Raw genomic sequence first — 48,167 nt, 5'->3', positions numbered from 1 at the left:
TGCACGTCGAGGTCCCCACCGGCACCGCCCGCATCGAAGACGGCCCCGAGATCCCCGCCACCACCGCCGAACGGCTGGCCTGCGACGCCCGGGTACAGGCACTCCTCGATGACCGGCGAGGTAACCGAATGTACTTCGGGCGCACCCGCCGCCTCGCCAGCCCCGCCCAAATCGCCGCCCCCACCCCGGACTGGGACGGCAACCGCCTGGATCCAGAACCCATCCTCGACGTGCTACTACCCCGCCGAATCACCGCCGCCGCCTGACAGCGGCGTTCCGCGGGACGCACCGGGACGGCCTGACGATTCACGGCCGACAGCGGACCGGGTTCGTGGAGCGTTCCACGCGGAACGGCGCCCCGGTTGACGATCCGGGTGAGCGCGCGCCGGTACCCCGAACACTTCGTGGCCACCGGTGCCGCGACCGTGCGACTGCGCTACGGCGGCACCGGCCGGCCCGAGCGCCGGTATCGCTGGAGCGGCTGATCGACACCTGACGTAGGGTCCCGAACCGGACATCAGACAAGATGCGGCGAGGGGGCGGCGTGCTTCGACGACGGGACGTCCTGCGGACCGCGGGCGTCGGAGCGCTCGCCGGGCTCGCCGGCTGCGCGCGTTCCGGGGACGGACCGGACGGCGACCTGCGGCTGGTGCTGGCCAACCACGTGTGGGGGAACGCGATCCGCAAGCGGGTCGGCGAGTTCGAGGACCTCGCGCACCGGCGGGTGGTCATCTCCACGATGACGGCCGACCAGGTCTCGTCCACCTACAACGTCAAGCTCAACGCGAGTGCCCCGGACATCGACGTGATGATGTACCGGCCGCTGCAGGAGCAGTTGCTCTTCGCCCGCAACGGCTGGCTCGCCGATCTCACCGACCTCGTCGTCGGCGACGCGGAGTACGACTGGGCCGACGTGCAGGAGGGCGCGCGCGAGCGGGTCACCACGGAGGGCCGGGTGTTCGGGGTGCCGATCGTCACCGAGCGGTCCGCGCTCTACTACCGGCGCGACCTGGTGCCCGACGGCCCGCCCACCACGCTCGAGGAGCTGTTCTCCACGGCGGAGCGGCTGCACGACCCGGCCAGCGACATGATCGGGTTCGCCGGGCGCGGCCAGCGCAACTTCGCGGTGAGCCAGTTCTCCAGCTACCTGTACTCCTTCGGCGGCGACTTCATCGTCGACGGCCGCTCCGGGATCGCCACACCTGAGGCGCTGGCCGCCTACGAGTACTACGGGCGGCTGCTGCGCGAGGCCGGGCCGCTCGGCGTCACCAACATGAGCCTCGAGCAGATCACGCCGATCTTCGCCCAGGGCAAGGTCGCGTTCGTGATCGACGCCGACTCGGTGTACACCAACTTCGTCGACCCGAAGACCTCGCTGGTCGGCGACCGGACCGGGTTCGCCCCGTTCCCGGCCGGGCCTGCCGGCTCCCGGCCGTACAACATCGCGTCCTGGGGCCTCGCGGTCAACGCGTTCTCGCCGCGGCGCGACGCCGCGTGGCAGTTCCTGCGCTGGGCGTCGAGCCCGGCCACCGTGCTCGCGATGCAACGCGACGGAATCCCCGGTGCGCGGACGTCCGCGTGGCAGAACCCGGACGCGGGGGCGGGCTTCCCGCCGGACCTCGCCGCGTCGATGGCGGCCGGCACCGCCACCGGGGTGCCGCGCGACCGGCCGGACGTGGTGCAGGTCGGGCGCGCCCGCGACATCGTCGGCCGCCCGATGGTGGCCGCAATCCTCGGTGAGGACTTCGTGGCGGAGGCGCGCGACACCTCCGACGAGTTCGACGACTTCCTCGTCCGCGACGCCCGGCAGCGCCAGATCTGAGGGGGAGGTTCTGATGGCTCGAACGTTGGAGCAGGAGAACCGCCGTCTCAAGTGGACGATGATCGCCCCGGCCGTGGTGTTCATCGGGCTGATGGTCGTGTTCCCGCTGGCGTACACGGCGTGGCTCAGCCTGACCGACGCGTTCGGGGCGGTCAACGCCGATACGAGGTTCCTCGGCCTGACGAACTACACCGACGCGCTGGGCGACACCCGCCGGTTCTGGCCCGCTGTCGGGCGGACGTTCGTCTTCACCGTGGCCGCGGTGGTCCTCGAACTGGTGCTCGGGATGGCGCTGGCGATGCTCCTGCGCCGCCCGTTCCGCGGCATGCGCTGGATGCGCACGATCCTCATGGTGCCGCTGCTCGCCACGCCCGTGGCCGTCGGCGTGGTGTGGATGCTCATCCTCGACCCGACCGTCGGGATCGCCAACGCGATCCTCGGCCTGGTCGGCATCCCGCCGCAGCCGTTCCTCGGGTCGGTGGCGCAGTCGCTGCCCACGCTGATCCTGATCGACGTGTGGCAGTGGACGCCGATGATGACGCTCCTGCTGCTCGCCGGGCTCACCACGCTACCCGAGGAGCCGGAGGAGGCGGCGCTCGTGGACGGCGCCTCCGCGTGGCAGCGGTTCCGCCTCGTCACGCTGCCGATGCTCGGCACCACGATCGTCACCGCGCTCGTGCTGCGCAGCGTGGACGCGCTCAAGACGTTCGACCTCATCTACGCCACGAAGGGCGCGGGCGGCGGCTCCAGCTACGAGGCCGAGACCCTCAACGTCTACGCCTACGGCATCACGTTCGACTACTCGGAGTACGGGCTCGCCGCGGCCGTGCTCGTCCTGTTCACCGTGCTGATCATCGGGATCGTCGTCGTCCTCAGGCTCCGATCGGAGAAGGCCGGATCATGACCGCCACCCTTTCTCGGCCCACGGGAGCGGCCGCCCCGTCGCGCGGCCCCGACCCGCGCAAGCGCCGCCTCGAACGCCTGCGGCTCACCGCGGTCGTGCTGGTCAGCCTCGTGTTCGCGCTGCCGCTGGTCTGGATGGTGCTCGCGGCGTTCAAGACGAACGTGCAGATCAGCAACACCGCCGACGCCGTGGTCTTCACCCCCACGCTCGACAACTTCCGCACCGTCTTCGACGAGGGTGTGTTCCTCCCCGCGATGGTGAACTCGATCATCGTGGCCGTCGTGTCGACGGCGCTGTCCGCGCTGATCGCGGTGCCCGCGGCGTGGGCGATCGGGCGCTTCGGGATGCGCCGGGCGGGCAGCTGGGTCCTGATCGCCCGCATCATCCCGGCGATCTCGCTCCTGGTGCCCTGGTACTACGTGTTCGCCCGGCTGGAGCTGGTGGGCGGCTACACGGTGCTGGTGCTCTCGCACATGTTCGTCTCGGTGCCGCTGATCACCTGGATCATGATCGGCTTCTTCGAGGGCCTGCCGGTGGAGCTGGAGGAGGCCGGCCGCGTCGACGGGCTCTCGGCGTTCGGCGCGTTCCTGCGGATCTCGCTGCCGCTCGCCACCGCGGGCACGGCCACCGCGTGCGTGCTCGCCACCGTGTTCAGCTGGAACAACTTCATCTTCGCGCTGATCCTCTCCGACGAGAACACGAAGACGCTCCCGGTCGCCCTGTTCAACTTCATCTCCTACGCGAGCATCGACTGGGGCGGCCTGATGGCCGCGTCCACGCTGATGAGCGTCCCCGTCGTGCTCGCCGCCGTCTTCGGGCAGCGCTACCTCATCGCCGGGCTCACCGCCGGTGCCACCAAGGGATAGGCCACCAAGGGATAAGGAAGGACCTCCATGCGGATCGCCGGCGCGGACGTCATCGTCACCTGCCCGGGACGCAACTTCGTCACCCTCGAGATCACCACCGACGACGGCCTCGTCGGCTACGGCGACGCCACGCTCAACGGCCGCGAGCTGGCGGTGGCGAGCTACCTGCGCGACCACGTCGTCCCGCTGCTCGTCGGCCGCGACGCGCACCGGATCGAGGACACCTGGCAGTACCTCTACCGCGGCGCCTACTGGCGGCGGGGGCCGGTGACGATGGCCGCGATCGCCGCCGTCGACGTGGCGCTGTGGGACATCAAGGCCAAGGCCGCGGGCATGCCGCTCTACCAGCTGCTCGGCGGGGCGAGCCGCACCGGGATCATGGCCTACGGGCACGCGAGCGGACGGGACCTGCCGGAGGTGCTGGACTCGGTCCGCGCCCGCCGGGAAGAGGGCTTCCGCTCCATCCGCGTGCAGTCCGGCGTGCCCGGCCTGGACACGATCTACGGCATCGGGAACCCCCTCGACCGCACCGGGCTGCCCACCGAGGAGGTCTGGGACACCCGCGCGTACCTCCGCCACCTGCCGACGGTGTTCGAGGCGGTCCGGAACGAGTTCGGCCCCGAGCTGCCGCTGCTGCACGACGTGCACCACCGGCTCACCCCGATCCAGGCGGCGAAGCTCGGCAAGGCGCTCGAGCCGTACGACCTGTTCTGGATGGAGGACTGCACGCCCGCCGAGAACCAGGAAGGTCTGCGCCTGGTGCGCGAGCACACCACCACCCCCCTGGCGATCGGCGAGGTGTTCAACTCGGTCTTCGACTACCAGACGCTCATCCGAGAGCAGCTCATCGACTACGTCCGCTCGGCCGTGACCCACACCGGCGGGATCACCGCGATGCGCAAGCTCTTCGACTACGCGGCCCTGTACCAGGTGAGGTCCGGGATCCACGGACCCACCGACATCTCCCCCGTCGGAATGGCCGCGGGCCTGCACCTCGACCTCGCGATCCACAACTTCGGCATCCAGGAGTTCGCGCCGCACACGACCGAGACCTACGAGGTGTTCCGCCGCTCCTACACGTTCGACGACGGCTACCTGCACCCCGGCGAGACCCCCGGCATCGGCGTCACCGTCGACAAGGAGGCCGCGGCGACGTTCGAGTACCGGCCCTCCTACCTCCCGGTGAACCGCCTCCGCGACGGCACCGTGCACGACTGGTAGGCCGGCTTCACACAGGGCCGGCCTCGTGTGAAGCCCGGGCTGGGTCTATGAAGTCGCGCCCGGGGCCATCGGCTACAGCGCGAGCACCGTTTTCAGGCGGCCTGCCGTCGGCCTGCAGGCCGCCGCGTAGGCGGCAGCCGCGTCCGTGGCGGGACGCACGTTCGTGACGAGCTGTTCGGCCACGTGCGGGAACCGCTCCAGGTGCGCCAGCGCCCGGCCCAGCACCGCACGCCGCTCCTTGGTGAGGCCGCCGATGATCCGCAGGTTCCGCCGGACCACCGCGTACACGTCGATCGGGTAGGCGTCGCGCACCGGGATGCCGAAGCAGTAGACGGTGCCGCCGTCGGCCACGGCGCGCACGGCGTCGCCCACGGTGGCGGTCTGGTGCCCCACGGCCTCGACGATCACGTCCGGCCGGTCGGCCGGGCCGAGCGACTCCGACCACGGGCGGCTGCCGGTCACCAGCACCTCGTCGAGGCCGAACGCGGCGGCGTGGGCGGTGCGGTCGACCGGGTCGACGCCGACGACCGTGGCGGCGCCCCGCTGCCGCAGCTCCCACGCGAACAGCAGGCCGATCGCCCCGAGGCCGAGCACGGCGGCCCGCTTGCCCCGCAGGTCGCCCAGCTGGTCGACCGCGTACATGACGCAGGCCAGCGGCTGCGCCGCGACCGTCGTCGGACCGGGCCCGTCCGCCGTGACCGGGTGCAGGCCGGAGCCGAGGGTGACCACGAGTTCGGCCAGCGCGTCCGACGCCGACGCCCAACCGACCACCCGGTCCCCGGCCGCCACCCCGGGATCGCGGGAGGCGTGCACTCGCCCGACGATCTCGTGCATCGGGAAGCCCGGCGGCGCGCTCGCGAGCCGCCCCGGCTCCACCACCGGCCGCCCACCGGCCCGGAAGTACGGCAGGTCGCTGCCGCAGATGCCGCCGTGTTCGAGTGCGACGAGGACCTCACCCGCTCGCAGGTCGCCCGCGGCAGGCGCGGGCACCTCCACCGGCTGTAGCGTCCCCGGACCGGTCAACTGCTGCGCCCACACATGATCTGCCTACCCCGCCACCACACCTGCTGCCAAGCCTGCGCCTGAGCACCCGCAGTCCTGGACCCCGCTGATCCGGAAGAGGTGGTTCGATGACCACACTGCACGACATCCTGCAGCGCCACGTCGACGACGGGACGGTGCCGGGCGCGGTGGCGCTCGTGGCCCGCGGCGACCAGGTCGAGGTCGAGGCCGTCGGGTCCATGACCGTCGACGGCGGCGCGGCGATGGCCCGCGACTCGATCTTCCGCATCGCGTCGATCACGAAACCGATCACCGCGGCGGCCGTGCTGATGCTCGTCGAGGACGGCCGCATCGCGCTGGACGAGCCGGTGGGCACGTGGTTGCCGGAGATCGCCGAGCCGACGGTGGTGCGCACGCCCTCCGGTCCGGTCGACGACGTGGTCCCGGCGGTCCGGCCGATCACGGTGTTCGACCTGCTCACCAACCGCGCCGGGTACGGGTTCCCCTCGGACTTCTCGCTGCCGCAGGTGCAGCGGCTGTTCACGGTGCAGACCGACGGGCGCGAGGTGCAGCTGCGACCGCACACCGACGAGTGGATGGCGGCGCTGGGGCGGATCCCGCTCCTGCACCAGCCCGGTGCGGCGTGGCTGTACGACACGTGCTCCGACCTGCAGGGCGTGCTGATCGCCCGGGCCAGCGGCCGGACGCTGCCCGACTTCCTGGCCGAGCGGGTGTTCGAACCGCTGGGCATGGTCGACACCGGGTTCGTCGTGCCGGCGGGCAAGCGCGACCGGTTCACCAGCTACTACAAGCCCTCTCCCGACGGCGACCTGGAGCTGGCCGACGGACCGGACGGGCAGTGGAGCCGCCTCCCCGCCTTCCCGGCCGGATCGGGCGGGCTCGCCGGCACCGTCGACGACTGGTTCCGCTTCGCGCGGATGCTGCTCGCAGGAGGCGTCGCAGAAGGTGCCGCCGGAGGCCGACGGCTGCTGTCGGCCGAGTCGGTGCGGCGGATGACCACCAACCACCTGACCGACGCCCAACGCGAGGCCAACCCCGTGTTCCTGGAGGGTCAGGGCTGGGGCTTCGGCGGTGGCGTCGACGTGGTGCCGACCGACCCGTGGAACGTGCCGGGCCGGTACGGGTGGACCGGCGGCACCGGCACGTCCGCCCACGTCGTGCCCTCGACCGGCGCGGTCCACATCCTGCTCACCCAGCGCGGCGTCGTCGGCCCCGAACCGGTGCCGATGATGCTGGACTTCTGGCGCTACTGCGCGCCCCGTTCGGCGTCGAGGTGACGCCGCCGGCCCGACCGCACGGGCTCCCGCTCAACGGTGTCGGCGCGGGACCGGGCCCATCGGCGGGGGTCACGGCTTTCGGGCGAGCCCGCCGTACTCGTCGACGTGGGGTGGAGCCACGGTGAGAACGGAGACGTCTCCTACCGGCCGTTCCGGGCGCCACGACGACACCGATCCGAACCCCGGTTCGAGGAACTCGAGCCCGTCGAAGAACGACGCGATCTCTTCGGGCTCGCGGTTCAGGTAGGGAATGTTCCCGGTCTTCTTGACCTGCTCCTCCTCGGCCACCCGCGCCCGTTCCGTGGGGGCGCCGTCGGCGATCGCGAGGTAGCTGCCCGACGGCATCGGCGCGAGGATGCGCTTCACCAGGGTGCGGGCCTCGGTGGTGTCCTTGATGTGCCCGAGCAGCCCGAACATGAGGATGGCGATGGGTTCGGTGAAGTCGAGGATCTCCGCCGCGCCCCGCAGGAGCTCGTCGACGTCGCGGACGTCCGCGTGCAGGTACTGCGTCGCGCCTTCCGGCGTGCCGACGAGCAGGGCCCGCGCGTGGGCCAGCACCAGCGGGTCGTTGTCGACGTACACGACGCGGACGCCCGGGGCGACGCCCTGGGCGACCTCGTGGGTGTTGTCCGCCGTCGGCAGGCCGGTGCCGATGTCGAGGAACTGCCGGATGCCGGCCTCACCGGCGAGGAACCGCACCACCCGCCGCAGGAACGCGCGCGACTCACGCGCCTTCTCGACGATCTCCGGGTAGAGCGCCATCCAGGCGTCGCCGACCTCGCGGTCGACGGCGTAGTTGTCCTTACCGCCCAACCAGTAGTTCCAGACCCGTGCCGAGTGCGCGACGGTGGTGTCGATCCCGGTGTGGACGAATGGGTCGCTCGACTGATCGGGCATGGCACCATCCTTCCGCCACTGATCGTTCGCCTCCACTCCGGGGCTATCCTCTCGCCGGGCGCACCGTTCCGTCGGGACGGCGGCGACCGCCGACTCCAGGGGGTGTTCTCTTGCGACGACCCACCGGTTGTCGTGTCCTTTCCTTCGCCGCCGCATCGGCCTTGGTGCTCGCGCTCGGCGCGTGCGGGGGAAGCGAACCGGTGGGGGGCCCGCCGCCCGCCGCGGCACCGGCCGCGCCGGCGGGCGGCCCGCTCGACCTGGGCGGGGTCTGTCCGGCCACCGTCGTCATGCAGCAGGACTGGCAGCCGCAGGCCGAGCACGGCGCCATGTACAGCCTCGTCGGTCCCGACCGCACGATCGACGCCGCCGCGAAGGCGGTGCGCGGCTCGCTCGTCGCCCAGGGCGTCGACACCGGGGTGGACATCGAGATCCGTCCCGGCGGCCCGAGCGTCGGCTTCCAGCCGGTGTCGTCCCTGATGGCCCTCGACGACTCGATCGTCCTCGGCGCGGTGAACACGGACCTGGCGATCGCCGCCGCGGCCACGACCCCGACGGTCGCGGTCGTCTCGCAGATCACGACCAGCCCGCTGATGCTCATGTGGGACCCGGCGTCGCACCCGGGCGCGCAGACGCTGCGCGACGTCGCGGCGAGCGGCGTCCCGGTCGTCACGTCCGAACCCGTCGTCACCGCCCTGCTGGAGAAGCAGGGCATCATCACGCCGGCCCAGGTGGACACCAGCTACGAGGGCACCCCGGCGCGGTTCGTCTCCGACCCGCGGATCCTGCAGCAGGGCTACGTCACCGCCGAGCCCTACCTCTACGAGCACGAGATCGCCGAGTGGGGCAAGCCCGTGGGCAACCAGAAGCTCGCCGACTACGGCTACACCGTGTACCCCGAGCCCCTCGCCGTGCGCGCGGACCGGCTCGAGCAGCTCCGGCCGTGCCTCGGCAAGCTCGTACCGATCATGCAGCGGGCGGTGCTCGGCTACCTGGCCGACCCGGGCCCGGCGAACGCGCTGATCGTGCAGCTCGTCGAGGCGTACCAGACCGGCTGGACCTACTCGCCCGGCCTCGCCGACTTCGCGGTGCGCACCATGCGGGAGCAGGGGCTCGTGACCGACGACCCGGCCTCCGGGGTGTTCGGGCGGTTCGACCCGGCGCGGATGGAGCAGATCGTGACCACCTTCGGCCCGCTCATGCAGGCACAGGGCGCGGCCGAGATCCCGGCGGCGGACAGCCTCTACACCAACGAGTTCATCGACGAGAGCATCCGGATGGGCTGAGGGCGCAGGCGCCCGGCCGCGCTGCCAGCCCTCCACGGATCCAGAGGCCATCCCCCGAACCAGGAACGGCTCGAGGAACCTCGCGTGGGCGGTGCACAAGGAGGTGCTGGTGCGGCGCGGCCTGATCGCCGACGCGGCCGTGCGCTCCCCCGCCGCCGTCCTCGACGACGCGACCCGCGCCTGCCTGCACACCCTGCTCGACGAGCTGGAGCTGCCGGACGTCCCGCGCTAGCGCTCCCCGTCCGTGCTGAGCACCGCGACGCACGAGCCCTCGTCCACCCCGAGCGCCTCCCGGGCACCCGGGTCGGCAAGCGCTCGCTCCAGGCCGGCGAGCGCCGCGCCACCACAGGCCCCCGCCGCGACGCCCGCGGTGTGCAGCTGCTCGGCGGCGGCGAGCGCGGCCTCGTCGGGGACCGCGACCGCGGCGGTGACCCGGTCGCGCAGCACCGGCCACGCCGCGGCGGAGACGGTGCCCGCGTTGAGCCCGGCCATCGCCGTCCGGCCGGTGCGGACGGTGCGTGGCTCGCCGTGGGCGAGGCTCGTGAGCAGGCAGGCCGCCTCCGCGGGCTCGACCGTGAGGATCGCGGCGGCGCCGTACGTCGCGGTCGCGAGCGCCAGCGAGCCGACGCCGACCGGCACGACGAGGACGTCCGGCGCCCGTCCCAGCTCGCCGTGGATCTCGTGCAGCAGCGTCGCGTAGCCCTCCACGATCCACCCCGGGACCTCGCCGTCGTTCGCACCGTTCGCGGTGTCCTGCACCAGCACCGCGTCGTCGTGGACCGCCGCGGCGGCGTGCGCGGCCGCCACCGCGTCGTCGTACTGCCCGTCGACCCGTACGACGTCGGCGCCCTCTCCCTCGATCGCCGCGCACAGATGGCCGGGCGTGGCCGCGGATACCCAGATCCGGGCCGGCAGCCCGAGCAGGCGGGCGGTGCGCGCGACGGCGCGGCCGTGGTTGCCCGCGGTCGCCGTGCAGAGCAGGAGCGTCGCGCCCGACTCCGCGACGCATGCCCGGAGCACGTCCGGGTCGAGGGAGGTCCCACCGATCCGGGCGCGGACCGCACGGGCCACCGCCCACGACGCCCCGAGCATCTTGAACGCCGGCAGCCCGAGCCGGTCCGACTCGTCCTTCACCAGCACGTGCCCGACCCGCAGCCGCGCCGCGACCTCCGGCAGCTCGACGAGCGGGGTGGGCGCGTAGCCGGGCAGCAGGCGGTGGAACGGGAGCAGCCCGTCCGGCAGCGGGCGTGGACGGGACCCGGCCGGCGGGCCGGGCCGCCGCCAGAGGGCAGGCGTCGCCATGACGTGCACGATCGCATGGCCGACCCAACCGGCCGGCCCGATACCCGGTGGTCACCCGTATCGAACGAGGAGGAGGACGACGATGGTGCGGTTCGAGGTGGCCGAGGTGTGGGACCTGTCGACCAGGGGCGGGTTCCTGGTCAACGGCCGGACCCACAAGGGGGTGGTCGCCGTCGGCATGGCCCTGCGCGACGAGTCGACCCAGCGCACCTGGCGGGTGGTCGGCCTGCAGTTCCCGTTCCCGCGGGAGCTGGAGGAGGGCACCCGGACCCTCGTGCTCGGCCGGACGGGCGCCGAGCCGCCCGCACCCGGCACCCACCTCGTGGGCTGAACCCCTCACTTCAGCCCGGTGCTCGCGATCCCCTGCACGAACGTCCGCTGGAACACCAGGAACACGACGAGCAGCGGCAGCAGCGACAGGAACGCGATGGCCATGATCGGGCCCCACGGGTTCTCGAAGATCCCGCTGCTCTGCATGCTCGACAGCGCCACCGGGAGCGTGAGGTTCTCGGTGCCCTGCAGGGTGACCAGGGGCCAGAGGAAGTCGTTCCACTTGCCCATGAACGCGAGGATCACCAGCACGCCGACCAGCGGGCCGCTCATCGGCAGCACGATCCGACGGAAGATCGTCAGCTCGCCCGCGCCGTCGATCCGGGCCGCCTCGAGCAGGGCGTCCGGGATCTTCAGCATGAACTGGCGAGCGATGAAGATCGCGATCGCGTCGCCTGCGCGGGGCAGGATCACGGCCCAGATCGTGTCGACGAGCCGCAGGTCCACGACCACGAGGAAGGACGGCACGAGCGTCACCTGCGCCGGTACCACGATCGTCACGAGGAACGCGCCGAAGAGCAGGTCGCGCCCGCGGAAGGAGAACTTCGCGAACGCGTAGCCCGCCATCAGCGCCACGACAACGGTGATCGCGGTGCCGATCCCCGCGATCACCAGCGAGTTGACGATCCACCTCCCGACCGGCTGGGACGCGAACGCCTCCGCGAAGTTGGCGAGCGTCGGCTCGCTCGGCCACAGGTAGAACTCGCCGCTCTGCGACTGGCCGCCCGGCGTCACCGCCGTCACGAGGATCCAGTAGACGGGGAAGGCCATCACCAGCGCGCCGCCCACGAGCAGCGCCCACACGACCCACCGCCCGGGGGTCATCCGCGCGTGCCGGGCCGCCGGCACCGCGGCGCGCGCCGCCTGCACCGGGCGCGTGTCCTGCGCGAGGCTCGTCATGCCACCTCCTCCGCCCGCCGGTTCGCCCGCCACTGCAGCGCGGTGAAGCCGAGCAGGATCAGCGCGAACACGACGCCGATCGCGCTCGCGTAGCCCATCTCGCCGTTCGTGAACGCGGTCCGGAAGATGTACTGGATCAGCACCGTCGTGGCGAAACCGGGACCGCCGCCGGTCAGCACGTAGACGATGTCGAAGACCTGCAGCGAGAACACCACGTTCACCACCAGCAGCACGAACGTCGTTGGGCGCAGCAGCGGCCAGATCAGCCTCCGGAACCGGGTCCACCGGCCCGCGCCGTCCACGGTCATGGCCTCCACCAGCTCGGGCGGCACGGCCTGCAGCGCGCCGAGGTAGATCACCATGCAGAACCCGATGCGGGTCCAGACCACGGCGAGGACGAACGTCAGCATCGCCACGTCCGGCGAGGTCAGCCAGGGCACGCGGGGCAGCCCGAGCGCGGCCAGGAGGTTGTCCACCACCCCGTAGTCGCCGTTGAAGATCCACGCCATGATCACCGCGACCACGACGCCCGCGGCGACCATCGGCAGGAAGAACAGCGCGCGGATCAGCGGCCGGCCCGGCATCGCGCGGTTGAGCAGCACGGCGAGCAGCAGCCCGATCGCCATGCTGGTCGGCACCGTGCCGACGGTGAACACCGCGGTGTTGCCGATGCTCGTCCAGAACAGCGGGTCGCCCACCATCTGCGCGTAGTTGCCGCCGCCGACCCAGGTGCCCTGGCCGAACACGGCGACCTGCTGGAACGACAGCACCACCGCCGTCACGATCGGGACGAACGAGAACACGATCAGCAGCACCAGGCCGGGCGAGACGAACAGCCAGGGCGCGATCCACGCACGAGACCTAGTGACGGACATTGCGAATCCCCTCCGCGATGGAGGCGGCCGCCTCCCGTGGCGTGATCGAGCCGATCAGGCACAGGTCGAGGTAGTCGCCCAGCACCTGGTTGACCACGTTGAACGTCGGCGAGGTCTCGACGGCGATCATGTCGGCGGGCACGGTGTCCTGCTGCACCAGGAACCGCGCCACCGTGTCCGGCCGGTAGGAGTAGCCCACCTCGTCGACGTCGATCGACTCGCGCACCGGCACCCAGCCGCCGCCGCGGCAGAACTCGACCGTGTTCTCCGGGTCGTTGAGGAAGGCCAGGAAGTCGGCGGCGACCTCGGGGTGCCGGCAGCTGCGCGTGACCGCGAGGACGTTCCCGCCGCAGTCGGACGCCCGCCCGACGTCCTGGACCATGTAGCGGGTGTCCCACGTCTCCTCGGGGATGCTCTCCTGGAGCGTCGGCAGGGCGGTGGGGTTGTTGAGCATGAGGCCGGCCTGGTCGGTGGCGAACAGCGTGGTGGCGGTGTCGCCCTGGCTGCCCTTGACGGTGTTGGAGAGCGAGACGAGCCCCTCGGCGTACCAGCGACGCGTCCATTCCAGGGCCTCCACCCCCGCGTCGCTCTCGATCGCGGGCGTCACGAGGTCGTCCTCCACCAGCCGCCCGCCGTGCATGTACAGGAACGGCAGCCAGCGGTAGGCGTTGTTCACGCCACCGAACCCGACGGAGAAGCCGTACGCGCCGGTGGCGCGCTTGACCTCGCGCGCCACGTCGAGGAACTCCGACCAGGTCCACGCCTGGTCCACCGCGTCCGGCGGTGGGGTGACGCCGATCTCGTCGAGGATGTCGCGGCGGTAGAACGTGATGAAGTTGTCGGTGTGCTGCGGCAGCCCGTAGATGCCCCTGCTTCCGGTAACACCGTCCTTCGCGACGATCGACCAGAAGTTCTCCCGGTAGTCGTCGCCGTACCCGGGCGGGAGCCACGGCGAGATGTCCACCATCCCGCCGGTCTCGACGTAGCGGCCGAACTGCTGCGGGATGATCCGGATGAGGTCCGGTGCCCGGTCGGCCGCGAGGCGGGTGGTGAGCCACTGGTTGAAGTCCCCGCCCGGCGTCACCTCCACGGCGATCTCGACGTCGGGGTGCAGCGCCTGGTAGCGGTCGGCGATCGCCCGGTAGCTCACGAGGTCGGGTGCGATGTTCCAGGTGGACAGGCGCAGCCGGACCTTGCCCGGTGCCGGGTCGGAGCTGCAGCCGGCCAAGGCCGCCGCGGCCGCAGCGCCCAGGAAGGCGCGGCGGGACAGTGGTCGCGGTTGTGGTGATCGGGTCATCCGTACCTCTCCGGTGAGGTCGGTGGGCTGCTATGCCTGCAGCTCAGCGGGCAGGTACGCCTTGTGCGCGAGGAACAGCTCGTCGACCATCGCGGTGATCTGGTCGAGGGTGAGCAGCGCGCTGGTGAGCGGGTCGGCCATCACGGCGTGGTAGACGTGCTCGCGGCGCCCGGTGAGCGCGGCGGTCACCGCCAGCTCCTGCACGTTGATCCCGGTCCGGTTGACCGCGGCGCACTGCGGCGGGAGCGCCCCGAACACGGTGGGCTGCACGCCGCCCGAGTCCACCAGGCAGGCCACCTCGACGCAGCAGCCGTCCGGCAGGTTGGTGACGAGACCGGTGTTGGGCACGTTGCCGTAGATGACGCTCTGCTGCCCGGTCTCGATGCTGTGCACGATCGCCGCGCCGTACTCGACCGACGGGGCCAGCTCCTGCTTCAGGTCCTCCAGGAGCTTCGCGGTCTGGCCGTCCTCGTCGTGGTTCTGGCAGATCTCGTAGTAGTCCCAGCGCTCCGGGATGAAGTCCCGCACCATCTCCGGCGTCTTGCGGAAGTACGGCAGGTACTCCGACGCGTGGTGGCTCGACTCGGTGTGGAAGTAGCCGAATGCGTTCATGATCGCCGTGCGGACGCGCTCGTTGCCGCCCTCGTAGACCGACTCCCCGCGGTCGGCGCCGCTGTGGTCGCCGTGGTCGGCGGCGAACCCGCTCCCGGCCCGCCCGTCCAGGTGCCGCTGCGCCATCACCTCCCGCAGCCGCGGGTAGAGGTCCTCGCTCCCCCGGCGGAACTCGGTGAACCACGACTGGTGGTTGATCCCGCCGGCCCGGAAGCGCACCTCGTCGTACGGGACGTCCAGCGCGCGGGCGAGCATGCGGGAGGTGCCCTGCACGCTGTGGCACAGCCCGACGGTGCGGGCGCCAAGCGCGTTGAGGTACCAGGTGGCCATCGCCATCGGGTTGGCGTAGTTGATCACCTGGGCGTGCGGGGCGAGCTCGGCGAGGTCGGCGGCGATCTCGCGGTAGGCCACCACGGACCGCAGGAACCGGAACACCCCACCGGGGCCGAGCGTGTCGCCGACCGTCTGGTCCACGCCGTAGCGGCGGGGGATCTCCACGTCGTCGCGGAAGGCATCGACGCCGCCGACCTGGAACGTGATGATCACGTGGTCGGCACCCGCGAGTGCGGCCCGCCGGTCGGTGGTGCTCTCCACGGTGGTCGGGAACCCGTGGTGCGCGACGAGCGCGCGCGTCGCACCCGCCGTGCGCTCCAACCGGTCGGCGTCGATGTCCATCAGCGTGAGCGTGCTGCCGCGCAGCGCCGGGTAGCTCAGGAGGTCACCGATCAGCCGGAACGGGAAGACGTACCCGCCGGCGCCGACGATAGTGATCTTGGCCATGGGCTCCACGCTAGGAGCTGAGACACCTAGGATCGGTCCGCGAACGTAGGGCGGAGTTCCAGGATCCTCAGATGTCGGTCACCCATGAACCCTCCGAACTGTGGTGCCGGCAGGGCCGCGGCCACGCGATGGCGAGCGCCCACCGCCACGACGACCTCGAGGTGAACATCGTCGACGACCAGCCGCTCACCTACCTCTTCGGCGGCACGCTGGTGACGATCCAGCCCGGTCACGCCGCGCTGTTCTGGGCGTCGGTGCCGCACCGGCTGATCGACACCCCGCACAACTGGAACGCCAGGGTGCGCTGGCTGCACGTCCCGCTCGGGCAGGTGCTCGGGTGGGAGCTGCCCGGCCCGGCGATCACCGAGCTGCTGCGCGGCACCCCGCTCGTCACCCGCCACCCCGACCACCCGGACCCCGCGGCCTTCACGCGCTGGGCGGCCGACCTCACCAGCACATCGCCCGACCTGCACGCGATCACGCTGCTGGAGATCCAGGCGGGGGTCCGCAGGCTGCTGCGCACCGCGCTGCCCGCCGACCACGACCCCGGGGCGCTCCCGGACGCCGTCCGGCACGTCGTCGCGATGGCGCGCTACATCACCGAGAACTTCCGCGGACCGGTCCGCGCGGCCGACGTCGCCGCCGCCGTCCACCTCAACCCCAACTACGCGATGACGCTGTTCCGGCAGGTGCTCGGCACCACCGTGCACACCTACCTCAACGACCGGCGCATCGCCGAGGCCCAGCGCCAGCTGCTCACGAGCGCGGCGACGACCAGGCGGATCGCGGAGGACACCGGGTTCGGCTCACACAGCGGTTTCTACGCCGCGTTCACGCAGGCCTGCGGCATGCCGCCGGGCCGCTACCGGCGGCTGCACCGGGGCCGTTGACCGCTCAGCGGACAGCGACCTCGGCCAGTTCCACGTCCTCCCGCACCGGGCGCGCCCGGCCGGTGCCGGGGCGGGCGTGGGTGGCGTACAGCGTGAGCCCGACGAACGTGATGCCACCGACAGAACGGCGTTCCTCAGCTCTTCATCAGGGCGGGCCGCACCGAGTCGTGGAACCGGGTATTCCCCAGCCGTTACGGGCGGAGGAGCATCACGTCACGCCCCGCTCACCGCCGTCGCGCTCGCCGGTCGGGCGCGCGTATCGCGCGTGTAACACGAGCGCAAAACGCGGCCGCGAGCCTGGGGCGACCCGACGATCTGGAGAAGGAGCCGACCATCGACCCGATCATGAGCAAGTCCGAGGCCGCCGACCTCGTCCTCGCCGCCCGGAAGCGGAAGGGCCTCTCGTGGGCCGGGATCGCCGAGGCCCTCGGCACCCCGCTGGTCTGGACGACCGCGGCCCTGCTCGGCCAGCACCCCATGACCGGCGAGCAGGCCGCGAAGGCGTGCGCGCTGCTCGGCCTGGACGAGGCCGTGGCCGAGAGCCTCCAGCTGCAGCCGTCCCGCGGCACCGACCCGGCGATCATGGCCGACCCCACGATCTACCGCTTCACCGAGGCCCTGTCGGTGTACGGACCGGCGCTCAAGGAGCTCATCCACGAGGAGTTCGGCGACGGGATCATGAGCGCGATCAACTTCCGGGTGGACATCGCCCGCCGCCCCGACCCCGACGGCGACCGCGTCGTCGTCACCTTCGACGGGAAGTTCCTCGACTACCGCTGGTGACCCGCGGGGAGGCACGAGCTCAACGCGGCGCAGCCGGGCCGTGGCTCCCCGCCGTGGCCTCGTCGAACGCCCGGATCGCCGCCGCGAGCACCCCGGCCCGGGCGGCGAGGAGGCTCCGGCCGGTCTCGGCGTCGGCGTCCCCGGCGTCGTCGGTGGCGCCGCCCACCCGCTCCCACTCGCCGTGCCGCGCGACCACCAGGCCCGGTGCGGGCGACCGGTGGAACAGGGCAGGCGGGTCCGGCTCCCGCCACGGCGCCGCGGCGCGGACCAGATCGGGGTGGACGGCGAGGAGCAGGGACGTCTCGAACCAGCCGGCATGTCCCGGGGACTGCGGCGGTTCGCCGGGCCCGGCGAGCGTCCAGTACGAGCAGGCGCCCAGCGCGACGTCCGTCCGCTCCGCGCAGCGTTTCACGGCGAGCCGCACGACCTCGTCGTTGCCTGCGTGCCCGTTCACCAGCAGGACGCGCCGGAACCCGCTGCGCACCAGCGAGTCGAGCGCGTCGTCGAGGACGGCGAGCAGCGTGGTGGCCGACAGCGACACCGCCGCCGCGAACAGGTGGTGCGGGCTGTGCCCGAACGGCAGCGCGGGCAGCCGGACGAGCTCCGGGCCGTCGTCGCCGAGCAGCCCGGCGGCCGCGTCGACGACGGCCTCGACGAGCAGGGTGTCGGTGCCCATCGGCAGGTGCTCGGAATGCTGCTCCTGGGATCCGACGGGGAGCACCGCGACCGCCCCGCGCTCGCCCGCGGCCCGCACCTCCCGCCACGGCCGCTGATCGAGTCGGATCACGGCCTCACAGTAGGTCACGTGGGATGGTGCGGGCCCAGTCGCGGGAGAACGTGCGGTGCTCGCCCTCGTACGCGTCGAGGTGGCCGTGCACCTCGAACGTCGTGGCCGTGCACGTCAGCACGGTACGGGTGACGGTGCGGGCGCTCCAGTCGCCGCGGGAGCACGTCATCGACCACTCGACGTCGCCGCGCGGGGAGGCGAAGTCGTCGGCCACGCTGCAGTAGCGCTCCACCACACGCCGGCCGAGCGTCATGCCGGTGTCGTCGTGGCGCAGCACGCCGCCGTCCTTCACGATCTCGAGCACCGAGCGGTAGTCGACGAGGTCGCGCGACACCGTCCAGCTGTTCTCCCCCGGCGCCAGCTGGGTGGTGGGCAGGGGCTCCGCGCCCTCCGGCTCGTCGAACGGGCGCAGCGGCACCCCGTCGGCCTCCGCGGCCGGGCGGACGGGCAGGACGAGGCAGCTGACCCCGGTGCGGATGGTGAGCTCCGCGGGCTCGGGCGGCGGCCAGGCGAGCGGCCAGTACGACGTCGACAGCGACAGCCGGATCCGGTGCCCCGGGGGGAACGCCTGCGCCACCCCGTTGAGCTGCACCCGCACGCGCTGGAACGTGCCCGGCTCGACGGGCTGCGGCGCGTCGTCCCGGTTGCGGTGGGTGAGGTTGAGCAGCCCGTAGGTCACGCGGGTGGCGCGCCCGTCCGGGGCGACGTCGGAGAGGCGGGCCGCGACCGTGGCCACCGGCCGGCTCGCGGCGACCTCCAGCTCCACGGCGGGCGCCCCGAGGATCTCGCAGCGCTCCTCGAGCGGCTCGGTCTCGAAGACCAGGGAGCCGCCGTCCTCCTCGCGCTGGTCGTAGGGCAGGTCGGGCGGCGCGTTGTAGGAGGCCCACTTCCCGGCGAACTGGCCCACCGACAGCGGCGACTGCACGCGCACCTCCCCCGGTGTGACCTCCTCCCCGACGGGGGCGATCCGGTACCGGGCGAGCGGGTGCGGCATCGGCCGGACGTGCGGGGACGGCCAGCCCGGCTCGCCGACCCACCGCCCCGGCCGCTCCTCGTACGCGGTGGACGGCGGCACGCTCTCCTGCATCCAGGTGCGCAGCACCGGCCCGTCCTCGGCGCCGTTCTCGCGCCCCTTCAGCCACCGGTCGAACCAGCGGACGACCTCCTGCAGGTAGCCGATGGCGGGGCCCGGCACGCCGAGGTGCGGGTACTTGTGCGACCAGGGCCCGATCAGGCCCTTGCGGGGGACGTCGAGGTGTTCGAGCACGCGGAAGACCGCGTTGGAGTAGCCGTCGGCCCACCCGCTGGAGGCGAACACCGGCACCTGCACGGCGGCGTAGTCCTCGCACACGGAGGCGCGGCGCCAGTAGTCGTCGCGGCGCTGGTGGGCGAGCCACTTCAGGATCCACGGCTCCGCCCGCTCGAGGCGCTCACGCCACATCTCCCGCCAGCGGTCCCCGACCACCACGGGGTCGGGCGGCAACGTCGAGTAGGCGAACATCGTGCCGGCCTCTGCGAGGTTGTCCGAGAGCAGGCAGCCGCCCATGTAGTGCATGTCGTCGGCGTAGCGGTCGTCGGTGAACGAGGCGATGACGATCGCACCGAGGCTCTGCGGGCGGCGCGCGGCCACCTGCAGCCCGGCGAACCCGCCCCACGAGATGCCCATCAACCCGGTGCGCCCGGTGCACCACGGCTGCGCGGCCAGCCAGGCCAGTGCGGCCTCGATGTCGCGGTGCTCCTGCTCGGTGTACTCGTCCTCGAGCACGCCGTCGGAGTCGCCGCTGCCGCGCAGGTCGAGGCGCAGGCAGGCGTAGCCGTGGCCGGCGAGGTAGGGGTGGTGGATCGAGTCGCGCACCGAGGTGAGGTCGCGGTGCCGGTACGGGATCGCCTCGCAGATCGCGGGCACCGGCTCGCCGTCGGACGACACCGGGCGCCACAACCGGCCGGAGAGCTCGGCGCCGTCGGGCATCGGGATGCGGACGGTGCGGGCGGCGTGGATCTCGTGCGGGAACGACGTGACGACGCGCATCAGTCGAACTCGTAGGTCAGGGCGCCCACGGCGCGCTCGTACTTGGCCTGGAGCTCCGCCTCGTCGCGGGCCCCGACGATCACGTCGGTGAGCTCGAAGCTGTAGCTGTCCTGCCCGAGCAGCTCCGACAGCCGTTGGCCCTCGCGGGGTACCGGGGTGAGGCGCACGCCGGGGATCTCGCGCTCGATCCGCTCGATCTCCCCGGGGCTCGGCCCGCGCCGCAGGACGCCGTCCTCGAACCTGCGGTGGTACCACTTCGCCGCGATCTCGTACGGGCCCTCCCCGGTGGGCAGGTCGGGAGCCCGCCCGAGCGCGAGCTGGACCATCGCGTGGTGGTTGGCGATCCCGTCGACGGCGGCGAACAGCTCCGCGTGCGACTGCGAGTGCCGCGGGTTGATCTCCAGCAGGGCGACGTCCCCGGAGTCCGGGTCGCAGAAGAACTCGACGCTGAACGTGGTCCAGTTGAGCCCGACGCGCCCGATCACCCGCTCGGACACCTCCACCAGCCGCTTCTGCACGAGGTCGGGCAGCTGCGAGGGGTACTGGTGGCGCAGGAAGCTCGACCGCCCCGGGTAGGTGATCGAGTCGAGCACGCCGTAGACCACGACCTCGCCGTCGTGCACGTACCCCTCGGTGGCCGCGCGGGCCCCGCTCAAGGCCTCCTCGACGAGGCACGCCTGCCCGCCGACCTCGGCGATCCCCGGCGGGAGGTCGAGCCGGTCGAGGACCTGTTCGAAGGGCCTGCCGAGCCGCCCGATGCCCTCGCGGATCTCGGCGACGGCGTCGTCGAACCCCTGGTCGTCCTCGACGTGGAACGCGAGCTCCGACGAGTACGACTTCACCGGCTTGAGCCACACCGGGTAGCGCATGCCGTCGGGCAGCCGCGGGACGTCGAGGTCGACGAGCCCGAAGCGGGGGTGGGCGTCGGTCACCTGCTGCTGTTCCAGCCGGCTCCAGTACTTGTGCTCGCACTTCACGACCGCCTCCAGCGGCGCGGCGTGCAGGCCGTAGCGGTCGGCGAGCAGGGGGACGAGGGTGCTGATCGGGAAGTCCCAGAACCCGATCACGGCGTCCACCGGGGCGGCCCGGCCGTCCAGCTCGCGGACGGCGCGGTCGAGCAGGTCGGGGATGCTGACCTCGCCTTCCTGCATCTCGGAGTCGGTCAGCAGCGGCACGAACGTCTGCCGCTCGTGGCCGGGCATGCGGCGCAGGAGCTCGAGGTTGGCCTCGTCCGCGCCGAGCACCGCGATCGTCGAGTCGTCCGGTCGATGTCGTTCCACACCTGATCGATAACCGTCTCAGCCCGTGCGAAACGGATCGGCCGCCGACGCGGCCGTCCCGGCCCCGGATCGGGCGGGCCCCGTCGGGACGGCGGGGCGGCCGTGGAGCCGCGGACGACGAGCCGGGTCGGCATGCGGACGTGCGGGACGGCGAGCGCGTCCCCCGCCAGCAGCGCGACGAGCATCTCGGCGGCGTGCCGCCCCATCAGCTGCAGCGGCTGCTCGACCGTGGTGAGCGGCGGCCGATATCGATAACGGTTTCAGTACCGGACGTCGCTCTGCAGGAGCGGCGGGTACACCGTGGAGGGCTCGCCGTCGACAGTGGTGCCCGCGAACTGCAGCATCGCCCGCTGGGCGCCGTGCATCGGCGCCGGGTAGCCCAGGGTCGGCGCCGAGACCTCGTCGAGCACGCGGAGGTGCTCGGGGGCGAGCGTCAGGTCCAGCGCGGCGAGGTTGTCCTCGAGGTGCTCCACCCGGCGGGCCCCGACGATCGGTACGACCGTGCCTGCGCGGGCGCGCAGCCAGGCCAGCGACACGGCGGCGGAGGTGGTCCCGAGCTCCCGCGCGACCGCCGCGACGGCCTCGATGACCGCGTACTCGTCGTCGGTGGGCCCGCCGACGTAGGCGGTGCGGGCGGAGTCGGTGACCCGCGCGCCGCGCCGGTACTTGCCGGACAGGAAGCCGTTCTTCAGCGGGCTCCACGGGACCAGCGCCATGCCCTGGTCGAGGGCGAGCGGAGCCAGCTCGCCCTCGACGGTGCGGGCCAGCAGCGAGTACTCGACCTGCAGCGCGATCAGCGGGGTCCAGCCCTTCAGCAGTGCCGTGGCCTGGGCCTGGGCGGTGACCCACGCCGGCGTGTTGGAGAACCCGACGTAGCGGATCTTGCCGGCCCGGACCAGGTCGTCGAGGGTGCGCAGCGTCTCCTCGATCGGCGTGTGGCGGTCCCAGTTGTGCAGCCAGTAGAGGTCGAGGTGGTCGGTCTGCAGCCGGCGCAGGGTCTCGTGGAGCTGCGCGATGATCGACCCCCGGCCCGCGCCGCCGCCGTTGGGGTCGCCGGGGAAGAGGTTGACGAAGAACTTCGACGCCAGCACCACGTGCTCGCGCCGGCCGGGGTGCGCGGCGAACCAGTCGCCGAGGATCCGCTCCGAGTGGGTGTTGGTGTAGAAGTTCGCGGTGTCGACGAAGTTGCCGCCGAGGTCGAGGTAGGTCGAGAGGATCTTCTCCGACTCCTCGACGCCGCACCCGGCGCCGCCGGGATCGCTGCCGAAGGTCATCGCGCCGAGCGCGAACGGGCTGACGCGCAGACCGGACCGGCCGAGGGTCACGTAGTGGTCGAGTGGCATGCACCCATGCAACCGGCGGGCGCTGCCCCGAGGTAGACCGATCCACTCGACCTCTTGCCCGATCCTCTCGGTTGCGATCGGATCGGAGCATGCCCCTGGAGGAGATCCGGCGCCTGATCGGGACGCACGCCCGCCCGGACATGCGGTCGTCGATCGACGGGCTGCTGCTGTCGAGGGTGGAGACGCAGGAGCTCGACCACTCCCTGGCCGACCCGCTGCTGGTCGTCATGGCGCAAGGGGGCAAGCGCCTCCTGCTCGGCGACGAGATCTTCGAGTACCGGGCCGGGGAGTTCCTCGTGGTCACCACCGACCTGCCGGTCACCGGCCACTTCCTGGACGCGGGCCCGCGGACCCCTGCGCTGGGCATGGGGCTGGTGCTGCGGCCCGCCGTGATCGCCGAGCTGCTGCTGGAGGCGCCGGGCGGGCGCCCGGACCACCGCATCGGTCCCCGCGCGGCGGCCGGGCCTGCGATGGCGACCGGCGAGGCCGGGCCCGACCTGCTCGACGCCGTCGCCCGGCTGCTGCGGCTGCTCGACCACCCCGCCGACGCCCGGGTGCTCGCGCCGCTCGTCGAACGCGAGATCCTCTGGCGGCTGCTCACCGGGCCGCGCGGCGCCACGGTCCGCCAGATCGGCCTCGCCGACAGCAGCACGTCCCAGGTGGCGAGGGTGACCCGGTGGCTCAGGGACAACTACGCCGAGCCGATGCGGATCGAGGACCTCGCCCGGATGGCCGGCATGAGCCCCGCAGCGTTCCACCGGCACTTCCGCGCCGTCACGAGGATGAGCCCGCTGCAGTTCCAGAAGCGCATCCGCCTGCAGGAGGCGCGGTCGCTGCTGCTGGCGCGGCCCGACGACGTCGCGGGGGTGGGTCACGTCGTCGGCTACGACAGCCCGTCCCAGTTCAACCGCGAGTACCGCCGCCTCTTCGGTGTGCCACCCGGCCGGGACGCCACCCGGATGCGCGCCGCGGCGGGCCCGCACCTGCCGTGACCGGCCCTCAGGTCGTCGCCCGCACGAGCTCGATCCCGCGGGCCAGTGTGGTGAGCCGCTCGTCGAGCGTGCCGCCGGCCGGGTAGAGCCGCACGGTGTCGACACCGGCGTCGCGCCAGACCCGCAGCCGGTCCCGGACCATTCCCTCGGTGCCGATCAGCGTGGTGGCCAGCACCATCTCGTCGCTCACGAGCGCGGTCGCGCCGTCGCGGTCGCCCGCCTGCCAGCGCTCCCGCACCGCCGCGGCGACCTCCGACCACCCCTGGCGGCGGTAGGCGTCGTTGTAGAAGTTGGTGCTCGCCGAGCCCATCCCGCCGAGGCTGAACGCGAGGCCCTTGCGCCGGTCGGCCGTCATGCGCCGCAGCTCGTCCTCGTCCTCGGCGAACGCGACCTCCGCGCCCTGGCAGACGTCGAGGTCGCGCCGCTGCCTGCCCGCGCGCGCCAGGCCGGCGTCCAGCGGCGTGAAGTAGGCGGCCGCGCCCTCCGGCACGAAGCTCGTGCCCAGCCAGCCGTCGGCGATCTCGCCGGTGAGCTCCAGCAACCTCGGGGACAACGCGGCCAGGTACAGCGGGATGTCCGGGATGGCGCCGATCGACACGCGCATCGGCCTGCCCTCGCCGCCGGGCAGCGGGATCCGCACCGTCTCCCCGGCGTACGCGACCTTCTCCCCGGCGAGGACCCGGCGCACGACGTCGACGGTCTCGCGCATCCGCGTCAGCGGCCGCGCGAACGGCACCCCGTGCAGCCCCTCGATCACCTGCGGCCCCGACGGGCCGAGCCCGAGCAGGAACCGCCCGCCGGACAGGTGGGCGAGCGTGAGCGCCGCCTGCGCGATCGCCACCGGCGTGCGCGTGCCGACCTGGAGCACCCCGGAGCCGAGCAGCATCCGGTCGGTGCGGGCGGCGAGGTGCCCCAGCACCGACACCGCGTCGGAGCCCCATGCCTCGGCCACCCAGCAGACGTCGAGGCCGAGCTTCTCGGCCTCGCACACGAACTGCACCGTCTCCCGGGAGCCCCCCTCGACCGTGGTGGCCGTGCGCATCAGGCGGCCTCCGCCCGCTGCTTGATCGCCGCGAGGGTGGCGGTCATGTTCCGCTCGAACTCCCGCATCCGGACGAAGACGATCTTCTGTTCCTTGTCCGGCATGCGGTCGATCGCCTGGCTCAGCCCGGACCGGCCCGGGCCCAGCCGCACCCACTCGGTGAGCCGCGTGCCGCCGTCGACCGGTCGGAGCGTGAACCGCCACGTCGCGGCCGGCTCCTGCGGGTCGTGCACGGCCCAGGCGAAGACCGACGGCCGTTCGCACTCCACGACGTGCGAGGTGACGCTCCACTCCCCCATCGCGTCGTGCCTGCTGTGCCCGACGAACCGCGAGCCGACGGCGGGCCCGCCCCCGTCCAGCCACTCGACGGTCTGCAGCTCCGGGCTCGACGCCGCCAATGCGGGCAGATCGACCACCGCGGGCCAGACGTCGTCGGGCGGGGCGTCGATCCAGGTGGTCACCTCCACGGTCGGGCAGTCGGCGTAGCGCGCACCGGTCCACTCCATGGCGTCAGCGTCGCACTACCCGCCACTGATCCGCACCACCGCGCCGACGACCGCTGGCCCGCTGTCCAGCTCCGGGTCGTTGTGCCGCACCCCCGGCAGCTCGACGTAGGAGCCGCCGGCCGCGTCCGCGACCGCCCGGCTCTGCTCGACCGGCACGATCTCGTCGGCGCCGCCCGCCACCACCGCGACCGGAGCGCGCACCGACCGCACCTGCTCCAGCAGCGGGAACCGGTCTCGCAGCAGCGCGCGCACCGGCAGGAACGGGTACGCGCGCACGCCCACGTCGGCGAGCGAGGTGAACGGGCTGCGCAGCACCAGGGACCCGGCCGGGCGCTCGCTCGCCAGCCGCGTGAGCGGCGCGCCGCCGAGGCTCTCGCCGAACAGGACGAGCCGGTCCGGCGCAACACCGCGCTCCTCCACCAGGTACCGGTACGCCGCGCCGACGTCCGCGGCGAGGCCCTCTTCCGTCGGCGAACCGGGGTTGCCGCCGTAGCCGCGGTACTCCACGAGCAACACGTCGAAGCCCTCGGCCGCGAGAGCACGGGCGAGCGGCACCCGCAGCAGCCGCGAGCTGCCGTTGCCGGGCGCCACCAGCACGGTCGGGCCGCGGGCCGGTCCGGTCGCTGGCGCCCACCACGCGGTGAGCTCGAGCCCGTCGTCCGTGTGCAACGCGACGTCGCGGCCGCCGTCCAGGTACCTGCCTGCCGGCCCGTCCGGCGCCCCGAACGGCAGGTAGACCAGCCGGCGCTGGAAGACCCACGCCAGCGCGACGGCCACGACCACCACCGCGACGGCGGCGACCACGGCGACCACGACCACGCGCACCGCCTGGAGCGAGACGGTGCTCTCGCTGCCACTCGACCAGGCGCGGGGGTGCGCCGCACGGCCGTGACCGTACCCGTCCCCGGGGGATGGCGACGCCCGGACGAGCAGGGCGCGCGGGACGCGCCGAGGCTGCTCGGGTCGTCGGTGCGCAGTTCATGGACACCGCCCGTCAGCCGCCCTACCGTCATCGGCCGGATACCTTGCAGGAGGGCTGATGACGACGACGTCAGCGCAGACCGAGGACACCGCCCGCCCGGGGAGGCTGGGCGACCCCGGCCGCACCCTGCGCACCGACCCTCGCTCCGACCCGCGGACGGTGGAGGCGCTCGCCCCGTTCGGGCTCGACGCCCACCCCGCCCCGGCGCCGCTGCGCCCGGACTCGCCGCGGGCGGACCAGCTGGCGTACGTCGCGGAGGCCGAGGTGGGCTACGAGGCCCTGTTCGCCGCGCTCATGGACGGGTTGCCCGCCGTGCCGGGGCTCGAGCACCACACCGAGACGATCACCGGGCCCGACGGCGACGAGCTCCGGCTCTACGTCGGCCGGCCCGCGGGAGCCACCGGACCGCTGCCGGGGGTGCTGCACCTGCACGGCGGCGGGATGGTGGTCCTGCAGGCGGCAGGCCCGGCGTACGTGCGCATCCGCGACGAGCTGGCGGCCACCGGGATGGTCGTGATCGGGGTCGAGTTCCGCAACGGCGCGGGGGCGCTCGGGCCGCACCCCTTCCCCGCCGGTCTGGACGACTGCGCCGCGGCACTGGCGTGGGTGCACGAGCACCGCGCCGATCTGGGCATCTCCACCCTGACGGTGGCAGGCGAGTCCGGCGGCGGGAACCTCACCCTCGCCACCGCGATCCGGGCGAAGCGCGACGGCACGCTCGGGGCGATTGACGGGGTGTACGCGATGGTGCCCTACATCTCGGGGATCTACGGCCGGAGCGCCGGGGAACGCGCCGCGGAGCTGCCGTCGCTGGTCGAGAACGACGGCTACTTCATCGCCTGCGACGGCATGGCCGTCATGGTCGCGGTCTACGACCCGGGCGGCGCGCACGCCACCGACCCGCTGTGCTGGCCCTACCACGCCGCGCCCGCCGACCTCGCCGGGCTGCCCCCGCACATGATCAGCGTGAACGAGGTCGACCCGCTGCGCGACGAGGGCCTCGCCTACCACCGCACGCTCGTCGAGGCGGGTGTCGCGGCCGGCGTACGGACGGTCCCGGGGGCCTGCCACGGTGCCGACCTGATGTTCCGCCGGGCGGCACCCGACCTCTACCGGAGCACGATCGCCGACGTCCACCGGTTCTGCGGAGGTCTGCAGCGGCGCTGACACCGGAGCACGGGAGGCCCCATACTCGCGATCATGGCCGAGATGTCGCACCTGAACCGGGTGCTGGGGACGCCGTCGATCGTGCTCTTCGGTCTCGCCTACCTGGTGCCGCTCACGGTGTTCACCACCTACGGGGTGGTCACCGAGCAGACCGCGGGACACCTGCCGGCGGCCTACGTCGTCACGCTCGTCGCGATGCTGTTCACCGCCTACAGCTACGGGCTGATGGTGCGGGCGCACCCGTTCGCCGGCTCGGCGTACACCTACACGCAACGCTCGTTCGGGCCGCACCTCGGTTTCATGACGGGATGGGCGCTGCTGCTCGACTACCTGTTCCTGCCGATGATCAACTACCTGGTGATGGGCATCTACCTGGAGGCGGCGTTCCCCGCCGTCCCCGGAGCGGTCTGGATCATCGCCGCGATCCTGCTGGTGACCGGCCTGAACGTGCTGGGCATCCGGCTGGTGGCGCGGATGAACTTCGTGCTCGTCGCGGTCCAGGTCGTGTTCATCGCCGTCTTCCTGGTGGCCGTGGGCCGCACGCTCGCCGGCACCGGCCTGCCGTCGCTCTCCGAGCCGTTCCTCCCGAGCGGCGGCGAGGCCGGGGCGGTGCTCGGTGGGGCGGCGATCCTGTGCCTGTCCTTCCTCGGGTTCGACGCCGTCTCGACGCTCTCCGAGGAGACCCGCGACCCGCGCAGGCGCATCCCCCGCGCGATCATGCTCGTCACGGTGATCGGCGGCGCGCTGTTCATCGTCGTCTCCTACGCCGGGCACCTGGTCTTCCCGCGGTACCTGGAGTTCACCGACGTCGACTCGGCCGCGCTGGACGTCGTGGGGGCCGCGGGAGGCGCGGCCCTGACCGCGTTCTTCACGGCCGCCTACATCGCGGGCTGCTTCGGCTCCGCGATGGCATCGCAGGCGAGCGTCTCGCGCATCCTCTACGCCATGGGCCGCGACGGCGCGCTGCCGCCCGCGGTGTTCGGACGGCTCCACCCGCGCTTCCGCACCCCGGCGCTCGCGACGGCGGTGGTCGGCGTGCTGTCGCTGGTCGCGCTGTTCATCAGCCTCGAGCTGGCCTCGTCGATGATCAGCTTCGGCGCCCTGGTGGCGTTCTCGCTCGTCAACCTGTCGGTCGTCAAGCACTACGTGATCGACGAGGGGCGGCGGACGCCGGCGAACCTGCTCGCCTACGCCGTGGTGCCGGGCATCGGCGTGCTGCTCACGCTGTGGCTGTGGACGAGCCTGTCGGGCACCACGTTCGTCGTCGGGCTCGCCTGGATCGCCGTCGGCTTCCTCTACCTGCTCGGGCTGACCCGCATGTTCACCCGCCGCCCGCCGGAGCTGCACATGAGCGAGGCACCCTGATCGTCAGCCCGCCGACCAGACGCAGCTGCCGCCCACCCACGTCGACCGCACCGGCACGGACGCGATCTCGTCCGGCGCGACGGCCGTGAGGTCCGCGTCCAGCACGACGAAGTCGGCGAGCCGCCCCGGCGTCAGGCGGCCGCGGTCCGCGTCGTCCCCCGTGGCGTGCGCGGAGCCCGCGGTGTAGACGGCGAGCGCGTCCAGCACGCCGAGCCGCTGGCCCGGGCCCACCACCAGCCCGGACGCCGTGCGTCGCGTGACGAGGCCCTGCAGCGCGAGCAGCGGGTCGATGGGCACGATCGGGAAGTCCGACGAGCCGCCGACCGGCACGCCCGCGTCCAGGAACGACCGGTGCGCGCACGCCATCTCGACCCGCTCGCCGTAGAAGCCGTGCACTGCCTCGCCGAACAGCGCGATGAACGGGCCGAACGGCACCGGTACCACCCCGGCCCCCGCGATCCGCGCGACCAGCTCCTCGTCGACGAGGCTGCAGTGCTCGATCCGGTGGCCCCGGCGCCCGGGGAGTGCCTCGTACACGTCGAGGACCTTCGCGATCGCGAGGTCGCCGTTGGCGTGGACGGCGACGCGCACGCCCGCGGCATTGACCGCGCGCACCGCGTCGGCGAACTCGGCGTCCCCGAGCACCTGCAGCCCGTTGTCCCCGCCGGTGGCGCTCGCGTACGGGTCCCGGCACAGGCAGGTACCGCCGGAGAACGCCCCGTCGAGCATCAGCTTCACACCGGCCAGCTGCAGGTGCGCGGCGTCCGGCTGCTCCGCGGGCCAGGCACCGGCGTCGAAGTAGCGGTGCCACAGCAGCATGCTCACCCGCGGCGTGAGCTGCCCCGCCGCGCGCGCCGCGGCGTACATCCGCTGCTCGAGCGGGGTGACGATCGCGTCGCAGTAGGACGTGACGCCCACCCGGTGCAGCTCGGTGTTGACCTCCCGCAGCGCGGCGACCTGTGCCGGCTCCTCGCCACCGGGCGCGATCGACGCGCGGTGCGGCCCGGGGAGCCACGGGTCGAGCCACGCCCGTTCGTACATCCAGCCGTCGAGGCGGCCGTCGGCGCCGACCGTCAGCTCGCCGCCGGGCGGCGCGTCGGCCGGCGTGCGGTAGCCGAGCAGCTCCAGGCCGCGGCTGTTGGCGACCGCGCGGTGGAACGTGTACTGCACGATCACGACCGGGTGCTCGGTGGAGACGGTGTCGAGCAGGTCCCGGTCGACGCCGGCGACCTCCCGCTCGTTCAGCGGCTGACCGACCACCCACTCCCCCGGCGGGGTCGCGGCGGCGCGGGCGCGCAGCGCGTCCCGCACGGCGGCGCGGTCGGCCGCCGCCGACAGATCCACCCGCACCCGGGCCAGCGCGGCCTGTGACGGGTGGCAGTGCGCGTCGTTGAACCCCGGGACGACGAGCGCGCCGTCCAGGTCGACCCACTCCGCGCCCGGGCACCGCTCCCGCAGCTGTGCCCGCGTGCCGACGGCCACGACCCGCTCGCCGTCGACCGCGAAGGCCTCCGGCTCGGGCCCCTCGCCGAGGGACACGACCCGTGGACCGGTGAAGACCTTCACGCCACCGGCACCGCCAGGCCGCTCGCGCCCAGCTCCGACGTCACGAGGTCGGGCGCGGCCCGGCGCAGGAACCCGAGGCCGATCTCGGCGCGCCGGACCCGCTCCCGGGACAGCTGCACGTTGAGCGCCTCGTGCTGCCCGCCGCTCGGGTAGACGTCGGGGTGGTTGCGCAGCCCGAACTTCACGTAGATCGGGGCCAGCACCCGCACCAGCTCGGCGATCTCGTGGTGGCGGACGAACCCGCCGAGGGTGTCGGGCGACTCGACGTACATGTCGATCGGGATCTGCGTGGCGGCCCGGATCGAGGCCAGCCGCGGGAGCGTGAGACCGGGCGGCACGTTGTAGGTGTCGGCGCCGAGGTCCTGCATGAGCCGCACGCTCACCGGGTTGGACGCCATCATCTGCACCGACACCTTCACCACGAAATCGGCCGCGATCAGCCCGGCCTCCTTCATGTGCTTGGTCATCAGCAGCAGGCCCTCGTCGGCGACGAGCGCACCCCGCACGCCCAGCGCGTTGGCGCGTACGAGGTCCTCCATCGCGTACGCCAGCTGGTCGGCGCCCTCGTGCCGGCAGCCCACGGCGCCGCCGGTGGGCGTGCGCGCCTGGGCGCCGATGTCCCACGGCGCCCGCGGGCCGACGAAGAGGGACAACTCCACGCGGCGCGCCGCGCAGGCCCGCACCATGTCGCTGATCTCGGCGTCGGTGGCCAGCATGATCCCGCTGCCGGAGGAGACACGGTGCACGCGCACGCCGCGCTCGTCCGCCTCGTCGAACACGGCCTGAAGCGAAGCCGGCCCCTCGACGCTGGGGATCTCGGTGCGGTACTGCGCCCCGTCCGGGAACCGCAGGGGCGAGTCGGGCAGGTCGTAGGCCTCCCGGGCGGGGTAGCCCAGGCGCGTCAGGAGGTCGGCGACGGCGGATCCGGTGTCAGTCATCGCGCCAGATCTTGCGTTGTCAGATGAGAGCAGCGCAACGGGTGCCCATGAACAACATGCCGGAGTTCGCGGGGCAGACCGCCGTCGTCACGGGCGCGGCGAAGGGCATCGGCGCCGCCGTCGCCACCCACGCGCCTGGCCACCGCGGGCGCCCGGATCCTGATCAACGCCGCCGGCATCCAGCGCTACGGCACGGTGGAGACCACCGACGAGCGCGTGTGGAACGAGGTGCTCGCGGTCAACGTCACGAGCATCTTCCTGTTCGCCAAGCACCTCGTCCCGCTGATGCGGACCGCGGGCGGCGGGTCGATCGTCAACGTCTCGTCGGTGCAGGCGTTCGTGACGCAGACCGACGTGGTCGCCTACGCCGCGAGCAAGGGCGCGATCAACGCCCTGACCCGGGCGATCGCCGTCGACCACGCCCACGAGCAGATCCGGTGCAACGCGGTGTGCCCGGGCTCGGTGGACACCCCGATGCTGCGCGCCTCCGCGGAGCGGTTCGCCGGCGACCGCGACCCGGCCGACCTCCTCGGCGACTGGGGCCGCGCGCACCCGCTGGGCCGCATGGCCGGCCCCGGGGAGGTGGCCGAGGCCTGCGCGTTCCTCGCCGGCCCGCGCTCGGCGTTCGTCACGGGCAGCGAGATGCGCGTGGACGGAGGGCTCACCGCAGCGGCCGGGGTCACCCTCCCCACCGACGAGCGGAACTGACCCTCGGAGTTCCAATAGGTGCAAATCATCTCACAATACGCACACGTGTGACCCGATTCATCGCCGATTCGGATCCGTGTCACGGAAGGCGGTACCCCAACGGAAATCCCGGCGCCTAAGCTGAAAATGATCATTGCGGCCGGCTCCGCCGCGCCGCGTGCGCCGATCCGGAGGTGAACGACCATCACTGCTCGCGATGCGAGTTCTGTCGAGGCGCGGGCGCCCCGACGCTGGGAGATCTCCCTGCCCGACGACCTGCTCCTCGATCAGGACGAGGAGTGGTGCGATGCCGGGCTCGACGGCAAGCACGTCCGCATCCGATTCCACGACTACCACCTCATCTTCGAGTGCCCCGGCCTGTACGAGCAGCTCTTCCACGAGTTGCTCGAGTGCACGTCCCCGCGGGTGATCCGCGGCCTGCTCACCCGCGCACTGGCGGACCGGGACATCGATCCGGCCGGGCTCCGGGTGCTCGACGTCGGTGCCGGGAACGGGATGGTCGGTGAGGAGATCCGCGCCCTCGGCGCAGGAACGGTCTACGGCGTCGACATCATCGAGGAGGCGGCGCAGGCGGCCGCCCGGGACCGGCCCGACGTCTACGACGGCTACCTGGTCGCCGATCTCACGACGCTCGGCCCCGCCCAGCGGGAGGCGCTCACCGCACGCCGGTTCAACACGATGACCACGGTCGCGGCCCTCGGGTTCGGCGACATCCCGCCCGCGGCGTTCACCGCCGCGTTCAACCTCGTCGAGACCTCGGGGCTGATCGCCTTCACGATCAAGGAGGACTTCGTCGCCGATCACGACGCGACCGGGTTCAGCCGCCTGATCAAGCGGATGTTCGCGGAAGAGGTGATCACGCTCATCGCCGACGAGCACTACCGGCACCGGCTCTCGGTCCGGCGGGAGCCGCTGTACTACGTCGCGTACGTCGCGCGGAAGCTGCGGGACATCCCCGCGCACTGGGCCGGCTGACCGCCACGCGTGCCGGGGCCGCCACCTGCGCCGTGGCGCCCGCGCACGCGCCACTTCTGCCGCCACGCACCCCATCCACGCCCACGCGCCCCGTCGAACGGTCGCGGCGAGCGAGACCGGGTGCACGGCGGCGGCGGGCCGCCTGCGGTGGTGTCCGGTCGCACACCCTCGGCAGCCATGCGCAACCGACGGTTCGGATCATGCGGGCCTCCCGCCGGGACCCCGGCGGCACCGGCTGCGTCCGCAACACGGCCTAGGCGGCGGCGGTGGCCTCCAGCTCGACCATCAGCTCGGGAAAGGCGAGGCGGGTCACGCCGAGGAGCGTGCAGGGCGGCTGCACCCCGGCGGCGCCGAACCGCCCCGCGATCACGTCGTAGCACGCGAAGAGCTCGTCGACGTCGGTCGTGTAGATGTTGAACCGCACCACGTCGGCGAGCGTCATGTCCGCGCCCGCGAGCACCGCCTCGAGGTTGTCCATGGCGAGGATGACCTGCGCGCGCATGTCCCCGGCGTGTTGCGGGTGGCCGTCCCCGTCCATGGACGTCTGTCCCGAGCAGATCAGCTCCCTGCGCGTGCCCTCGATGAGCTCGGCCTGGTTGAAGCCGATGCCGAGCGACCACTTCCACGGGTTGACCGCGGTCCGTTCCATGCTGTCCCTCCTCGAGCGTGCCGACGTCGGCGTCACTCGCGACGGGACGGTCAATGGTTACGGGCGCGCTCCACCGTCACCTGCAGTGCCGCCAGCAGCTCGCGGGCGGAGTCCAGGGAGAGCTCCACCGCCACGCGGGCGGCGGGACCCTCCTCCGGGTTCAGGAAGTCGATGTTCACCGTGTGCTCGTCCGGCGCGTGCACGGGGTGGTCGTAGTAGACCGTGGCCGTCCGCAGCGGGAACCAGCCCTGCGGGCCCTTGCCGCTGCTCGCCGTGACGTCGAACTTCTCGGTGCTGTAGGTGCACACTCCTCAGCCCTCCCCGTCGAGGTGCTTCGCGAAGAAGGCCCGGACGCGCTGCCACCCGTCCTGCGCCGCGGCCACGCGGTATGCGGGCCGGTCGACCGAGAAGAAGGCGTGCCCGGCGTCGTCGTAGCGGTGGAACTCGTAGTCCTTGCCGTGGGTCTGCAGGAGCTTCTCCAGCTCGTCGACCTGGTCGGGCGACGGGTAGGAGTCCTCGTTGCCGAACAGGCCCAGCAGCGGGGCGCGCAGCTCGGCGGTGCGGTCCGCGAGGGGCTGCACCTGCAGCGGGAACCCCTCCGGCGGGGTGCCGACGACGAAGGCGCCGTAGCAGTCCACGGCGGCCTGGATGTCCAGCTCCAGCGCGGTCAGGAACGCCTGCCGCCCACCGGAGCAGAAGCCGATCGTGCCGACCTTGCCGTTGGACGTGGGCAGCGACCGCAGCCAGCGCGCCGCGCCCGCGGCGTCGCCGACGAACCGGGCGTCCGGCACCCCGCCCTGCGCCCGCGCGGCGGCGGCCGCGTCGTCCGGTTCCGCGCCGGGTGCCTCCCGGCTGTAGAGGTTCATGCAGATCGCGTTGTAACCCCAGGCCGCGAACCGGCGCACGATCTCCTTGGTGCCCCAGTCGTACCCGGGCATGTGGTGGATCACCACCACCCCACCGCGGCGGCCGCCGTCGAGCGGGCGCGCGGTGTAGGCCTCGATCTCGTCGTCGTCCGCACCTCGGATGCCGATGGTCTCGGCGAGCACTGCGTCGTGACGCACGGATGCTCCCTCCCGGTCAGTCGATCATTCCTCGGCCCCAGTCTTCTCCACACCGGCCGCCACCGAAATGCCGACCAGCTCGTCGAGCCCGATCGTCGGGGCACCGGGGACCTTCGCCTCGTCGTCCCACCGGCGCACGTGCATCGCGTCCTGCGCGAGCGGGTGGCGCAGGAAGCGCTCGACCTCGGCCGCAGCGGCCGGACCGCCCTGCTCCTGCAGGGAGCGCACCGACACCGGTGACAGGAGCGACGCGTAGCCGGGGTCGAGCGTGACGAGCGCGCGCTTGGCCAGCACGTGCGCCCCGACGAGCCACCCGACCTCGTGGCCCAGCAACCGGGTGCAGAACGCCGCCCCCGCCCGCTCGTGCGGGGCGTCCGGCAGCTGCGCCGCCACGACGGGCGAGCGGCCGATGTCGTGCAGCAGCGCCGCGGCGACGACCGCGGGCCGGGCACCGGCCCGGACGGAGAGGGTGCCGCACTGCAGGGCGTGCGCGAGCTGGTCGACGGCCTCGCCGCCGTAGGGCAGGTCGGCGGTGGCGCGCAGGGCGGCGAGCAGGCTGTCGCGCGTGGTCGGGTCCCCGGACATGGCGGCTCCGTTCCGTCTGGGTTCGGGACGACACCGAGTCGACGCCGCGCCGGTGGCGAGGTCCCCAACCCCGCTCGCCCGCCGGGTGACCGCCCGGTGACGGCCTCGCCGGGATGGCGGTCAGGCGCCGGCGCGCAGCCCCAGTGCCCGGGACGCCTCCGCCGCCGCGGTGCGCAGGAGATCCAGCTGGTGCTCCTGCTCCGAGTCGGGAAGATGGGCGGTGAGCCCGCTGACGCTCAGGGCCGCGACGGTGGCGCCGGTGTGGTCCCGGACCGGCACGCTCAACGCCTTCACCCCCACCTCGACGTCATCGCGGCTGACGGCGAACCCGTCCTCCCGGATCCGCCGGACGTCCTCGCGCAGCTGGTCGGCCGTGGCCTGGGTCGGCGAGGTGCGCCGCTGCAGCGGGCCCGCGAGATAGCCCTCCACCTGCTCGTCGGGCAGGGTCGACAACAACAGCCGCGGGCCGGCGCCCAGGTGCAGCGGCAGCGCGCCGCCGACGCCGAGGGTGTGGGTGGAGGCGTACCGGCCGTCCAGCCGCTCCACGCAGACCGCCTCGTCGCCGCGCAGCACGAGCAGGAACACCGTCTCCCCCGTGCGCCGGTAGAGCTCCTGCATGGCGGGCAACGCCCGCTCGCGGACGCTGAGCCGGCGCGCCATCGCGCTGCCGACCCGGAACGCCCCGATGCCGAGCCGGTAGGTGCCCGGCGATGGCCGTTCGACGAAGTCCCCGGCCGCGAGCGTGGTGAGGATCCGGTGGCAGGTGCTCTTGTTCAGCTCCAGCCGGGCGGCGATGTCACCGAGTGAGAGCTCGTCGGTGGCCTCGGCGAGCAGCTCCAGCACCGCCATCGCCTTGACCAGCACCCGGACGGGCTCACCCGCACCGGCGGCCCTCTCGGCCATCAGGCGTGCCTCCTGTCGTCCACTCGATCACGCTACGGCGCCGAACGCGAGCGTCGACGGGAGGTCGACGATGCCGGCGTCGGAGCCCAGCCCCTGCGCCACGAGGGCGGCGGCGGCCGTGCCCAGCCGCGCCGCGTCGGGCAGCGCACGGCCGGATCCGAGACCCACCAGGAACCCGGCCGTGAAGGCGTCCCCGCAGCCCGTGGTGTCCACGACCGGCACCTCGAAGGCCGGGATCCGGCGGACGCCGTCCTCGTCGACGATCACGCAGCCGTCGGCGCCGGTCGTGACGATCACGGTGCCGACCCCGGCCGCGCGCGCCACGCCCGCCGCGTCGACCACGTCGTCGCGGCCCGTCACGCCGCGGATCTGGTCGTCGTTGGGGAGCAGGTAGCCGGTCTGCTCCCACGCGGGCCGCAGCAGGTCCACGAGCTCGGGCCGGCCGACGCTGAGCAGGTCCATGCTGACGACCGTGCCGTGCGCTGCGGCGAAGCGGAGCAGGTCCGGCAGTGCGTCGCGGGTGAAGTCCCCCAGGACGTCCGGGCCCCCGATGTGCAGCACGTCGGCCGCCGCCACGAGGTCCGGGTCCACGTCGGCCGCGGTGAGCGTGGCCATCGCGCCGGGAGCGTGCAGCGCGGGGCGCTCGCCGTTCGGGCGGATCGGGAGCATCGTCGCGGGGGTGGCGAGACCCGGCCGCCGCGCCATGTGCCGCACGTCGACGCCGTGCCCGGCGAGCAGGTCGAGCAGCAGCCTGCCCGTGACGTCGTCGCCGACCGGCCCGATGCTGACGACCTCGGCGCCGAGCTTGGCGAGGTCGACCGCTGTGCCGCCCGCGGTGCCCGCGGCGGTGATCCGGATCTCGTCGAGCACCCGGCGGCCCTGGCCGGGCGGGATGTCGGGGACCGGGCGGCCGAGGATGTCGAGGATGTGCGCGCCGAGGCAGATCACCTTCATGCCGGGACCTCCGTGCGGCGCCGGGCGACGGCGGCCAGCTCGTCGGCGGTCAGCGCCCGCGGGGTGCCCATGCCGGTCGCGGTGACGTGCAGCGTGCACAGCCACTCCAGCAGCCGGGCGCGGTCGTAGGCCTGCTCGAGCGTGTCGCCGTAGGCGACGGCGCCGTGGTTCTGCATGAGCGCCGCCGTGCGCCCCTCCAGCGCGGCGTGCACCGAGCGCGCCAGCTCCGGGGTGCCGTAGGTCGCGTAGCGCGCGACCCGCACCGGGCCGCCCAGCTGCAGCACGTAGTAGTGCAGGGCCGGGAGCTCGTCGAGCACGGTGGACACGGCCGCGCTGTGCAGCCCGTGGTGGTGCACGACGGCGGTGGCCCCGGTCGCGGCGTAGACGCCGAGGTGCATCGGCGTCTCCGAGGACGGTGCGTGCGGACCGTCGACCCGGTTCCCGTCGAGGTCGACCACGGCGACGTCCGCGGGTTCGATCCGGTCGTAGGCCATGCCCGACGGGGAGACCGCCACCAGCCCTCCGACGCGGACGCTCACGTTGCCCGCGGTGCCCAGCACCAGCCCGTCGGCGATCATCCGGCGGCCGCACTCCGCGACCTCCCGGCGGGCCGCGGCCAGCGCGTGGGGGCTCACTGCGTCGGGGCTCACTGCGTCGGGGCTCACTGGGCGCCCGCCGCGACCGGGGCGGCCGGGGCGTCGACGACCGGCTCCGGCTCGTCGTCCGGGACGAGCACACCCGCGTCGCCGTCCCACGAGACCTCGACGCGCTGGTCCACGGCGAGCGAGCCACCGGCGCCCGCGGTGTCGCGCACCTGCCCGGTGCCGCCGCCGTCGAACCGGACCAGCACCCGCCGGAACGCGCCGTGGTAGACGACGTCGGTGACGGTGGCCGACAGGACGTTGTCCCCGGTGTCCGGCCCGCCCGCGGCGGCGATCCGCAGCCGCTCCGGGCGCACCACGAGGGCGACCGGCCCGTCGGCCCCCGGACCGTCGACCACCGGCGCGTCCCGCACCCGCAGGCTGCACCAGCCGGTGTCGAGCCGCCCGTCGCGGACCCGGCCCGCGAACACGTTGGAGTCGCCGAGGAAGGTGGCGACGAACCGGGACGCGGGCGTCTCGTACAGCTCGGCGGGCGTGCCGGCCTGCTCGATGCGGCCCTCGCGGAACACGGCGATCCGGTCGGACAGTGCGAGCGCCTCGTCCTGGTCGTGGGTGACGAAGACGAAGGTGATGCCCAGCTCCCGGTGCAGCCGCGCGATCTCCAGCTGCAACGACTCGCGCAGCTTCTTGTCCAGGGCACCGAGCGGCTCGTCGAGCAACAGCGCCCGGGGCTCGAAGACGACCGCCCTGGCGAGCGCGACGCGCTGCTGCTGCCCGCCGGACAGCTGGGACGGCAGCCGGTCGCCGTGCCCGCCCAGGTGCACCAGCTCGAGGGCCTCCCCGACCCGCCGGGCGATCTCGCCCTTGCCGACCTTGCGCTGCTTGAGCGGGAACGCGATGTTCTCGGCCGCGGTCATGTGCGGGAACAGCGCGTAGTTCTGGAAGACCATCCCCAGGTTGCGCCGGTACGCCGGGAGCTGGGCGATGTCGCTGCCGTCCAGGGCGATGCGGCCGGAGGTGATGGCCTCGAAGCCGGCGATCATGTTCAGGGTGGTGGTCTTGCCCGATCCGCTGGGCCCGAGCAGGGTCATGAACTCCCCGGCCCGGATCTCCAGGTCGATCCCGTCGACCGCGGAGGTGGCCGCGCCGGGGAAGCGCTTGGTGAGGCCCTCGACCTCGATGCGGGCTCCGGACGGGGCGTCAGGCACGGCGGGTCCTCCTGAGAGTGGCGGCCAGGGTCAGCAGTGCGGTGGTGAGCGTGACGACCACGGTGGCGGCGGCCGCGATCGTCGGGTCCACCTCGTTGGTCACGGACGTGAACATCCGCACCGGGAGCGTCTGCAGCTGGGGGGACTGGACGAACAGCGACACCACCACCTCGTCGAACGAGGTGACGAACGCGAACACCGCACCGGACAGCACCCCGGGCATGATCAGCGGCAGGGTGACGCTGCGGAAGGTGGCGGGCGCCGACGCCCCGAGGCTCGCCGCCGCCCGTTCCAGGGTGCGGTCGAACCCGCCCAGCGCCGACCCCACGTTCACGGTGACGAACGGGATCGCGAGCACGGTGTGCGCGATGATGAAGCCGGTCGGCGTGCCGATCAGGCCCCACTGCAGGAACGCGGCGTAGACGGCGACGGCCACCACGATGCCGGGCACGATGAGCGGCGCGAGGAACAGCCCGTTCAGCACCCCGCGGAAGCGGTTGGCCGTGCGGGAGAGGGCGAAGGCCGCGGCGGTGCCGATCACGGTCGCGACCACCGTCACGATCACGGCGAGCTGGATCGACACCAGCAGCGCGTTCAACCAGCTCGGCTCGGTGAAGAACGTCCGGTAGTGGCGCAGGCTCCACGAGCTCGGCGGGAACGCGAAGCTGTCCTCGCCGGAGAAGCTGATCGGGATGACGATCAGCGTGGGCACCAGCAGCCATGCCCCGATCAGGATCCCGAGCGCCACGAGCGCCCGGCGCAGGCCGGCGGACCTCATGACCCGGCACCTCCCACCAGTGCCGCCGGGGCGCCGCCGGTGCGGGTGAGCCGCTGCACGCCGGCCACCAGCACGAGCGTGACGACCAGCAGCGTCACCGCCAGTGCGCCGGCCGCGCCGAAGTTCAGCAGCTGGTTGACCTGCACCGCGATGAGCTGCGCCAGCATCGACTGCTGCGGCGACCCGACGAGCGACGGCGTCACGTAGAAGCCGAGCGACAGCACCATCACGAGCGTCGCCCCGGCGGCCACGCCGCGCAGCGACAGCGGCAGGTACACGCGCAGGAACGCGTTGACCGGCCGGGCGCCCAGGCCCATCGCCGCGTCGACGAGCCGCCGGTCGATGCCGCGCATGGCCGCGTACACCGGCAGCACCATGAACGGCAGCATCACCTGCGCCATCGCGACGCTGACCCCCGCGGTCGTGCCCAGCAGGCGGGTGGGGCCGAGCCCGACCGCCGCGAGCAGCCCGTTGACCACCCCGGTGTCCTGCAGCAACACCACCCACGCGAACGTGCGCGCCATGAGCGACGTCCAGAACGGCAGCAGCACCAGCGCGGTGAGCACCGCCCGCCACCGGGGCCCGACGATCGTCATCAGGTAGGCGTACGGGTAGGCGCAGAGCACGCACAGCACCGTCACCACCGCGGCCATCCCCAGGGTGCGCAGCACGACCGTGACGACGACGCCGTCGGTGGCCAGGCCGGTGTAGTTGCCGATGCCGAGCTCGGGTGTGCTGACCGAGAGCCAGGCCAGGCGGAGGGCCGGCACCACGAAGAACACTCCGAGCACGACGACCGCGGGCAGCGCGAGGAGCAGCAGCGGGCGGCCCACGCGCCGGGGGCGGGACGCCGCCGGTGGCGTGGGTGCCGCGGCCGCAGCCCTCGGCGAGCCGACCGACACCATGGACAACCCCCACTTCGGTCACGATGTGGCACGGGTTTCACGAACCGAAATGGGAGGGTCTCGGTCAGACGGCCCGTTGTCAACCGTCCGACGCCTCCGTTGCGGCCCCGAAACCGGATCCAACAGGGAGTTCACGAGCGAGGCCTTGACGACCCGGACGAGGCCCGCCATCCTCCTCATGCCACATCCTGAATCGCGTTCTGGATAGTGAAACGCTTCTGGATAGTGAAACGCAAAGGTGCGTTGCACCCCGTCGATCGAAGGTGGTCCCGTGCGCAACCGCAGGCTCATCTCCGCGCTGGCCCTCGCCACCGCCGTCAGCTTCAGCGCCACCGGGTGCTTCGCCACGGTCGGCGGTGAGTCGGCCTCGGGCGGCACCGTCGTGTTCGCCAACACCGGCGGGGCGCTCGCCTCGATCTTCGCCGAGACCGCCTACAAGGAGCTCTCCGCACAGGGCATCCAGGTGGCCGAGGAGTCCCCCAACAACGAGGCCAAGCTGACCGCGATGGTCGAGTCCGGCTCCCCCACCTGGGACGTCTTCTACTCCTCGCCCTACCGCACCGTGGCCAAGTGCGACGTGCTGTTCGAGAAGCTGGACAAGTCGAGGATCAACACCGCCGGGCTCGACCCCGCCCAGGTCACCGACTGCGGCGTGCCGGTGCTGAAGTCGGCCTTCCTGCTGGTCTACAACGCCGACAAGTACGGCGACCACCCGCCGCAGAGCTGGGCCGACTTCTACGACACGGCGAACTTCCCCGGCACGCGCGGGATCATGAACTACGCCAAGGACGCCGGCATGGAGACCGCGCTGCTCGCCGCGGGCGTGCCCGGCGACCAGCTCTACCCGCTGGACTACGAGCGCGCCTTCGCCACCCTCGACAAGATCCGGCCCTCGGTGCGGTTCTACGACACGGGGGCGCAGCAGACGCAGGCCCTCGAGTCGGGTGAGGTCGACATGATGCTGGCCTGGCCGGGCCGCGCCTACGAGGCGGCCAAGAACGGCGCCAACCTGAAGGTCGTCTGGAACCAGCCGCTCTACTACGAGGACTCGCTCGGGATCGTGAAGGGCGCCAAGAACCTCGACGCGGCGTACGCGCTGATCAACGCACTGGTCGACGTCCCGACCCAGGAGCTGATCATGCAGCGGCAACCCTACGGCTCGCCCAACGCCAACGCGAAGCCGTCCGCCGACCCGTTGATCAACTCCTTCATCGCCACCAGCAACGTCACCGGCACCGAGGTGCACCGCGACAACGAGTGGTGGGCGGCGAACCTCGACGAGGCCACCCGGCAGTGGACGGAGTGGGTGAACAGGTGAGGTTGCTCGGTTACGGCGACCGGCTCTCCGTCCCCGCAGGGGGGCGCATCGAGTTCAAGGTCAGCAGCGAGCTCCCGGAGTTCACCCCGACGCTTCAGCGGCTGCGCCGCGGCGGCTCCCCGGTGCACGAGTGCGACCTGCTGGAGGAGGAGGTCGCAGCGGACCTCCCTGCCACGGTGCCCGGGCGCGTCCAGGTGGCCCGCGCCGGCTCCTACGTCGAGGCGCCGCTCCGCGACGACGTCCCCGTGGACGGCGCCGGGCTCGCGATCTGGCTGTCACCCACCCGGCTCGACGGCGACCGCGAGCAGACCGTGCTCTCGCTCACCGCACCCGACGGGGCGGCCGGCTACCTGCTGTCCGTCTCGGCCCGCGGGTGCGCGCTCCGCGACGCGGGCGGCACCGAAGTGGCCCGCCTCGCCGTGGCGCCCGTCGAGCACCAGTGGTCGTTCCTGGCGGCCACGGTGTCCCGCGATGGCGAGGTCCGGCTCGCCCTGCATCGAGGTCGGCAAAGCCACTTCCAGGACCTCCGCGGTCAGCAAAGTGGCTTTACCGACACTCGGTCCACGGCTGGGTGGATGCTCCGGGTCGGTGCCGGGCCGCGCGGCGAGTTCTTCAACGGCCGCCTCGCCCGGCCCGTCGTGGCCACCACGGGCTGGGCCGCCGAGGCGACCTCGCGGCTCGCCGGGGGCGAGGACGCGGTCACCGTCCTGGGCACCGGCGGGGTCAGTGCGCTCGCGCTGGGCCGGGACCCCGCGGCCGCCGCGGTGGCCGACGACGGGTCGCTCACCGCGGGCGGCACCGCCGTCAACCGGCCGGCGAGCGCGGTGCCCGGGCCGTTCTGGCGGTGCCGGGAGACCGACTTCCGGCGAGTGCCCGGCGAGTACGACGCCCTGCACCTGCACGAGGACGACCTCGACGACGCGGGCTGGGAGACCGACGTGGTCCTCACCGTGCCGGCCGACGGGGCGAGCGGCGCCTACGCCCTGAAGATCACCGCGGGCGAGCACGTCGACCGCATCCCGTTCGTCGTCACCCCGTCCGAGGGCACGCCGCCCGCGCCGGTGCTCGTCGTGCTGCCCACGTGGACCTACCTGGCCTACGCGAACTGGCGCACCTACGCCGAGTTCGAGGAGGAGCGGGTCGCGCTCTACGGGGAGCGCCGCGGCGTGGACCCCCGGGACCGCTGGCTGGCCCGCCACCCGGAGCTCGGCAAGTCGCTCTACGACGTGCACACCGACGGCAGCGGCGTCATGTACTCCTCGCGGGCCCGGCCGATCGTCAACATCCGGCCCGACTACTACACGCCCACCACCCGCGGGCTGCGCCACTTCGCGCAGGACCTGTCGCTCCTGGACTGGCTCGACCGGCGCGGCGAGGACTACGCCGTGATCACCGACGACGAGCTGGAGGACCGGGGCGCGGACGCGCTCGCCGGTCACCGCGTCGTGATCACCGGCAGCCACCCCGAGTACTCCTCCGCCCGGATGCTCGACGCCTACCAGGCCCATGTCGACTCCGGCGGCCGGCTGATGTACCTCGGCGGCAACGGCTTCTACCACGTCACCGCCCGCCACGAGGGGCCGTCCGGGGCGATCGAGATCCGCCGTGCCCGGGGCAGCCAGACGGCGTGGGCCAGCGGCGCGGGCGAGGAACACCTGTCCGGGACCGGCGAGCCGGGCGGGCTGTGGCGCTGGCGCGGGCGGGCACCGCAGCGCCAGTTCGGCGTCGGCATGACGGCACAGGGCTTCGACGAGGCGAGCGGCTACCGCCGGACCCCGCAGAGCTGCGCTGCGGACTGGGTCTTCGCGGGGGTGGACGTCGCGGTCGGCGAGGTGTTCGGCGACGAGGGTCCCGGCCTGGGCGGCGCCGCGGGCGACGAGATCGACCGCGCCGACGTCGCGCTCGGCACCCCGGCCGACGCCGTCGTCCTGGCCACCTCCGTGGGGCACTCGGCGAGCATCGTGCTGGTCCCGGACGACAGGACGATCTCCTACGCGGTGCCCACCGCCCCCGACCCCCGGGTCCGGTCCGACATCGTGATCTTCGGGCGGCCCGGCGGCGGTGCCGTGTTCGCCGTCGGCTCGATCGCCTGGTCCACGGCGATGACGCACAAGGGCGGCGACAACGCCGTCTCCCGGCTCACCGGCAACGTCCTCGACCGCTTCCGCGACCACCCCGACCCGGTGGCCGACGCATGAGGCTCGTCGGCTACGCCGACCGGCTCTCCGTCCGCGCCGGGGACCCGATCGCCTTCCACATCAGCTGCGCCCTCGACGGCTACCGGCCCGAGATCGTCCGGCTGCGGCGCGGTGGCTCACCGCAGCACGACACCGCGCTCGTCGAGGAGACGGTCGCGAGCGGGCTGCCGGACCGGCTGCCGGGCCGCGTGCAGCCCACCACCTCCGGCTCGTTCGTGGAGGCCGGTCCCGTCGGTCCGACGGACGCGGTCGGGCTCGCGCTGTGGTTCCTGCCCACCCTTCCCGGTACCGATGCCCGGCCGCTGCTGGCCGTCGGGGATCTGGTGCTCGAGGTGTCGGCCGCCGGGATCGGGCTGCGCCGCGGCACCACGACGCTGGCCACCCTCGACGCGCCGCCGACCGAGCGGCGCTGGGCGTTCGCCGCCGCGACCGTGGACGCCACCGGCGAGGTGCGGCTGGTACTGCACCGGCCCGGGCTGGACGGTGCCACGACGACGGCGCAGGCGCCCCCGTCGGCGACCGCCGGGACGCTTCGGATCGGTTCGGACGGCACGGTGACCGGCGGGCTCGGCGCCACGTTCAACGGGAAGGTGGCTCGCCCGGTCGTCTCCGCGACCGCCTGGCCCGCGACGACGACGGGGGCGCTGGCCGCGGGCGCCGACCCGCTCACCCTCCTCGACCCGGCCACCACCAGCGCGCTCGACCTCGCATCCGACCCCGGCGGCACCCGGGTCCCCGACCGCGGCGGGCTCACCGCAGGCGCGGTGATCCACCACCTGCCCACCCGCGGCGTGCCCGGGCCGTTCTGGTCCGGGGCGGAGACCGACTTCCGGTGCGCCCCGAACGAGTTCGACGCACTGCACCTGCACGACGACGACCTCGCCGACGCCGGCTGGGCACCCGACCTCACCTGGGACGTGCCGGCCGACCTCCCCAGCGGTGTGTACGCGCTGAAGCTGAGCGCGGACGAGGACGTGGACCGGATCCCGTTCGTCGTCACCCCGGCCCGGCACGAGGCGCCGGTGCTCGTCGTGCTGCCCACCTGGACCTACCTCGCCTACGCCAACTGGCGCACCTACGCCGAGTACGAGGCCGAGCGGCTGGTGATCTACGGGGAGGCGCGCGGGATCGACGAGCGGGACCGCTGGCTGGCCGCGCACCCCGAGCTGGGCCGCTCACTCTACGACGTGCACACCGACGGCAGCGGGGTCTGCCACACCAGCCGGTTGCGCCCGATCGTGAACCTGCGCCCGGACTACTTCACCCCGACCACCCGCGGGTTCCGCCACTACGCCCAGGACCTGCAGCTGCTCGACTGGCTCGACCGGCGCGGGGAGCACTACGCGGTGGTCACCGACGACGAGGTCGAGCGCGAGGGCGCCGACCTGCTCTCCCGCTACGACGTGGTGCTCACCGGCAGCCACCCCGAGTACTGCTCGGCGGGCATGCTCGACGCCTACCTCGCCTACACCCACAACGGCGGCCGGCTGATGTACCTGGGCGGCAACGGCTTCTACCAGGTCACCGCCCGGCACCCGGGCCACCCGGACGCATTGGAGATCCGCCGCGGCCACGCGGGCGTCGCCACCTGGGTGTCCGATCCGGGTGAGGAGCACCTCGCCGCCACCGGGGAGCGCGGCGGGCTGTGGCGGATGCGTGGGCGCGCGCCGAACGTGCTCGCGGGCGTCGGGTTCACCGCGCAGGGCTTCGACTCCGGCTACGGGTACCGGCGCACCGCGGCGAGCGCGGACCCGGCGGTGGCGTGGGTCTTCGAGGGCGTCCCCGCCGGCGTCGGCGAGGTCTTCGGCGCCGAGGGACCCGGTCTGGGCGGCGCGGCGGGGGACGAGCTGGACCGCGCCGACGTCACGCTCGGCACGCCCGCCGACGCCGTCGTGCTGGCCTCCTCCGTCGGCCACTCGGAGAAGATCGCGCTGGTGCCCGAGGAGGTCGACCACGGCTACGCCGCTCCCCCGCCCGGCGTCCACCCGAAGGTCCGCGCCGACGTCGTCCTGCTCGGGCGGCCCGGCGGCGGGGCCGTGTTCTCCGTCGGCTCGATCGCCTGGTCCACCGCGATGACGCACAACGGCGGCGAGAACGCCGTCTCCCGGATCACCGCCAACGTCCTCGACCGCTTCCGGGACGAGCCCGGCCCGGTCATCGGCGAGCAGTAAGGAGCAGGAGTGCCACTCACCAGTACCGACCAACCGGGTACCGACGAGGTGGCGCGCCTCGCCGACCGGGCGAGGTTCGTGCGCACCGAGACCGTCCGGCTCACCCGGATCGCCGGGGCGGGCCACTACAGCGCCGTCTTCTCCTGCGCGGAGCTGTTCTCCGTCCTCTACTACCACCAGCTGCGGCTGGACCCGTCCCGCCCCGACTGGCCGGACCGCGACCGGTTCGTGCTCAGCAAGGGCCACGCGGCGATCGGCCTGTACCCGGTGCTCGCCGACCTCGGCTTCTTCGACCCCTCCGAGCTGGACACCTACACCCGGCTGGGCAGCCCGTTCGGCGACCACCCGGACATGCGGCGGATCCCCGGCGTCGACTTCTCCTCCGGCTCGCTGGGGCACGGGCTGTCGATCGCCGCGGGCATGGCGCTCGCCGGGCGGATGTCCGGCTCGGACCACCGCACGTACTGCCTGCTCGGCGACGGCGAGCTGGCCGAGGGCCAGATCTGGGAGGCCGCCATGTCCGCCGGGCACTTCCGGCTCGGCAACCTCGTCGCGATCGTCGACGCCAACCAGCTCGGCATCGACGGCTTCGTCCGCGACGTCATGGCCGCCGAACCCATCGACGGGCGGTTCGCCGCGTTCGGCTGGCAGACCCACCGCGTCGACGGGCACGACATCCCCGCGCTGCTGGAGCTCTTCACCGGCCTGCCGGCGGCCGCCGACGGCCCGCCGCAGCTCGTGGTCGCGGACACCGTGAAGGGCAAGGGCGTGGCGCGCATGGAGCTGTCGCCCGACTGGCACGTCGGCAACCTCGTCGGCGCCGACTACGACGACGTGCTGGCCGAGCTCGGGCAGGAGCGCGCATGAGTAGCACGCAGGACCAGTCGGAGCTGTTCAACGGCACCGCCAACGTCGGTCTGAAGGACACCCGCTCCGTCGACGGCACCGACACCCGGGCGATCCCGGCGTTCGTCTTCGGCGAGGAGCTCGCCCGCCTCGCCGACCACGACCCGCGCATCGTCGTGCTCACCGCCGACCTCGCCCGGTCCAACCGGGCCACCGACTTCGCGAACCGGCACCCGGAGCGCTTCGTCAACGTCGGCATCGCCGAGAAGAACATGATCACGATGGCGGCGGGGATGGCTGCGTCCGGCTACATCCCGTTCGCGGCCACGTTCGGCGCGTTCGCCGCGCTGCTGGGCGCCGAGCAGATCCGCACCGACTGCGCCTACCCCGGGATGCCGGTCCGGGTGGTCGGCCACCACTCGGGCATGTCCATGGGCTTCTACGGCACGAGCCACCACAGCCTCGAGGACCTCGCGATGATGCGCTGCATCGCCGACCTGACGGTCGTGTGCGCCACCGACGCGAACCACCTGCGCGCGCTGCTGCACCTGGCGCTCGACCACCAGGGCGCGATGTACATCCGGCTCGGCCGGGGGCGGGATCCCCAGGTCTACCCCGAGGTTCCGGATCTCGCGATCGGCCGTGCCGAGACCGTCCGCGACGGCTCCGACCTGACGATCATCGCCACCGGCTCCGAGGTGCACCCGGCGCTGCAGGCCGCCGGCGAGCTGGCCGCGGGCGGGATCTCCACCCGGGTCGTCGACATGTTCACGATCGCCCCACTGGACCGCGACGCCGTGCTCGACGCCGCACGGTCCACCGGCGCCGTCCTCACCGTCGAGGAGGGCAACCTCACCGGCGGGCTGGGCAGCGCGGTCGCCGAGTGCCTGTTCGAGGCGGGCGCCCGCGTCCCGTTCCGCCGCCACGGCGTGCCCGACGAGCACGTGCCCGTCGGCCCGCCCGCCGCCCTCTACGCCCACTACCGCCTCGACGGGCCCGGCATCGCCGCCGTCGCCCGTGAGCTGCTCGACTCCAAGGGATCCTCGAGATGACCAGCGCACCCACCGTCCTCGGCGAGCGCGAGTCCGCGCTACGCGAGCGGGCCCGTCAGGTGATCCCCGGCGGGATGTACGGCCACATGTCGGTGCAGGCGTTCAGCTCCGTGCACCCCCAGTTCATGGCGTCCGGGGACGGCTGCCGGGTCACCGACACCGACGGGCGCACCTACCTCGACCTGATGTGCG

General features: G+C 73.0%; 49 protein-coding genes and 2 pseudogenes (1 of these 51 only partly in view). 23 read left to right on the top strand and 28 right to left on the bottom strand.

The features are described 5' to 3' along the window. The 6 genes and pseudogenes from ABEA81_RS33270 to manD all read left to right on the top strand — a co-directional run. A partial coding sequence (locus ABEA81_RS33270; protein ID WP_345610672.1) for a hypothetical protein occupies window positions 1–266 on the top strand: 266 nt, incomplete at its 5' end. Window positions 267–371: 105 nt separating this feature from the next. Then, a pseudogene (locus tag ABEA81_RS33265) lies at window positions 372–485 on the top strand (two-component system response regulator); the annotation flags it as partial. Between the two features lie 59 nt (window positions 486–544). After that, entirely contained in the window at window positions 545–1,822 is a 1,278-nt protein-coding gene (locus ABEA81_RS33260) for an ABC transporter substrate-binding protein (protein ID WP_345610671.1), read from the top strand. A 13-nt stretch (window positions 1,823–1,835) separates the two neighbouring features. After that, window positions 1,836–2,726: a carbohydrate ABC transporter permease gene (locus ABEA81_RS33255; protein WP_345610670.1), complete on the top strand. Its 891-nt coding sequence runs from the start codon at window positions 1,836–1,838 to the stop codon at window positions 2,724–2,726. Next, window positions 2,723–3,592, top strand: coding sequence for a carbohydrate ABC transporter permease (locus ABEA81_RS33250; RefSeq protein ID WP_345610669.1), 870 nt, complete (start codon window positions 2,723–2,725; stop codon window positions 3,590–3,592). The genes ABEA81_RS33255 and ABEA81_RS33250 overlap by 4 nt, the downstream gene beginning before the upstream one ends. Window positions 3,593–3,619: 27 nt before the next feature. After that, on the top strand, window positions 3,620–4,813 hold the full coding sequence (gene manD / locus ABEA81_RS33245; RefSeq protein WP_345610668.1) for a D-mannonate dehydratase ManD: 1,194 nt from the start codon (window positions 3,620–3,622) through the stop codon (window positions 4,811–4,813). 72 nt (window positions 4,814–4,885) lie between these two features. Here the strand turns inward: manD and ABEA81_RS33240 are convergent, their stop codons facing one another. Next, entirely contained in the window at window positions 4,886–5,809 is a 924-nt protein-coding gene (locus ABEA81_RS33240; RefSeq protein ID WP_345610667.1) for a zinc-binding dehydrogenase, read from the bottom strand. A gap of 134 nt (window positions 5,810–5,943) precedes the next feature. Here ABEA81_RS33240 and ABEA81_RS33235 point away from each other — a divergent pair, with 134 nt between their 5' ends. Next, a complete protein-coding gene (locus ABEA81_RS33235) occupies window positions 5,944–7,113 on the top strand; it encodes a serine hydrolase domain-containing protein (RefSeq protein ID WP_345610666.1) in 1,170 nt (389 codons plus the stop codon). A 69-nt stretch (window positions 7,114–7,182) separates the two neighbouring features. On the opposite strand, the gene ABEA81_RS33230 is transcribed toward ABEA81_RS33235, so the two are convergent. Then, a complete protein-coding gene (locus ABEA81_RS33230; protein ID WP_345610664.1) occupies window positions 7,183–8,010 on the bottom strand; it encodes an SAM-dependent methyltransferase in 828 nt (275 codons plus the stop codon). Between the two features lie 200 nt (window positions 8,011–8,210). Between ABEA81_RS33230 and ABEA81_RS33225 the strand changes: the two genes are divergently transcribed. After that, window positions 8,211–9,293 carry an ABC transporter substrate-binding protein gene (locus ABEA81_RS33225; RefSeq protein WP_345610662.1) on the top strand — a complete coding sequence of 361 codons (1,083 nt, stop codon included), beginning with the start codon at window positions 8,211–8,213 and terminating at the stop codon, window positions 9,291–9,293. Window positions 9,294–9,384: 91 nt separating this feature from the next. Continuing rightward, complete coding sequence (locus tag ABEA81_RS33220) at window positions 9,385–9,525, top strand: hypothetical protein (protein WP_345610660.1); 141 nt, start codon at window positions 9,385–9,387, stop codon at window positions 9,523–9,525. On the opposite strand, the gene ABEA81_RS33215 is transcribed toward ABEA81_RS33220, so the two are convergent. Next, on the bottom strand, window positions 9,522–10,595 hold the full coding sequence (locus ABEA81_RS33215; protein ID WP_345610658.1) for a pyridoxal-phosphate dependent enzyme: 1,074 nt from the start codon (window positions 10,593–10,595) through the stop codon (window positions 9,522–9,524). The genes ABEA81_RS33220 and ABEA81_RS33215 overlap by 4 nt on opposite strands. 82 nt (window positions 10,596–10,677) lie before the next feature. Between ABEA81_RS33215 and ABEA81_RS33210 the strand changes: the two genes are divergently transcribed. Continuing rightward, entirely contained in the window at window positions 10,678–10,926 is a 249-nt protein-coding gene (locus tag ABEA81_RS33210) for a hypothetical protein (RefSeq protein WP_345610657.1), read from the top strand. Window positions 10,927–10,931: 5 nt separating this feature from the next. Here ABEA81_RS33210 and ABEA81_RS33205 read toward each other — a convergent pair whose 3' ends face one another. From ABEA81_RS33205 to melA, 4 genes are read right to left on the bottom strand one after another with little or no spacing between them, the layout of a single operon-like run. Continuing rightward, window positions 10,932–11,825 carry a carbohydrate ABC transporter permease gene (locus tag ABEA81_RS33205; RefSeq protein ID WP_345610655.1) on the bottom strand — a complete coding sequence of 298 codons (894 nt, stop codon included), beginning with the start codon at window positions 11,823–11,825 and terminating at the stop codon, window positions 10,932–10,934. Then, window positions 11,822–12,700: a carbohydrate ABC transporter permease gene (locus ABEA81_RS33200; RefSeq protein WP_345610653.1), complete on the bottom strand. Its 879-nt coding sequence runs from the start codon at window positions 12,698–12,700 to the stop codon at window positions 11,822–11,824. The genes ABEA81_RS33205 and ABEA81_RS33200 overlap by 4 nt, the downstream gene beginning before the upstream one ends. Further along, window positions 12,687–13,997 carry an ABC transporter substrate-binding protein gene (locus ABEA81_RS33195; RefSeq protein WP_345610652.1) on the bottom strand — a complete coding sequence of 437 codons (1,311 nt, stop codon included), beginning with the start codon at window positions 13,995–13,997 and terminating at the stop codon, window positions 12,687–12,689. Before ABEA81_RS33195 ends, ABEA81_RS33200 begins: the two co-directional genes overlap by 14 nt. A 30-nt stretch (window positions 13,998–14,027) precedes the next feature. Then, window positions 14,028–15,389: an alpha-galactosidase gene (gene melA / locus ABEA81_RS33190; protein WP_345610650.1), complete on the bottom strand. Its 1,362-nt coding sequence runs from the start codon at window positions 15,387–15,389 to the stop codon at window positions 14,028–14,030. A 71-nt stretch (window positions 15,390–15,460) separates the two neighbouring features. Between melA and ABEA81_RS33185 the strand changes: the two genes are divergently transcribed. Next, a complete protein-coding gene (locus ABEA81_RS33185) occupies window positions 15,461–16,279 on the top strand; it encodes a helix-turn-helix domain-containing protein (RefSeq protein ID WP_345610649.1) in 819 nt (272 codons plus the stop codon). Between the two features lie 333 nt (window positions 16,280–16,612). Beyond that, window positions 16,613–17,062 carry a cyanase gene (gene cynS / locus ABEA81_RS33180; protein ID WP_459077162.1) on the top strand — a complete coding sequence of 150 codons (450 nt, stop codon included), beginning with the start codon at window positions 16,613–16,615 and terminating at the stop codon, window positions 17,060–17,062. Window positions 17,063–17,081: 19 nt separating this feature from the next. Here the strand turns inward: cynS and ABEA81_RS33175 are convergent, their stop codons facing one another. The 5 genes and pseudogenes from ABEA81_RS33175 to ABEA81_RS33155 form a co-directional block, all read right to left on the bottom strand. After that, window positions 17,082–17,849 (bottom strand): creatininase family protein, encoded by a 768-nt coding sequence (locus tag ABEA81_RS33175; protein ID WP_345610645.1) that lies wholly within the window; start codon window positions 17,847–17,849, stop codon window positions 17,082–17,084. 4 nt (window positions 17,850–17,853) lie between these two features. Then, a complete protein-coding gene (locus ABEA81_RS33170; protein WP_345610643.1) occupies window positions 17,854–19,878 on the bottom strand; it encodes a CocE/NonD family hydrolase in 2,025 nt (674 codons plus the stop codon). After that, window positions 19,878–21,080: an ATP-grasp domain-containing protein gene (locus ABEA81_RS33165; RefSeq protein WP_345610676.1), complete on the bottom strand. Its 1,203-nt coding sequence runs from the start codon at window positions 21,078–21,080 to the stop codon at window positions 19,878–19,880. The genes ABEA81_RS33170 and ABEA81_RS33165 overlap by 1 nt, the downstream gene beginning before the upstream one ends. Next, window positions 21,041–21,394 (bottom strand): annotated as a pseudogene (locus tag ABEA81_RS33160) (substrate-binding domain-containing protein); the annotation flags it as partial. The gene ABEA81_RS33165 and the pseudogene ABEA81_RS33160, both read right to left, overlap by 40 nt. A gap of 24 nt (window positions 21,395–21,418) precedes the next feature. Beyond that, window positions 21,419–22,501, bottom strand: a complete 1,083-nt coding sequence (locus ABEA81_RS33155) for an aldo/keto reductase (protein ID WP_345610642.1) — start codon at window positions 22,499–22,501, stop codon at window positions 21,419–21,421. Between the two features lie 89 nt (window positions 22,502–22,590). Here ABEA81_RS33155 and ABEA81_RS33150 point away from each other — a divergent pair, with 89 nt between their 5' ends. Then, window positions 22,591–23,493, top strand: coding sequence for an AraC family transcriptional regulator (locus tag ABEA81_RS33150; protein ID WP_345610640.1), 903 nt, complete (start codon window positions 22,591–22,593; stop codon window positions 23,491–23,493). 7 nt (window positions 23,494–23,500) lie between these two features. Here ABEA81_RS33150 and ABEA81_RS33145 read toward each other — a convergent pair whose 3' ends face one another. Genes ABEA81_RS33145 through ABEA81_RS33135 form a run of 3 tightly spaced genes read right to left on the bottom strand, consistent with a single transcriptional unit; the run spans window position 23,501 to window position 25,866 of the window. After that, a complete protein-coding gene (locus tag ABEA81_RS33145; protein WP_345610639.1) occupies window positions 23,501–24,535 on the bottom strand; it encodes an LLM class flavin-dependent oxidoreductase in 1,035 nt (344 codons plus the stop codon). After that, window positions 24,535–25,041, bottom strand: coding sequence for an SRPBCC family protein (locus tag ABEA81_RS33140; protein ID WP_345610638.1), 507 nt, complete (start codon window positions 25,039–25,041; stop codon window positions 24,535–24,537). The genes ABEA81_RS33145 and ABEA81_RS33140 overlap by 1 nt, the downstream gene beginning before the upstream one ends. A 15-nt stretch (window positions 25,042–25,056) precedes the next feature. Further along, a complete protein-coding gene (locus ABEA81_RS33135; RefSeq protein WP_345610636.1) occupies window positions 25,057–25,866 on the bottom strand; it encodes an alpha/beta hydrolase in 810 nt (269 codons plus the stop codon). A gap of 214 nt (window positions 25,867–26,080) precedes the next feature. On the opposite strand from ABEA81_RS33135, the gene ABEA81_RS33130 reads away from it, so the two are divergent. Together ABEA81_RS33130 and ABEA81_RS33125 are read left to right on the top strand one after the other, a co-directional pair. Then, window positions 26,081–27,190: an alpha/beta hydrolase fold domain-containing protein gene (locus ABEA81_RS33130; RefSeq protein WP_345610635.1), complete on the top strand. Its 1,110-nt coding sequence runs from the start codon at window positions 26,081–26,083 to the stop codon at window positions 27,188–27,190. Between the two features lie 33 nt (window positions 27,191–27,223). Continuing rightward, window positions 27,224–28,555: an APC family permease gene (locus ABEA81_RS33125; RefSeq protein WP_345610633.1), complete on the top strand. Its 1,332-nt coding sequence runs from the start codon at window positions 27,224–27,226 to the stop codon at window positions 28,553–28,555. A gap of 3 nt (window positions 28,556–28,558) precedes the next feature. Here the strand turns inward: ABEA81_RS33125 and ABEA81_RS33120 are convergent, their stop codons facing one another. Continuing rightward, window positions 28,559–30,121 (bottom strand): amidohydrolase, encoded by a 1,563-nt coding sequence (locus tag ABEA81_RS33120; protein WP_345610632.1) that lies wholly within the window; start codon window positions 30,119–30,121, stop codon window positions 28,559–28,561. Then, complete coding sequence (locus ABEA81_RS33115; protein ID WP_345610631.1) at window positions 30,118–31,059, bottom strand: U32 family peptidase; 942 nt, start codon at window positions 31,057–31,059, stop codon at window positions 30,118–30,120. Before ABEA81_RS33115 ends, ABEA81_RS33120 begins: the two co-directional genes overlap by 4 nt. A 135-nt stretch (window positions 31,060–31,194) precedes the next feature. Between ABEA81_RS33115 and ABEA81_RS33110 the strand changes: the two genes are divergently transcribed. Then, window positions 31,195–31,767 (top strand): SDR family oxidoreductase, encoded by a 573-nt coding sequence (locus tag ABEA81_RS33110; RefSeq protein ID WP_345610675.1) that lies wholly within the window; start codon window positions 31,195–31,197, stop codon window positions 31,765–31,767. Between the two features lie 57 nt (window positions 31,768–31,824). On the opposite strand, the gene ABEA81_RS33105 is transcribed toward ABEA81_RS33110, so the two are convergent. Next, a complete protein-coding gene (locus ABEA81_RS33105; protein ID WP_345610629.1) occupies window positions 31,825–32,145 on the bottom strand; it encodes a hypothetical protein in 321 nt (106 codons plus the stop codon). A 27-nt stretch (window positions 32,146–32,172) separates the two neighbouring features. On the opposite strand from ABEA81_RS33105, the gene ABEA81_RS33100 reads away from it, so the two are divergent. Beyond that, complete coding sequence (locus ABEA81_RS33100; RefSeq protein ID WP_345610628.1) at window positions 32,173–32,742, top strand: methyltransferase domain-containing protein; 570 nt, start codon at window positions 32,173–32,175, stop codon at window positions 32,740–32,742. Window positions 32,743–32,995: 253 nt separating this feature from the next. Here the strand turns inward: ABEA81_RS33100 and ABEA81_RS33095 are convergent, their stop codons facing one another. The 10 genes from ABEA81_RS33095 to ABEA81_RS33050 all read right to left on the bottom strand — a co-directional run bounded on the left by ABEA81_RS33095 (window position 32,996) and on the right by ABEA81_RS33050 (window position 40,390). After that, the gene (locus ABEA81_RS33095; protein WP_345610627.1) at window positions 32,996–33,391 is read right to left on the bottom strand and encodes a RidA family protein; all 396 of its coding nucleotides are present in this window, start codon (window positions 33,389–33,391) and stop codon (window positions 32,996–32,998) included. Window positions 33,392–33,441: 50 nt separating this feature from the next. Beyond that, complete coding sequence (locus ABEA81_RS33090) at window positions 33,442–33,699, bottom strand: DUF6295 family protein (RefSeq protein ID WP_345610625.1); 258 nt, start codon at window positions 33,697–33,699, stop codon at window positions 33,442–33,444. Window positions 33,700–33,702: 3 nt separating this feature from the next. Further along, entirely contained in the window at window positions 33,703–34,455 is a 753-nt protein-coding gene (locus ABEA81_RS33085) for a dienelactone hydrolase family protein (protein WP_345610624.1), read from the bottom strand. Window positions 34,456–34,479: 24 nt separating this feature from the next. Continuing rightward, a complete protein-coding gene (locus tag ABEA81_RS33080; RefSeq protein WP_345610623.1) occupies window positions 34,480–35,040 on the bottom strand; it encodes an HD domain-containing protein in 561 nt (186 codons plus the stop codon). Window positions 35,041–35,160: 120 nt separating this feature from the next. After that, window positions 35,161–35,943 carry an IclR family transcriptional regulator gene (locus ABEA81_RS33075; RefSeq protein ID WP_345610621.1) on the bottom strand — a complete coding sequence of 261 codons (783 nt, stop codon included), beginning with the start codon at window positions 35,941–35,943 and terminating at the stop codon, window positions 35,161–35,163. A 27-nt stretch (window positions 35,944–35,970) separates the two neighbouring features. After that, window positions 35,971–36,897: a carbohydrate kinase family protein gene (locus tag ABEA81_RS33070; RefSeq protein ID WP_345610620.1), complete on the bottom strand. Its 927-nt coding sequence runs from the start codon at window positions 36,895–36,897 to the stop codon at window positions 35,971–35,973. Then, complete coding sequence (locus tag ABEA81_RS33065; RefSeq protein ID WP_425570777.1) at window positions 36,894–37,547, bottom strand: class II aldolase/adducin family protein; 654 nt, start codon at window positions 37,545–37,547, stop codon at window positions 36,894–36,896. The genes ABEA81_RS33070 and ABEA81_RS33065 overlap by 4 nt, the downstream gene beginning before the upstream one ends. 11 nt (window positions 37,548–37,558) lie before the next feature. After that, on the bottom strand, window positions 37,559–38,707 hold the full coding sequence (locus ABEA81_RS33060) for an ABC transporter ATP-binding protein (RefSeq protein ID WP_345610619.1): 1,149 nt from the start codon (window positions 38,705–38,707) through the stop codon (window positions 37,559–37,561). Next, window positions 38,700–39,485 carry an ABC transporter permease gene (locus tag ABEA81_RS33055; RefSeq protein ID WP_345610617.1) on the bottom strand — a complete coding sequence of 262 codons (786 nt, stop codon included), beginning with the start codon at window positions 39,483–39,485 and terminating at the stop codon, window positions 38,700–38,702. The genes ABEA81_RS33060 and ABEA81_RS33055 overlap by 8 nt, the downstream gene beginning before the upstream one ends. Beyond that, window positions 39,482–40,390, bottom strand: a complete 909-nt coding sequence (locus ABEA81_RS33050) for an ABC transporter permease (protein ID WP_345610616.1) — start codon at window positions 40,388–40,390, stop codon at window positions 39,482–39,484. Before ABEA81_RS33050 ends, ABEA81_RS33055 begins: the two co-directional genes overlap by 4 nt. Window positions 40,391–40,661: 271 nt before the next feature. On the opposite strand from ABEA81_RS33050, the gene ABEA81_RS33045 reads away from it, so the two are divergent. The 6 genes in view from ABEA81_RS33045 to ABEA81_RS33020 are tightly spaced (at most 9 nt apart) and all read left to right on the top strand, a layout consistent with a single transcriptional unit that may run on beyond the window. Continuing rightward, complete coding sequence (locus ABEA81_RS33045; RefSeq protein ID WP_345610615.1) at window positions 40,662–41,708, top strand: extracellular solute-binding protein; 1,047 nt, start codon at window positions 40,662–40,664, stop codon at window positions 41,706–41,708. After that, window positions 41,705–43,906, top strand: coding sequence for a N,N-dimethylformamidase beta subunit family domain-containing protein (locus tag ABEA81_RS33040; protein ID WP_345610613.1), 2,202 nt, complete (start codon window positions 41,705–41,707; stop codon window positions 43,904–43,906). The genes ABEA81_RS33045 and ABEA81_RS33040 overlap by 4 nt, the downstream gene beginning before the upstream one ends. Then, window positions 43,903–46,077 carry a N,N-dimethylformamidase beta subunit family domain-containing protein gene (locus ABEA81_RS33035; RefSeq protein ID WP_345610612.1) on the top strand — a complete coding sequence of 725 codons (2,175 nt, stop codon included), beginning with the start codon at window positions 43,903–43,905 and terminating at the stop codon, window positions 46,075–46,077. The genes ABEA81_RS33040 and ABEA81_RS33035 overlap by 4 nt, the downstream gene beginning before the upstream one ends. A gap of 9 nt (window positions 46,078–46,086) precedes the next feature. Next, window positions 46,087–46,944, top strand: a complete 858-nt coding sequence (locus ABEA81_RS33030) for a transketolase (RefSeq protein ID WP_345610610.1) — start codon at window positions 46,087–46,089, stop codon at window positions 46,942–46,944. Next, complete coding sequence (locus tag ABEA81_RS33025; protein ID WP_345610609.1) at window positions 46,941–47,975, top strand: transketolase family protein; 1,035 nt, start codon at window positions 46,941–46,943, stop codon at window positions 47,973–47,975. Before ABEA81_RS33030 ends, ABEA81_RS33025 begins: the two co-directional genes overlap by 4 nt. Beyond that, window positions 47,972–48,167 carry the beginning of an aminotransferase class III-fold pyridoxal phosphate-dependent enzyme gene (locus tag ABEA81_RS33020; protein WP_345610608.1) on the top strand. 1,037 nt of this gene lie beyond the right edge of the window, so only the first 196 of its 1,233 coding nucleotides appear in the window; the start codon lies at window positions 47,972–47,974; its stop codon lies beyond the right edge, outside the window. Before ABEA81_RS33025 ends, ABEA81_RS33020 begins: the two co-directional genes overlap by 4 nt.

The sequence above is a fragment of the Pseudonocardia adelaidensis genome (assembly GCF_039543345.1).
Taxonomy (GTDB): Bacteria; Actinomycetota; Actinomycetes; order Mycobacteriales; family Pseudonocardiaceae; genus Pseudonocardia; species Pseudonocardia adelaidensis.
The sequence above is the reverse complement of the archived record's forward strand: the minus strand, read 5'-3'. Positions and strand labels throughout refer to the sequence as shown.

Bases quoted from the DNA above. Each gene is read 5' to 3' on its own strand.
- ABEA81_RS33130 (WP_345610635.1), top strand. From the start codon at position 26,081: ATGACGACGACGTCAGCGCAGACCGAGGACACCGCCCGCCCGGGGAGG.
- ABEA81_RS33050 (WP_345610616.1), bottom strand. From the start codon at position 40,390: ATGGTGTCGGTCGGCTCGCCGAGGGCTGCGGCCGCGGCACCCACGCCA.
- ABEA81_RS33230 (WP_345610664.1), bottom strand. From the start codon at position 8,010: ATGCCCGATCAGTCGAGCGACCCATTCGTCCACACCGGGATCGACACC.
- melA (WP_345610650.1), bottom strand. From the start codon at position 15,389: ATGGCCAAGATCACTATCGTCGGCGCCGGCGGGTACGTCTTCCCGTTC.
- ABEA81_RS33155 (WP_345610642.1), bottom strand. From the start codon at position 22,501: ATGCCACTCGACCACTACGTGACCCTCGGCCGGTCCGGTCTGCGCGTC.
- ABEA81_RS33150 (WP_345610640.1), top strand. From the start codon at position 22,591: ATGCCCCTGGAGGAGATCCGGCGCCTGATCGGGACGCACGCCCGCCCG.
- manD (WP_345610668.1), top strand. From the start codon at position 3,620: ATGCGGATCGCCGGCGCGGACGTCATCGTCACCTGCCCGGGACGCAAC.
- ABEA81_RS33215 (WP_345610658.1), bottom strand. From the start codon at position 10,595: ATGGCGACGCCTGCCCTCTGGCGGCGGCCCGGCCCGCCGGCCGGGTCC.
- ABEA81_RS33255 (WP_345610670.1), top strand. From the start codon at position 1,836: ATGGCTCGAACGTTGGAGCAGGAGAACCGCCGTCTCAAGTGGACGATG.
- ABEA81_RS33095 (WP_345610627.1), bottom strand. From the start codon at position 33,391: ATGGAACGGACCGCGGTCAACCCGTGGAAGTGGTCGCTCGGCATCGGC.
- ABEA81_RS33250 (WP_345610669.1), top strand. From the start codon at position 2,723: ATGACCGCCACCCTTTCTCGGCCCACGGGAGCGGCCGCCCCGTCGCGC.
- ABEA81_RS33185 (WP_345610649.1), top strand. From the start codon at position 15,461: ATGTCGGTCACCCATGAACCCTCCGAACTGTGGTGCCGGCAGGGCCGC.
- ABEA81_RS33080 (WP_345610623.1), bottom strand. From the start codon at position 35,040: ATGTCCGGGGACCCGACCACGCGCGACAGCCTGCTCGCCGCCCTGCGC.
- ABEA81_RS33055 (WP_345610617.1), bottom strand. From the start codon at position 39,485: ATGAGGTCCGCCGGCCTGCGCCGGGCGCTCGTGGCGCTCGGGATCCTG.
- ABEA81_RS33170 (WP_345610643.1), bottom strand. From the start codon at position 19,878: ATGCGCGTCGTCACGTCGTTCCCGCACGAGATCCACGCCGCCCGCACC.
- ABEA81_RS33210 (WP_345610657.1), top strand. From the start codon at position 10,678: ATGGTGCGGTTCGAGGTGGCCGAGGTGTGGGACCTGTCGACCAGGGGC.
- ABEA81_RS33145 (WP_345610639.1), bottom strand. From the start codon at position 24,535: ATGCGCACGGCCACCACGGTCGAGGGGGGCTCCCGGGAGACGGTGCAG.
- ABEA81_RS33195 (WP_345610652.1), bottom strand. From the start codon at position 13,997: ATGACCCGATCACCACAACCGCGACCACTGTCCCGCCGCGCCTTCCTG.
- ABEA81_RS33115 (WP_345610631.1), bottom strand. From the start codon at position 31,059: ATGACTGACACCGGATCCGCCGTCGCCGACCTCCTGACGCGCCTGGGC.
- ABEA81_RS33075 (WP_345610621.1), bottom strand. From the start codon at position 35,943: ATGGCCGAGAGGGCCGCCGGTGCGGGTGAGCCCGTCCGGGTGCTGGTC.
- ABEA81_RS33200 (WP_345610653.1), bottom strand. From the start codon at position 12,700: ATGTCCGTCACTAGGTCTCGTGCGTGGATCGCGCCCTGGCTGTTCGTC.
- ABEA81_RS33205 (WP_345610655.1), bottom strand. From the start codon at position 11,825: ATGACGAGCCTCGCGCAGGACACGCGCCCGGTGCAGGCGGCGCGCGCC.
- ABEA81_RS33025 (WP_345610609.1), top strand. From the start codon at position 46,941: ATGAGTAGCACGCAGGACCAGTCGGAGCTGTTCAACGGCACCGCCAAC.
- ABEA81_RS33125 (WP_345610633.1), top strand. From the start codon at position 27,224: ATGGCCGAGATGTCGCACCTGAACCGGGTGCTGGGGACGCCGTCGATC.
- ABEA81_RS33035 (WP_345610612.1), top strand. From the start codon at position 43,903: ATGAGGCTCGTCGGCTACGCCGACCGGCTCTCCGTCCGCGCCGGGGAC.
- ABEA81_RS33070 (WP_345610620.1), bottom strand. From the start codon at position 36,897: ATGAAGGTGATCTGCCTCGGCGCGCACATCCTCGACATCCTCGGCCGC.
- ABEA81_RS33235 (WP_345610666.1), top strand. From the start codon at position 5,944: ATGACCACACTGCACGACATCCTGCAGCGCCACGTCGACGACGGGACG.
- ABEA81_RS33165 (WP_345610676.1), bottom strand. From the start codon at position 21,080: ATGCCCGGCCACGAGCGGCAGACGTTCGTGCCGCTGCTGACCGACTCC.
- ABEA81_RS33140 (WP_345610638.1), bottom strand. From the start codon at position 25,041: ATGGAGTGGACCGGTGCGCGCTACGCCGACTGCCCGACCGTGGAGGTG.